Origin of the sequence: Xanthobacter tagetidis (assembly GCF_003667445.1) — a bacterium.
GTDB classification, from domain to species: domain Bacteria; phylum Pseudomonadota; class Alphaproteobacteria; order Rhizobiales; family Xanthobacteraceae; genus Xanthobacter; species Xanthobacter tagetidis.
In genome coordinates this window covers 57,014-113,294 of the sequence record NZ_RCTF01000010.1, presented here as the reverse complement: position 1 = coordinate 113,294, position 56,281 = coordinate 57,014, and the positions used below count along the sequence as shown (strand labels likewise).

Sequence of the window (56,281 nt, the reverse complement as noted above, 5' to 3'; positions counted from 1 at the left end):
GTCCACATAGGCGACCGGAACCGCGAAATCGACCAACTGGGCGGGACGCATGGAGTCCCGTGCCGTCGTGGTCGTCCAGTCGCAGCCCGCGGTTGCGACGCATAGCGCCAGGGCGGTCGCCCTTGCCAAGATCCGCTCCATACCCTGCCCCCCGAGCAGTGAGTGGATGCAGCTTCAGATTGCATTAACGATTCATCAATCCTTTTGGAGCGAGGCTCGCTGCATTCTTGAGTTGTGTTACATATTTGATGCACCCCATTCAGGGGATATCTCGCTGCGCCCTTTTCCCCGCTGGCCGGCGGCCCCATATTGGCGCCATGGCCAAAGCATCCCGTCCCGGCAAGCTCGGCGAGCGCTCCCAGCGTCATTTCGAGCCGGCGCCCCAGCAGGCGCTTGATCCCGCCCTCGCGAAGTCCCTGGGTCTCGACCCCGCGGACCTGTCGGTCGACCTCGCCGCCGGCGGGGCATCCGCCACCGTGCAGGCGCTCTCGCGGCTGATCGAGGAGGGGCGGCCGGAGGTCACGGGCCAGCTCTGGGTGCCGCACCGTCCGCCGCGCCCGGAGAAGTCCGAAGGCGGCGTCCCCTTCACCATGAAGAGCGACTTCCAGCCCGCCGGCGACCAGCCGCAGGCCATCAAGGAGCTCTGCGCCCAGGCCCAGGCGGGCGAGCGCGACCAGGTGCTGCTCGGCGTCACCGGCTCCGGCAAGACCTTCACCATGGCCAAGGTGATCGAGACGCTCCAGCGCCCGGCCATCGTCATGGCGCCGAACAAGACGCTGGCCGCGCAGCTCTATGGCGAGTTCAAGAGCTTCTTCCCCGACAACGCGGTGGAATACTTCGTCTCCTACTACGACTATTACCAGCCCGAAGCCTATGTTCCGCGGACGGACACCTATATCGAGAAGGAATCCTCCGTCAACGAGCAGATCGACCGGATGCGCCATTCCGCCACCCGCGCCCTGCTGGAGCGGGACGACGTGATCATCGTCGCCTCGGTGTCGTGCATCTACGGCATCGGCTCGGTCGAGACCTATTCGGCAATGACTTTCGACATCAAGGTCGGCGAGCGCATCGACCAGCGCGCGCTGCTCGCCGACCTCGTGGCGCTGCAGTACAAGCGCATCCAGTCGGACTTCGCGCGCGGCACCTTCCGGGTGCGCGGCGACGTGGTGGAGATCTTCCCGGCCCACTATGAGGACCGGGCGTGGCGCGTGAGCCTGTTTGGCGACGAGGTGGAGAGCATCTCCGAGTTCGACCCGCTCACCGGCCACAAGAGCGGCGACATGAAGAGCGTGCGCGTCTACGCCGCCTCGCACTATGTCACGCCCCGGCCGACGCTGATCCAGGCGCTCGGCGGCATCAAGGCCGAGCTGAAGATGCGGCTCGACGAGCTGTACAAGATGGGCCGCCTGCTGGAGGCGCAGCGGCTGGAGCAGCGCACCCGCTACGACCTGGAGATGATGGAAGCGACCGGAAGCTGCGCGGGCATCGAGAACTATTCGCGCTGGCTCACCGGCAGGAAGCCAGGCGAGCCGCCGCCGACCCTGTTCGAATACGTGCCCGACAACGCCCTCGTCTTCATCGACGAGAGCCATGTGACCGTGCCGCAGATCGGCGCCATGTATCGCGGCGACTTCCGCCGCAAGGCGACGCTGGCGGAATACGGCTTCCGCCTGCCGTCCTGCATGGACAACCGCCCGCTCCGCTTCGAGGAATGGGAGGCCATGCGGCCCCAGACGGTGCACGTCTCGGCCACCCCCGGCTCGTGGGAGATGGACCAGACCGGCGGCGTGTTCGTGGAGCAGGTGATCCGCCCCACCGGCCTGATCGACCCTCCCGTGGACATACGTCCGGCCCGCACCCAGGTGGACGACCTGCTCGGCGAGGTGCGGGCGGTGGCGGCCAAGGGCTACCGGACGCTGGTCACGGTGCTCACCAAGCGCATGGCGGAGGACCTGACCGAATATCTGCACGAGAACGGCATCCGCGTGCGCTACATGCACTCGGACATCGACACCATCGAGCGCATCGAGATCATCCGCGACCTGCGGCTCGGCGCGTTCGACGTGCTCATCGGCATCAACCTGCTGCGCGAGGGCCTCGACATTCCCGAATGCGGGCTGGTGGCTATCCTCGATGCGGACAAGGAAGGCTTCCTGCGCTCTGAAACTTCGCTGGTGCAGACCATCGGCCGCGCCGCGCGCAATGTGGACGGGCGGGTGATCCTCTATGCCGACCAGGTGACGGGCTCCATGGAGCGGGCCATGGCGGAGACCACCCGCCGCCGTGAGAAGCAGATGGCCTACAACACCGAGCACGGCATCACGCCCGAGAGCGTGAAGAAGGCCATCGGCGACATCCTCAATTCCGTCTACGAGCGCGACCACGTGCAGGTGGATGCGGGCCTCGCGGAGGAGGGGGCGGCCTTCGGGCACAATCTCAAGGCGGTCATGGCGGACCTGGAAAAGCGCATGCGCGCCGCCGCCGCCGACCTCGACTTCGAGACTGCCGCCCGGCTGCGCGATGAAATCCGCCGGCTGGAGGCGACCGAGCTTGCGGTTTCCGACGATCCGCTCGCCCGCCAGGAAGCGGTGGAGGACAGGACCGGCGGCTTCCGCGGCCCGCGCAAATACGGCCGCGCCGCCAACGAGCCGCCGAAGGAGGCCGGCAAGGCGAAGGGGCGGGGGGCCAAGACGGGCGCGAGCAAGACGGGCGCGCCGGAAGGTCGCGCCGCGCCGCGCGGTTCCGCGCCGGAGATGCCCATGTTCGCGCCGCGCGCGCACATGCCCTCGCTCGACGACATGGGGCCGGGCACCGACCGCGCGGTGCCCCTCAGCGAAGACGCCTTCCGCCCGGGACCGCGACCCGATCCGGGCACCAAGGGATTCCGCAAGGGCGGGCGGCGGACGAAGGGGTAGGGCAGCCCGACGGGCACCGCCGCCCTTCGGCAGGGCGCCCGTCGCGCTACGGCTAGAAGCCCGGCGCCATGCTGCTGGAAGCGCTGCGCCCTCCACCAAAGCGCCCCGTCTCCCTCCGGCTTGTCCGGAGGGTCCACTTTGCGGCCGGGATGGCGCTTGGTCTTGATGCGCGGCGTGTCGGCAGGGTGGATGCCCCGGACAAGCCGGGGCATGACGCTGCCCGGGAGGCGTCGAGGCGGGGCACGGTCGCTTCAGCGCCTCTGCCCGTGGCGGCTCCCGTCCCTCGGCAGCGGCACGACCTTGCCGACCGCCAGTTCCTCGATCTCCAGCCGCCTGATGCGCGCCCGGCCGATGCTGAGGCGGCCGATGGCCAGCGCTCCGATGGCGAGCGCGCCCACCGCCAGCGCGCCCAGGGCGAAGGCGCCCACCGAGCCGACGCCCAGCGCGCCGGCACCGACGGCTCCGGCGCCCGCTGCCGCGCCGGGCGTGGCCTGGCTGCGCAGCTTGTGATGGCGGCCCGTGCGATGCCGGTTGGGGGCCTCAGCCGCGGGAGCGGCTTCGTCCGCCGGGGCGGTACCGCTGGTGTCGTCGGTGACGGGGTCGGTCATGGGCTCGATCCTTTGGCAAAGGAAAGCGCGTTTCGCCGCGCCGATCGAGGAAAATTCCGCGCCGGCCCGCCGCCCACTCACTCCACTAGGCTGTGCGCGTCCCACTGGTTGCGGGGCACCTCGGCGCCGAGCTGGTAGCGGAAGTCCTCCACCTCCATGCCATCGGCGCTGGTGCGGCACTGATAGGCGAGGTGATACCAGTGGCCGCGGCTGCGGACCGCGGCACCCGGCGCGGCGATGCTGGCCTTGCCGAGCTTGGGTTCGGCGAAGGCATAGGCCACCACCTCCTCCGGGCGCATGGTCTTGTCCTCGCGGCCGAGCTGGCCCATGGCGCGGGCGTTGCACCGCTGCTCGATCCGCGTCGCCATGTCGACGTGGAGCATCATGTCGTCGCGATGCCCCCCGGCGGCGGCCGGGGTGGCGAGGAGGAATACGGCGGGCACCAAAGCCAGGGCCGCGCGGAAGGCACGCTGCATCAGGGCCGCTCCCGAATCAGGATGATCCATCGGCCGCGATTCTAGGCAGCTTCGTGGCGAGGATGGGACCGGGACGTGCTGTCGGAAGGGAGGGCCGGCGCGGCGCGCGCTGTTCCATCTTAACCCCTTGTCAGGGTTAATCGCTGCTTAAGCATCCCGTGGCAACCTGCGGCCCATGATCGGTGAAACATGGGTCGTCCCGTGATGTGGCGTAAGGTTCTGCCTCTCAGCGCAGCGGCGCTCGCGGCCTCGGCTGCGGCGGCTCTCGCCGCGGATCCGGCTCCTCGCCTGGGCAAGGCCGGCGACTTCTCGCTCGCCTCGCCGGAGGTGCACGACGGGCCGGAAAGCGGCTGGTATCTGCGCGGCGACGCCGGCTATGTGGCGCCGCGCTCGGGCGCGGTGACCTCTGCGGCCGTGCCGCTCAATCCCAGCCCGGACTACGGGTCCGGCTGGTCGATCGGCGGCGGCTTCGGCTACGATTTCTCCGGCCCGTTCCGGGTCGACGGCACCATCGACTATTTTTCCCTCGGCAGCACGGCGACGGTGGCCGGCGACGTGGGCGCAAGCGCCACCGTGGGCATGGCGAATCTCTATTGGGACGTGGGCACGTTCGCCGGCTTCACGCCCTATGTGGGCGGCGGCATCGGCTTCGGCATCATCTCCCTCGATGCCCCGATCAGCTATGCCCAGGGCAACAGCTGGAACTTCGCCTATTCGATCTCGGCGGGCGTGAGCTACGCCTTCACCTCGGCGCTGAGCGTCGATCTCGGCTATCGCTACGTCAATCTCGGCTCGGTCTCCGCGCCCATGCCCTCGGGCAGCGTGCCGCTGGAGGTGGAGGGGCTCTCCGCCCACCAGGTGCGGCTCGGCGTGCGCTACGCCATGCGCTAGAGAACACGATGCCCGATCAAATTGATTCAATTTGATCGGGTCGCGCCCTGGGCGGCGCGCCGCGCCCAGAACGGCGCCGTGGGCCAGCGCCGCTCCAGGCGCGCGTAATAGGTGCGCAGGTCCGCCGTCTCCGCTTCCAATGTCCGGTAGTCCTCGGCCCAGGGCGCGAGGTCTGGCATCGTTCCCTCCGAAAGCGCGTCCGCCACCGCCGCGCCGGCGCGCGAGCCCATGAGCACGGCCGCGGAGACCCCCTGCGAGGACAGCGGATCGAACGTCATCGCCGCGTCGCCGGCCGCAAGCCAGCCCGGACCGTGAAGCCTCTGGGCGCTCGCGCTCTCCGCTGGCCAGGCGCGCGGGTGGGCGGCGGACGCGGAAGGGCCGGCGCAGCGCGCCATGTGCCGGGTCTCGCCGAGCAGCGCCGGCCAGTCCTGCGTGCGTGCCTGCCAGAGGTCGGCGTCGGTGAGCAAGGCCAGCACGCGCCGGCCGCCGGGCAGGGGCGTGGTGTACCACCAGCCCATGGGCACCGCCTCGATGCTGGTGCCATGGAAGCCGTCGCCGGCATCGGCGAAGGCGGCGACGATCGCCACCTGCCGGTCGGCCGCCGTGCGCCCCGCGCCGAGCTGGCGCGAGACGGCGGCGGAGCGTCCCGTGGCGTCGATGACGAAGCGCGCCGTGAGCGCGCCGCCTTCCGCGCGGGCGATCTGCCACGCGCCGTCCGCGTGCATGATCGCACTGGCGCGTCCCTCCACCAGCCGCGCCCCGGCCGCCACCGCCGCGGCCCGCGCCGCGGCATCGAAGCGGGCGCGGTCGAGCAGCAGGCCGCCGCCGAGCGGGTTGGCGAGGAAGTCGGTTTCCTCCAGCGCATCGCTGCCCCAGGCGGCACGGGTGCCGTGAGCGGGCAGGTGGCCGTCGAGGATCGCGGCGCCGAACACGGCCGCCACCAGATCGGGCATGCCCGGCGGCAGGCTCTCGCCCGCCCAGGCCTGGCCACGGCGGGGATCATGCAGCAGCGTCACGTCACAGCCCCGGCCCGCGGCGGTGGCGGCCGCGGCGGCGCCGGCCGGTCCCGCGCCCACCACCAGGAGGCTGCAAGCGCTCATCCGATGAAGACGACGCCGCCCGGATTGGGCAGGCCGTCCGCGAAGTCGGAGACCATGCCGACCTCGCCCTTCAGCTCCACCCGCTTGATGAGGGTGCCTCGGGTCTGCGAGGCGTAGAGGTCGCCCTTCACGTCGAACACGAGGCCGAACGGCATGGTCAGCGTCGCTCCGCGCAGGATCAGCGGGATCGGCACGCCCATGAGATCGAAGCGGCGCACTGCATTGTTCATCTGGTCCGCCACGTAGAGGCGGTAGGAGGTGTCGTAGGCCATCTGGCGCGGGTTGTGGAAGTTGGTGAGCCAGTGCAGGTCGATCACCTTGCCGGTGGCAAGGTCGATGCGCGCCACCGAGGCGCCGCCCCAGCTCACCAGCAGCGCGCCGTCCGGCGTGACGACGATGCCGATGGGAGAGACGAGCCCGGCCTCGGGCGGCACCAGCACGCGGCTCTTCCCGTCGGGTGTGATGACGCTGATGAAGCCCTTCTCCACGAAGTTCGCCACATAGAGGTTGCCCTGGCGGTCGCCGGCGATCCCGACGGGCGAAGAGAAGCCTTCCGCGAACAGCGTCACCACCCCCTTGGGCGTCACCCGGCGCACCACGTTGCCGTTCATGCAGCAGACATAGAGATTGCCGTCGAGGTTGCGCGTCATGCCCTCGGGCCGCTCCAAGGGTGCGGTGAGGCGCATCTGCGTCACCTCGCCGTCGGCGGCGACGAGGCGCAGGCTGTTGTCGTCCGAATTGGCCGTCACCAGCGGGAAGGTGCCGATCTGCGGGTAGAGCGTGTTGGCGCCGTAGGCCACCTCGGGCTCGCGCGCGAAGCCCACCAGGGTCTCCACCTTCATGCTGGCAGGGAAGGGGCCTTCGGTCGGTCCCGGCCGCTCCTGCACCAGGCCGAGGCGGTGCCATTCCTGCGCCATGGCGGCGAGCACCGGCGGGCGGGTGGGGGCACTGATGAAGCGCTCCCAGTCGCGCCGGCGGGCGAAGGCGGCGCGCCGTTCGTCGATGGAGCGGGCGGTGTCCATCACCACCTTGTAGTCAGCTTCGGTCAGCACCGTGGTGGGCACCCGCGCCGGCCAGAAGGCGGGCAGGATCGGCGAGACCGCGCTCTCATAGCCGGCGCGGCAGCTCGACCAATCCGCATGCCACGGCAGGCCCATCCACTGGGTGATGCCGCCCGGCCCGAGGCGCGCGAGCGGGCCCGATTTCGACAGCGCCTTCGGCGCGGTGAGCACGGCGCCGTAGTCGGTGAGGTCCGGCGCCCGCGCCGTGGACTTCAACCGCATGTCGGGGCCCCAGATCCAGGCGACGCGGGCGATCCACGGGAATTCGATGCCGGGATGGAACGGCCCGCCGAGGCTGGCCTCCATCGCCGCGCGGTCGAGCGCCCCCGGCTGGTCGGCGAGCGTGAAATCCTCCAGGCGGTTGCGCGGCCGTTCCGGGGCGCGGGTGAAGCGCCCCTCGGCCCAGGCCTTCAGGTGCCGGTACTGGAGCGGGGTCAGGGCGAGCCACTGGCGCGGCTCGATGGCGTCCGGCGGCAGCACCACCTTGTCGCCGTAGAGCTGCGGTTCGAGGTCCGGCTCCACGCGGGTGAAGGCGGGATCGCGGAACAGCGCGAGTATCTCGGCCCTGAGCGCCGCATTGCCCGCCGAGCCGTCGGCGAGGCGGGAACGCCAGGCGACGCTGGAGAAGTCGCGCGCGCTACCGAAGCCGTATTTCTGGAAGAAGCCCTCATTGACCCATTGCAGGTCGGCCATGCGCTCGAACACCGGCCAGACATGGCGTTCGAACTCGGTGGACGGCGCGCGGCGGACCCCGGCATCCACCAGTGCCGCGTCCACCACGTCGTGAAGGGAGACGAGGCCGCTCGCCACCGCCGGCGCGTAATTGGGGCCGACGCTGACCACCCATGCGGGCTCGGCCTGGAACACCCGGTCGCCGATCTTCACGCTCGCATCCACCGGCCCGTCGCAGGTGTCGTCGGCCCAGCCGTCATTGTCCGCATAGCCGCTCATGGGCGGGGCGCCGTCGGCGGCATAGGCGGCGCCGGAGCCGCCCAGCACCACGAGGCGCCCGTCCGCGTCGGTCATGACCTCGCCGAGGGAGATGGGCCGGCCCTTGAAGGCGCCGCCGTCGAGCGGGCGCGGGCGGGCGCCGGGTCCGGTGAGCGTGCGCGGCGTCGCGACGATGGCGAGGGAGGCGCGGTCGGTCACGGCGCCGTTGCGGCGGTCCGCCGCGGGGGCGCCCGGCAGGTCGAAGGCGATGTCGGCGTCGTACCAGAGGGCCTTGGTGTTGGCGACCGCCACCTGCCAGGTGATCTCGGCCTCCTTCGCGGTGATCTCGGCCACCACGCGCCCCTGGGCGTCATAGCCGTAGATGCGGAAGCGCGCCGCCTGCTTGGCCATGGCGCCGGACTGGTCCTTGAACGGACCGCGCGGCACGCCGCCCGGCATCTCGGGGCCGAAGAAGAAGGCGTCGTCGCTGTTGCCGACGCGGGCAATGCCGATGGCGGGGTGGATCGCCACCCTTTGGATGCGGTTGAGATCGGCCGGCGTCGCCGCCCGGGCCGGGGCCGCGCCGGATACACCCACCGCCAGTCCCGCCACGAACGCGCGGCGCGAAAGCAACGCACCCATCTGCCGAAATCCCCCGTGCGGCGGGCGCTCCGGCTCGATGCCGGCGCGCCCGCCGAGGGGGAAGCTAGTGCAAATTGCCGGCGTGTTGAAACCTGAAGAAATTTCATGCCGGCCGGACGCCCTCAGGCCGGCGCCAGGAGGTCCGCCAGCGCGAGCGCGACCACCTTTGTCGCCTTGTGGAGATCGTCCAGCTTCAGCTTCTCGTCCGCGCGGTGGCCGTTGGCCTCCAGCAGCGTGCGGGGGCCGGCGCCGTAGAGCACGGTGGGGATGCCCGCGGCCGAATAGAGCCGCGCGTCGGTGTAGATCGGCACGCCCTTGGTGCCCACCGGCTCCGGCATGATGCCCTCGGCCGCCTTGCGAATCGCTCCGACGAGCCGCTCCTGCCCCGGCATGGGCACGAAGGGCGTGGCGATGAGGATGCGCGTGAGCCGGCAGGAGATGCCCGGCAGGCCGGCGACGGCGTCGGTGATGGCCTCGTGGAGCTGCGCCTCGGCCGCGCCGGCGTCCTCCTCCGGGGTGATGCGGCGGTCGATGCGCAGGCTCACCTTGTCCGGCACCACATTGGTGTTGATGCCGCCGGAGATGAGCCCCACCGTCAGCCCGGGCGCACCGATGCCGGGGACCGCCGAAGGCTGCGCCTTGAGGCGGTGCCGCAGGCGGTAGAGCGCGGCCAGGACGGCGGTCGCCGCCTCCAGCGCGTCGGCGCCCGTGTCCGGCATGGCGGCGTGCGCCGAGCGGCCGATGATCTCCGCCTCCAGGTGCAGGCAGCCATTGTGGGCGGTGACGATGTCGTAGGCGAAGCCGGCCGAGACCACATAGTCCGGCTTGGTGATGCCCTCCTCCAGCAGCCAGCCGGGACCGAGCAGGCCGCCGATCTCCTCGTCATAGGTGAAGTGCAGCTCGATCGTGCCGGCAAAGCGCGCGCCGGCCCGCGCCGCCGCCTTCAGCGCCAGGAGCGCATAGGCATAGGTCGCGAAATCGGACTTCGAGACCGCGACGCCGCGGCCGTACATCACCCCGTCGCGGACTTCGGCGCCGTAGGGGTCGACGCTCCAGCCGAGGCCGGGCGGCACCACGTCGCCATGGGCGTTGAGCGCCACCACCGGGCCATCGCCGAACCGCTCACGGATCACGAGGTTGGTGACGCTCTCCATGCCGCCGGCGCGCACCCGCGCCTGCGGCACCCGGTGGCGCTCCACCGTGAAGCCGAGCGCCTCCAGCAGCGCCGCCGCCCGCTCCGCATGGGGGGCGCAGTCGCCGGGCGGGTTGTCCGAGGGCACCTTCACTAGTTCGGCGAGAAAGGCGGTCTCGGCCGCCTGCGCGCCATCGACGAAGGCGAGGATGTCCTGCCGGAGGCTCGCGGGGGTGGGAACGGCGGCGGTCATGGCTTCCTCGGATGGCTGTTCGCCCGGCGGCCGGGCGGCTTCGGCTCCGCCTTGGCCTTCCGGTCAGGTGCGTCGCCGGTGGCCGGTGCCGCGAAGTTCTCCATGGCACACAGCAGAACCCGCGCGCCAGCCGCCACGTCCTTTTCGTCCACATGCTCGCTCGGATGGTGGCTCACCCCGCCCTTGCAGCGCACGAACAGCATGGCGATGTCGGTGAGGTCGATCATGGCCATGCCGTCGTGGCCGGCCCCGCTCGGCAGCTCCAGCACGCGGTGCCCGGCCGCGGCGATGGCGGCGCCGAGCTGCGCCTTGAGGCGCGGGGCGCACAGCGCGGTGCCGTTCTCGTGGGTCTTGGTGATGCGCGCCTTCAGCTTGCGGCGGGAGGCGATCTCGTCGATCGCGTCCACCACGTCGGAAACGGTCTCGCGGCGCTGGGCATCGTCGGGCGCGCGGATGTCGATGGAGAAGCGCGCGCGTCCGGGGATGACGTTGGCGGCGCCCGGCTCAGCGGTGATCTGGCCCACCGTGCCCACCACGCCGACGCCGGCGCGGCACAGGGCTTCCACCGCCAGAACGCATTCGGCGGCGCCGGCGAGCGCGTCGCGCCTGAGCCCCATGGGCACCGTTCCCGCATGGCCGGCCATGCCGTTGAGCTCGACCAGGAAGCGGCTTGCCCCGCTGATGGCGGTGACGACGCCCACCGGCAGGTCCTCCGCCTCCAGCACCGGCCCCTGCTCGATGTGCAGCTCCAGATAGCCGAGCACCTCCTCGCGCCGGCGCGCGGCCCGGCGGATGCGGCGCGGATCGAGGCCGAACGCTTCCAGGGCGGCGCGCGCGGTGGTGCCGTCCTTGTCCTTCGCCTCCAGCGCGCCCTCGTCGAACGTGCCGGCGACCGCGCGGCTGCCGAGCAGCGTGGAGGAGAAGCGCGTGCCCTCCTCGTCGGCGAAGGCGATCACCTCCAGCGCGTAGGGCAGCCGCGTGCCGCGCGCGGCGATGGCGGCGACGCACTCGATGGCGGTGACGACGCCGAGCGGGCCGTCCCATTTGCCGGCATCGCGCACGGTGTCGTAGTGCGAGCCGACCATCAGGGCGGGCAGGCCCTGCGTTTCGCCCTCGTAGCGGCCGATCACGTTGCCGATCTCGTCCATGCGGGCGCGCATGCCCGCCTCCTCCATCCAGGCGACGAGGAGCTTGGCGGCGCGGGCGTGCTCGGCCGAGAAGGCGACGCGGGTGAGCGCGCCTTCGGTCTCCGACACCCGCGCCAGCTCCTCGATCCGGCGGACGATGCGCGCGGCCATCGCCGCCGCCACCTTGGCCGGGACGGCCGGCTGCGCGCGCTCCATGGTCGCGTCCTCTTCCCGTGTCATTGTTGGTGCCTCGGCGTCAGTGGATGCCGCCCACGAACTGGGCGAGCTCGGGCGTGCCCGGATTGGCGAACAGCGCCTTGGGGTCGCCCTCCTCGTGCACCAGGCCGTGGTGCATGAAGACCAGCTTGGTGCCGACATCGCGGGCGAAGCGCATCTCGTGGGTGACGAGGATCAGCGTCATGCCTTCGCTGGCGAGCTGTTCCACCACGCGCAGCACTTCGTTCACGAGCTCCGGATCGAGGGCGGAGGTGATCTCGTCGCACAGGAGCACGGTCGGCCGCATGGCGAGCGAGCGGGCGATGGCGACGCGCTGCTGCTGGCCGCCGGAGAGCTGGCCCGGATAGGCGTCGAACTTGCCTTCAAGTCCGACCTTCTCCAGCAGGCTCTCGGCCATGGCCCGCGCCTCGCCCTTCTGCTCCTTCGCCACCACGGTGGGGGCGAGCATGATGTTCTCGCCCGCCGTGAGGTGCGGGAACAGGTTGAACTGCTGGAACACCATGCCCACGTGGCGGCGCAGGGTTCTGAGGTCGGTCTTGCCGTCGCCCACCGCCATGCCGTCCACCGCGATCGAGCCGGACTGGAAGGTCTCCAGGCCGTTGATGCAGCGCAGGAGCGTCGACTTGCCGGAGCCCGAGCGGCCGATGATGGCCGTGACGTCGCCGCGCTTGATGTCGAGCGAGACGCCCTTCAGGACCTCGTTGGCGCCATAGCTCTTGCGCACGTCCTTGATGCTAACGAGCGACATTGAGGCGGCCCTCCAGACGTTTGGAATACCAGGACAACGGGAAGCACAGGGCGAAGTAGATCAGCGCCACCAGCGTGTAGACGAGGAACGGGCGGAAGGTGGCGTTGTTGAGCATGGTGCCGGCCTTGGTCAGCTCCACGAAGCCGATCACCGAGGCGAGCGCCGTGCCCTTGATGACCTGCACCGAGAAGCCGACCGTGGGGGCGACGGCGATGCGCAGCGCCTGGGGCAGGATGACGTGGCGCATCTGCTCGGTGTAGGTCATGGCCAGGCTCTCGGAGGCCTCCCACTGGCCTTTCGGGATTGCCTCCACGCAGCCGCGCCAGATCTCGGCGAGGAAGGCGGAGGTCCAGAAGGTCAGCGCCAGCGAGGCGGCGACCCAGGGGCTGACCTCCACGCCGAGCAAGGCGACGCCGAAGAAGAACAGGAACAGCTGCATCAGCAGCGGCGTGCCCTGGAACAGCTCGATGTAGCCGATGGTCAAGGTGCGCAGCGCGCGGCTGTGCGAGACCCGGGCGAACAGGACGATGAGGCCCACCACCCCGCCCAGCACGAAGGCGATGAGCGAGAGCAGGATGGTCCAGCGCGTGGCGAGGAGCAGGTTCTCCAGGATCACGCTGAAGGTGAATTCAAGCATGGCTCACCCCTTCGGAAATACGGCACGGGCGATGCCGCGCAGGAGGGCCCGCAGGGCGATGGCGAGCGCGAGGTAGATGCCCGTCACCACCAGGTAGACCTCGAAGGCGCGGAAGTTCCGCGACTGGATGTAGTTGGCGGCGTAGGTGAGGTCCTCCGCCGAGATCTGCGACACCACCGCCGAGCCCAGCATGACGATGACGATCTGGGACGACAGTGCCGGGTAGACCTTCATGAAGGCCTGCTTCAGCACGATGTGGCGGAAGATTTCCCACCGGCTCATGGCGAGCGACGAGCCGGCCTCCAGGTGTCCGTACGGCACCGCCTGGATGCCGGCGCGGATGATCTCGGTGGAATAGGCGCCGAGATTGATGGTCATGGCGAGGAAGGCGGCTTCCGCCTCCCCCATCTTCACGCCGATGGCGGGCAGCCCGAAGAAGATGAAGAAGAGCTGCACGATAAACGGCGTGTTGCGGATCAACTCCACATAGATGCTGACGCACGTTCCGGCCCATTTCGGCCCGAAGGTCCGCGCCCAGGCCCCCGCCGTGCCGACGAAGATGCCGGCGACGGTGGAGACCAGGGTGAGCACCACGGTGAAGAGGAGACCCCGGGCGAGCACCTGCCAGTAGGGCAGGAGGTCGCCGAAGTTCATTTGATAGAGCATGGCCTGCCCCCGGGGCGCTGTCTTGGCGCTGGCGCGGGGCGCGGCTCAGAAGGTCGCCGGCAAAGGCTGCTTCAGCCACTTCTGCGAGAGCTGCTCCAGCGTGCCGTCCGCCTTGGCCTTGGCGATGATCTCGTTGACCTTGGCGAGCAGCGCCGGCTCTTCCTTGTTGAGGCCCACGTAGCAGGGGCTGTCCTTGATGACGAACTTCAGCTCGGGCTTGCGGGCGGCGCTCTTCTCCGCGATCACCGCGGCCACCGTGTTGCCCGTGGCGATGAGGTCCACTTGGCCGGAGATGAAGGCGGAGATGGTGGCGTTGTTGTCCTCGTAGCGCTTGATGGTGGCCGTCGACGGGGCGAGTTTGGTCAGCTCCTGCTCCTCGATGGCGCCGCGGGTCGCGCCCACGGTCTTGCCGGCGAGGGCGTCCGCATTCGCGATCTTCTCGCCGGCAATGCCGTAGACGCCGGAGAAGAACGGCGCGTAGGGCACCGAGAAGTCGATCACCTTCTCGCGCTCGGCATTCTTGCCGAGGCTGGAGATGACGAGGTCCACCTTCTTGGTCTGCAGATAGGGGATGCGGTTCGCGCTCGTCACCGGCACGATCTCCACCTTTACGCCCAGCGACTTGCCGATGTAGTTCGCCATGTCGATGTCGTAGCCCTGGGGCTTCAGATCGAGCCCGGCCGAGCCGAACGGGGCGAAGTCCTGCGGCACCGCGATCTTGATGACCTTGGCCTTCTCGATATCCGCCAGCGCATCCGCGGCGGCAGGGGCAAGCGCGGCGAGGAAGACGGTGGCCAGCGAGGCGGCGGCGACGGCGCCGAGGCGCAAGGCATTGAATTTGCTCATGGAAGGTTTTCCTTATGGTGCCCGGTTCTGGAAGGGCGGTCGCGGATGTCCAGCAAGAGCGATGCCAGATGTCCGGCCGTTGCAACCAGAGTTGCGCGGATAAAGGGATACGTCCAATATATCGTTGAACTAGATTGATCTGGAAAAGATATGGATCTTCGGCAGCTCCGCTATTTCGCCGCCGTGGCCGAGGAACTGTCCTTCACCCGTGCGGCGGAGCGGCTCCACATCTCCCAGCCGCCGCTGTCCCAGCAGATCGCGCAACTGGAGGCGGAGCTGGACACGAAGCTCTTCACCCGCACCAGCCGGCGCGTGGAACTGACGGCGGCGGGGCTCGAACTGAAGGTTCAGGCGCGGGCGCTGCTCGACCAGGCGGAGCGGGCGCGCCAGCAGGTCAAGGCGATCGGCGCCGGCCGCTCGGGCAAGATCGAGATCGGCGCCACCGGCACCATCCTGCGCGGCGGCCTCGCCCGATGGCTTGCCGCCTATCGCCGGGAGGCGCCGGAGGTGCGCACGGTGATCTACGAGCAGGCGCCCGCGCTGCAGGTGCAGGGCGTGCTGGAGCACCGCACCGACATCAGCTTCAACCGCTCGGTGGCCGATCATCAGGACCTGGAGAGCACGCTCGCTTGGCACGAGGGAATCTCGGTGATCCTGCCAAAGCGCCACCGCCTCGCGCGCCGCCGCGAAGTGGCGCTGACCGACCTCGCCGAGGACGAGCACGTGATGCTGCACCCGGATTCATCGGAATTCGCACGCTATCTCGGCCGGAGCTGCGTCGAGGCGGGCTTCCTGCCCAAGGTGTCGCAGCAGGTGGTGGACAGCCAGTCGATCCCGAGCCTGATCGCCTCCGGCTTCGGGGTCTCCCTGGTGCCTGCCTCCACCGAGGCCTTCACCAGCGCCGACGTGGTGTTCCGCCCGGTGGTGCCGCAGCTGGTGGCGGACGTCTACATGATCTACCGCCGCCACGAGCCCTCGCCCGCGGTGCACGAATTCCTGCGCTGGCGCCGCGCCATGGCGGCGGTGGAAGGGGCCGCGGGCTGAGGCATCAGGCCTGAAGGGCCGCCACCTCCTCGCCGATGGCGAGCGCGCTGGTCAGTCCGGGGGATTCGATGCCGAACAGGTTGACGAGGCCCGCCACCCCATGCGCCTCGCGCCCCTGGATCAGGAAGTCCGGCGCGCCGCCGCCGATGGCGGGGATCTTCGGCCGGATGCCGGAATAGCCGGGAACGAGGTCATCGGCATCGATCTGCGGCCAGTAGCGGCGGATCGACGCCAGCATGGAGCCGCGCCGCGCCGGGTCGACCTCGTAGCGGCGCTCGCTCACCCATTCCACGTCCGGCCCGAAGCGGCCGTGGCCCGCGAGGTCCAGCGTCAGATGGGTGCCGAGCCCGCCCGGCTCCGGCACCGGATAGATGAGGTGGCGGAACGGCACCTTGCGGGTGCAGGAGAAATAGTTGCCCTTCGCCAGCGTCTGCTCCGGCACCCGCGCCGGCGGCATGCCGTCGATGGCGCGGGCGACGGCGGGCGCGTCGAGACCGGCGGCGTTCACCAGGAGGCGGCAGTCGAGGGTCATCGGCTCCGGGCCGCCGGTGCGCACCCTGAGCCCGCCGGAAACCGCATCGGCCCCGGCGAAGGGCGCGGACAAGGCCAGCATGCCGCCGGCCGCCTCCATGTCGCCCAGTAGCGCCAGCATGTAGCCGTGGGTATCGACGATGCCGGTGGAGGGCGAGAGCAGCGCCGCATGCACCGACAGCGCCGGCTCCAGCGCCCGCGCCTCGCCGCCGTCCAAAAGGCGGAGATCGTCGACGCCGCAGGCCACAGCATTGGCCGCCAGTTTCTCCAGGTAGGCGACCTCGTCGGCGCTGGCGGCGACGATGAGCTTGCCGAGCCTGCGATGGGCGACGCCGTGGCTGGCGCAAAAGGCGTAGAGCGCGTCGCGGCCCTTCACGCACAGCTTCGCCTTCAGGCTGCCCGGCGGGTAGTAGATGCCGGCATGGATCACCTCCGAATTGCGCGAGGAGATGCCGGTGCCGATGGCGTCCGCCGCTTCGATCACGACCACCTCGCGCCCGGCCAGAGCGAGCGCCCGCGCCACGGCGAGCCCCACCACGCCGGCGCCCACCACCAAGCAATCCACCTGATCCATCGTTCTCGCATGCCCGCATCATCGCCGGCGCACCCGCGCCGGGCGGCGGCAACCTACATGCGATCGCGGCGGGAGCGAAGCCGGGTCCGCGCCCTCAGGCGCCGCCGCCGTAAAGGCGCGTCGGCGCCGGGAAGCCGCAGCCGGTGCCGTCGGTGACGCGGACCTCGTCTTCCCACGGCAGCCGGTATCTGCCCGCCACCATGTCCTGCATGAAGGTGTAGGGGCAGTCCTGCGCGCCGCCCTTCACCGCCACGTAGCCGCGGTGGCCGAGCTGGTAGATGTTGTTCTCGACCCCCCAGATGCGCCGGGCCTCTCGCACGAGGTCCGGGCGCACCTCGGCGGTGATGATCTCGTCGGCCCGCCCGGTCTCGCCATGGGCGAGGATGGTGCCGTCGAAGTTCACGATCATGCCTTCGCCCATGGAATCGAACGCGCCGTCCGAGCCGCACATGCACACGTTCGCCGTCACCATGAGGTTCTGGAACGCGTTGGCTTGGTTGGTGAAGCGCCAGGAGGCGCGGATCGGCGCCGTGTAGCCGGCGGTGCGGATCATGATCTCGGCACCCTTGTAGGCGCATTCGCGCGCCATCTCCGGGAACATGCCGTCATGGCAGATGATGAGCGCGATCTTCGCGCCCTTGGGACCCTCGATCACCGGGATGCCGAAATTGCCCGGCTCCCACGGCTCCACCGGCACCCAGGGATGGAGCTTCCTGTAGTTGAGGCGGATCTCGCCCTGGTCGTCGATGATGAGGCCGGTATTGTAGGGCATGCCGCCGGGGTTCAGCTCCATGATGGAGAAGCAGCCCCAGATCTTGTTGTCGATGCAGGCCTGCCTGAAGGCCGCGACCTCCGGTCCGTCCACCCGGCACATGATCTCCGGGTTGATGTCCATGGACAGGCCGTGCAGCGCATATTCCGGGAACACGACGAGGTCCATGGTGCCGAGGTTGCGGCGCGCCTTGCCCACCATGGCGACGATCTTCTGTGTCTGCGCCTTGAGGTCGGCAGGCGTGACGACATTCGGCAATTGAAGCTGCACCATGCCGAGGACCACGCCCTGGTCCGACTTGTTCAATCCACCGAGTCCGTTCATGGCGTTCTCCATAGAATATCCGTGGCTGCGGCCTGCGTTCGGGTCCGCGGATCAAAAATAAAATGCGCAGAATCTCAAAAGTCAGACAGATTAAAATGTAACCTTCTGCGCGCTTACGATCGATGCGGCTGAGTTTAAACGCGTCATAAGCGCGGCTTATCTGGCCTGATATTACGGCGACTGCACGCCGCTCGGGCGCCCTGGCACGGCGGTTGCACATCGAAGCCCGTTCCGTGGCCAGCCGAGGGAAGCCCAGACCATGACCGAGGACCATCGACCGCGCCGCCTCCGCCCGGATTGCGCCTGCGGCTGCCGCGGCGCCATGGGCCAGCATCGCGATACGCTCGGCCCGGCCATGGGCGCCGATGCCTATGAGGGCACCGAGAACTACGTCGACCGGGTGGTGGAGACGGCGGTGCTCAACGCCATGATCCCCAACCCCATGCAACGCCGCGCCTTTCTCCAGTCGGTGGGGGCGGCAACCGCGCTCGCGGCCATCGCTCAGATGTTCCCGCTCGGCACCGCCAAGGCGATCGCACAGGAGGCGGCCAAGCCCGAGAAGACCAAGCTTAACATCGGCTACGTGCCGATCACCTGTACCGTGCCGCTGCTGCTGGCCCATGCCATGGGCGAATACGGCAAGGAGGGGCTGGAGAGCGTGAACCTGTCGCGCACGCCCGGCTGGGCGATCGTGCGTGACAAGCTGGCGGCAACCGAATTCGACGCCACCCACCTCGTGCTCGCCATGCCGCTCACCATGACCATGGGCGTCGGCGGCCCGGCCATGCGCACCTACGTCTCCTCGGTGCAGAACGTGAACGGCAACGCCATCACGCTGCACGTGAAGCACAAGGACCGGCGCGACCCGAAGGACTGGAAGGGCTTCAAGTTCGGCATCCCGCACCAGCATTCCATGCACGCCATGCTCCTGCGCTACTACCTCGCCGAGCATGGCCTCGACCCCGACAAGGACGTGGAGCTGCGCGTGTTTCCGCCGCCGGATTCGGTGGCCAACATGGCCGCAGGCAATCTCGACGGCATGCTGTTCGCCGAGCCGTGGGGCCAGCGGGCGGTGTTCGAGGGCGTCGGCTTCCTGCACATGCTGACGCGCGACATCTTCATGGATCATCCGTGCTGCGTGGTCTCGGTCACGGACAAGTTCGTGAGCGAGGCGCCCAACAGCTACGGCGCCATGTTCCGTGCGGTGGTACGGGCGACGGAGTTCGCGGACAAGCAGGAGAACCGCAAGAAGGTGGCGGAACTGCTCGCGCCCGCCGCCTATCTGAACCAGCCGCAGACGGTGCTGGAGCAGGTGCTGGTGGGCCGCTATGCCGACGGTCTCGGCCAGGTGGTGAGCGAGCCGAACCGCATAGGCTTCAAGCCCTTCCCCTACACCTCCACTGCGGTCTGGCTGCTCACCCAGCTTCGGCGCTGGGACATGGTGCCGAAGGACGTGGACTACCAGGCCGTCGCCCAGCAGGTGTTCCTCGCCACCGACGCAGCCAAGCGCATGAAGGAGATGGGGCTGGCCGCGCCGGCCTCGGCGTCCATCAAGCACACCATCCTCGGCAAGGTGTTCGATCCGTCCCAGCCCCAGGCCTACGTGGACAGCTTCGCCATCCGGCGCGCGTGAGGGAGACGACGATGACCCGCGGCTATCACGACATCGGCGGCGCCAGCGCCGGCGAGATTCCCATCGTCGAACTGCCCTGGCTCCAGTGGGAGAAGCAGGTGGAGGCGATCCGCAACGTCCTCGGCGACGGCACCCGCCGCATGATGTCGCTGGACGAGCTCAGGCGCGGCTTCGAATCCTTCGGCGAGGAGAAGTATCGGTCCTATTCCTTCTACCGCCGGCGCCTCGAAGCGATGCTCGACATCCTGATCGAGAAGGGCGTGTTCACACGCGAGGAATACGAGGCCGCGGTGGCCGAGGCGCGGGCGCAGTGGGAGCCGGCGCCCGAATGCGCGCCATGAGGCCGCGCTTCGATGCCGGCGACAAGGTGCGCGTGCTCGACCTCGGCAAGCCGGGCCATGTGCGCACGCCCTTCTATGTGCGCCATCATGTGGGCACGGTGCTGCACCGCGCCGGCATGTTCCTCAATCCCGAAGACCTCGCGATCGGCCGCGTGTGCGGCCCCGTGGTGCCGCTCTACCGGGTCGGCTTCGCGATGACCGAGCTGTGGCCCGACTATGACGGCCCCGCCGACGACATGGTCGCCATCGAGATCTATGACCACTGGCTGGCCGCCGCCGAGCCGCCGCCGGCCCCCTGACAAGACGGGAGACAGGCATCATGACCCACGACGGTCACGAGCATGACCATGACCATGGGCACGACCACGGCCACGAGCCCCACGAGCCCCTTGTGGTGGAGGACGAGGCCGGCAACATCGAGGGGCAGATCAGGGTCGCCGCGCTCCAGGCGCTCCTGGTGGCGCGCAATCTTGTGGCGCCCCAGGAGGTGCGGCGGGAGATCGAGCGTATCGAGGCGCCCGGCGTGCATCTTGGCGCGAAGATCGTCGCCCGCGCGTGGACCGACGCCGCCTACAAGGCGCGCCTGCTCGACAATGGCAAGTCGGCCGCCGCGGAGCTGGGCATCGGCGTCGGCGAGGCGCAACTGATCGTGGTGGAGAATGACGAGGCCACGCACAACCTCGTCTGCTGCACCCTGTGCTCGTGCTATCCGCGCTCGATCCTCGGCCAGCCGCCGGCCTGGTACATCAGCAAGGCCTATCGGGCGCGGGTGGTGCGCGAGCCGAGGGCCGTTCTGAAGGAGTTCGGGCTGGAGCTGCCCGTCGCGATGCGCGTGGTGGTGCACGATTCCAACGCCGACATGCGCTATCTGGTGCTGCCGCAGCGGCCCGAGGGCACGCAGGCGATGGACGAGGCGGCCCTGGCCGAACTCGTGACGCGCGACTGCATGATCGGCGTCGCGGTGCTGCCGGCCGCCTGAGACCCGCATCCCGTCAGTCGGCGCGGGCCTTGCGGGCATTGGCTGGGGCAAACCGCATCAGCTCGTCGGCCATGGAGATGTCCTCGGCCACCTCCAGGAAGGCGCGCACCGCCGGCGGCTGGGGCTCGCGCTCCAGCACCATGATGCCGATGGTATTGGTGATCGTGGGCTCGACAAGGCGGATGGCGCGCGTCTCGCTCCATTCGCCCACCATGAGGAAGAAGGTGTTCGGCACCACCGCGAACCAGTGACCCGGCCGCACGTGGGAGCACAAAGCGAGCGCGCAATTGGTCTCGATCACCGTGCGCGGCGAGGCCCCGACGCTGGCGAAAACCCGGTCGAGGATGCGCCGGTTCTGCATGTCCGGGGTCAGCATGCACAGAGGAAGGCGCCCCGCCTCGGTCCAGGTCACGCTGTCCTGCCGGGCGACGGGATGGTCCGCGGGGGCGATGAGATAGTAGGACTCGTCGTAGAGGAAATAGGGCCTAAGTCCCGTGGATGCGCCGTGGTCCAGATAGTTGATGCCGATATCCACGTCGAAATTCTCCAGGCCCGCCTTGAGCGCGGAAAAGTTGAGCGAGGACACCGAGACGCTCACGTTCGGATACAGCTGGTTGAAGGCGGTGGTGATGATGGAGATTCCGGGCATCGCGACCGGGATCACGCCGAGCCGGACATGGCCGGATAGCGCGCTGCCGGCTGAAAGCAGCTCCTGGTTCAGATGCGCGAAGCCGTCCAGGGTGCGGCGGGCGAAGTCGAGCACCAGGGCGCCTTGGGGCGTGAAGCCCTCGAATCCCTGATTGTGCCGGTCGACGATCGGCACCTGGAAGGCGTGCTCCAGCTGCCGCAGCGCCTGCGACAGGGCGGGCTGGCTGATCTGGCATTCCGCCGCCGCTCGCCCGAAATGGCGATGCCGCGCCAGCGCCACCAGATAGCGCAACTGCTTCAGATAAAGGCTCATGACGCCTCCGCAGAGGTTCGAGCAGCCCGACCGGCGTAGTCGCAGGCAAGCTCCGCGCCAGATGGCGCGTCGGGGGAGGGGAGGGGCGGTTCAGCGCGCCGCGGCCCGCGGCTCGGCGCGGGACTTTTCCCCCGTGAGCTTGGCGCGCCAGGCGCCGCTTTCCACCATGGCGGCGATCACCTCGGCCATCACCTCGGCCACCGCCTCGGCGCCGCGCGGGTTCATGGTGCGCTGGGAGACCACCACCGAGAGCCGCCAGGAGGGCGTCGGCTCGACGATGGGGATCGCCACCATCTCGCCGCGTGCCATCTCGTCGAGGAAGGCGAAGTGCGGCATCACCCCGAGCGCGCGGCCCGACTGCACCAGGCGCGAGATGGTGGGCAGGCTGTCGCAGGCCATGGCGGCGGGCACCACGTCGTGCCGGGCGGCGAACTGCTCGATCACCGTGCGCATGACGTTCGGGGCGCCGGGCAGCACCACGGGCAGATCGAACATCTCGCGGAACGTCACCGCCTCGGCGCCGGCGAGCGGATGGTGGGGCGGGACGAACAGCATCAGGTCCTCGACCATCATCTCGGTCCAGGCCACGTGCTCGAACGCCTTGTGGTCGTAGAGCAAAGCGACGTCCAGGCGGCCGTGCTGGAGGAAGTCGTCGAGATAGCCCGTCATCGCCTCCACCACATGCAGGGTGATGTTGGGCTGGCGCTCGGCCAGCGCCGAGATGAGCGGCAAGCCGAGCCCGCGGCAGGCGGAGGTGGGCAGGCCGACCGAGACCTTTCCCGAGGGATTGCGGGACCTGGAGCGGACCACGTCCTTCGCCCGGTCCACCTCCTGGAGGATGCGGCGGGCGTGGTCGTAGAGCTGCTGGCCGAGTTCGGTGGGGGTGACGCCTCGGGCGTGCCGCAGCAGCAGGTCGACGCCCAGCTCCTCCTCCAGGTTCTTCATCTGCTGGCTGAGCGAAGGCTGGGCAATGCGCAGGATCTCGGCGGCGCGCGAGAAATTGCCGCTTTCTGCGATCTGGACGAAGTATTTGAGCTGCCGGATTTCCATATCGTGCCCTTCCGGCGAGGAACGTTCACCGGATCATGAGCGATTGTCAAACTGCATGATAATGCGCCATATGCACAAGCTATGGGCATTCAAAATGTGAAACACCATTATTTTCAATGTTTTATTATGCGCTGTGGTGCATCGGTATTGCCTATTGTTATATGTCATAGGCGTTTCCGATACCTATGATTGGAAATTAATCTTTGTCGATTGCCAGACCCTGCATCTAGCTTTTCCCTGCTCGTGATTTTTGGGGCGTCATCGACCCCATTCATCCTGTAGACGGCAGGAGAAAACAAAATGCTTCCAGAGACTTCGTTGCGCGGCACGCTCCTGGCCGCGACGGTGGCGCTCGGCCTCTCGGCCACCGGCGCCTTCGCCCAGCAGGAGCCCTGCATCGGCAATTCCGTTGCCGTCACCGGTCCGGCCGCATTCTCGGGCCAGGCCATCAAGCTCGGCGCCGAGATCGCCATCGACGAGATCAACGCCGCCGGCGGCGTCTTGGGCAAGAAGCTCAAGCTGATCCAGTACGACGACGCCGGCGCCCCGCCGCGCGGCGTCGACAACACCCGCCGCATCGCGCTCGCCGACAAGTGCATTGCGGTGCTCGGCGGCTTCCACTCCACCGTGGCGCTCGCCCAGGTGGACCCGATCCACGAGATCGGCATCCCCTACATGGGCGTGTGGGCGGCCAACACCAAGGCGATCGAGAACGGGCGCGACCCGAACTTCATGTTCCGCATCTCCGCCAAGGACAAGTGGGTGGCCCGCTTCCTGGTGGACGAGGCGCTCAAGGTCTCGAAGAGCGGCAAGATCGCCTTCTTCTACGAGAACACCGGCTGGGGCAACGGCGCGCTGCCGGACATCAAGGCCGCGCTCGCGGCGAAGGGCAAGGAGCTCGCCGCCGCCGAGACGTTCAACTGGAACGACCAGGACATGACGCCCCAGGTCATCCGCGCCCGCGACAGCGGCGCCGACGTGGCGATCGTCTGGTCGCTGGACCGCGAGGCCAACCAGATCCTGCGGTCCATGGACAAGTCGTCCTGGAAGCCCACCATCATCGGCGCCTGGGGCATCTCGGGCAATCTCGGCGAGCTTGCCGGGCCGCTCGCCAACGGCGTGCGGGTGATGCAGACCTACTCGTTCCAGACCGAGCAGAGCGCGACCGGCAAGAAGGTGCTCGCCGCCATCGAGGCGAAGACCGGCATCAAGGACCCGAAGGACATCAAGGCCGCCTCGGGCATCGCCGACGCCTATGACGCGGTCTACCTCCTGGCCGACGCCATCAAGATCGCCGGCGCCTACGACTGGAAGAAGGTGCAGGCGGCGCTCTACGAGGTCAGCCGCGACGGCCTGGTCGCCCCCTACAAGCCCGCCTTCGACAAGAAGGACCCGGAGCGCCAGGACGCCCTGCTGCCGCAATACTACCTGCTCACCGTCTGGCACGACGGCAAGCTGATCCCCTTCAAGGGCTCGCCCTACGACAAGTGAGCGCGCAGGGGCGGGCGCCCGGCGCCCGCCCCTCGCTTCGCCTGCCTTAACGCCGTACGCCCCGCCTGAGCCGGGGCGCCCACCCCTGACCAGACGGGCCATCCGCCATGAGCACGGTGGTGCAGTACATTCTCTCGGGCCTTGCCATCGGCGGCATCTATGCCCTGGTGGCGCTCGGGTTCCATATCATGTGGTCGTCGGCCAAGGCGGTGAACTTCGCCCATGGCGACACGCTGATGATCGGCGGCCTGCTCGCCGTCTACTTCCTCGCCGCCGGCCTGCCGCTGGCGCTCGCCTGCCTTCTCGCCATCCTCGTCGGCGGACTGTTCGGCGTGGTGCTGGAGCGCATCGCGGTGCGGCCGTTCCTGGGACAGCACGGCTCGGTGGGCTGGATGCTCACCACCATCGCCATCGGCATCATGGTGGAGAGCGTCGCCACCATCCAGACCCAGGGCTATGCGCTGCCGCTGCCCTCGCCCGGCATCGCCTCGTCGATCCAGATCCTCGGCGCCGGCGTCTATCCGCAGGAACTGGCGATCCCGGTGGTGGCGCTCATCGCCATGTTCGGCCTGCGCCTCCTCCAGCACCATACGCTGATCGGCCGCGCCATGCGCGCCGTGGCCCACAACGGCGCCGCCGCCTCCCTCATGGGCATCAACGTCTTCCGGGTGGTGGCCTTCTCCTTCGCCCTCGCCGGGCTGCTCGGCGCCGCGGCCGGCGTGCTGGTGGCGCCGGTGGTGCAGGCCTCCTCCACCATGGGCGTGCTGCCAGGCCTGAAGGGCTTCGCGGTGGCCATCATCGGCGGCATCACCTCGGCGCCGGGGGTGGTGGTCGCCGGCCTCGCCTACGGGGTGATGGAGAAGTTCGTGGAGGGCTACATCTCCTCAGCCGCGCGCGAGATCGTCGGCTTCTCGGTGATGATCCTGACCCTTCTCGTGTTCCCGCAGGGCCTGTTCGGCAAGCGCGAGGTGATGAAGGTATGAGACACCTCACCACGATCGGCTTCCTGGCGCTGGCGGTGATCCTCGTCGCCGTGCCGCTCGCCTCGAACAACGAGTACGAGCTGCGCCTGTTCATGCTGTTCCTCATCTACGGCATCATCGCCGTAGGGCTGAACGTGCTGGTCGGGCTCACCGGCCTCGTCTCGCTCGGCCAGGCGGGCCTGTTCGCGCTCGGCTCCTATACCGGGGCGATCCTCGCCACCCGGCTCGGCTTCGACATGGTGTCGTCGGCGCTGGTCGCGGCCATCGTCGCCGGCTTCTTCGGCGTGCTGCTCGCCTATCCCACGGTGCGGGTGCGGGGCGTCTACCTCGCCGTCGTCACCATCGCCTTCGGCCTCATCGTCGAGAACGTCGCCATCGAGTGGCAGTCCATGACGGGCGGGACCACGGGCATCACCTCCATCCCCTCGCCGAACGTGTTCGGCTTTCGCCTGTCGGGCTATGCCTATTACGGCCTCCTGGCCGTGGTGCTGTTCCTTGCCGCCGCCGCCGCGCACAACCTGAAGATCTCGCGCTTCGGCCGCGCCATGCTGGCGGTGTCGCAGAGCGAGACCGCGGCGCGCGCGCTCGGCGTGGACGCGACCGGCGTGCGCACGCTCGCCTTCGTCGCCGCCGCGGTGACGGCGGGGCTGGCCGGCACCTTCTATGCCTTCCTGAACTCGTACATCTCGCCCGACATCTTCACCTTCTCGGACAGCGTGCGCTTCCTGCTGATGGTGATCCTGGGCGGCGCCGCGTCCACGTTCGGGCCGATCCTCGGCGCCTATATCCTCACCTACCTGCCGGAATACCTTCAGCAGTTCGCGGTGTGGCAGAAGTTCGCCTATGGCGCGCTGCTTTTGATCGTGATGTTCGTGATGCCGCGCGGCATCATGGGCTCGCTTGCCTTCGGCCTGAAGAAGCTGCGGCCCGCTCCGCGCGCGGTGAGCGCGACGGAGGGCATCCTGGCCGAGGACACGCTGCGGCGCGACCCCAACGCCCTGCGCTCGGAACTGGTGGCGCGGGACCTCACCGTGCGCTTCGGCGGCCTGACCGCGCTCAACAAGGCTTCGCTGCGCGTGAAGCCGGGCGAGGTGCATGCCCTCATCGGCCCGAACGGCGCCGGCAAGTCCACCTTCGTCAACACCATCTCCGGCTTCTACCGGCCCACCGAAGGGGAATTCGAGATCGACGGCGTCCAGCTCGCCGGCAGGAAGTCGCACGAGATCGCCCGCCTTGGCCTGTCGCGCACGTTCCAGAACACCGAGCTGTTCGGCGAACTCACCGTGCTGGAGAACGTGATGGTCGGCTACCAGCAGGGCCTCGGCTACGGCCTTGCGGCGGCCCTGCTGCGCACGCCGGCCATGCGGCGGCAGGAGGAGGAGTGCCGGCGCGCCGCCATCGGCCTGCTCGCCTTCGTCGACCTTCAGGACTACGCCAACGAGGAGGCGCGCTTCCTGCCCTTCGGCCTCCAGCGGCGCCTGGAGATCGCCCGCGCACTGGCGGCGCGCCCACGCCTGCTGCTGCTCGACGAGCCCGCCGCCGGCCTGACCACCCAGGAGATCGACGCGCTGGAGGAGATGATCCGCCGCATCGCCGCACTCGGCGTCTCGGTGCTGCTCATCGAGCACCATGTGGAGCTCATCATGGCGGTGGCCGACACCGTCACCGTGCTCGACTACGGGCAGATCATCGCCTCCGACACGCCGGCCGTGGTGCAGGACGACCCGCGCGTGATCGAGGCCTATTTCGGCACCTCGCTGGAGCACGCCGACGCGGCGGAGGCCACCCCATGAGCGCCACCGAAACCCTCGCCCCCGCCCCCGGCGCAGCCGAGATCCTGCTCGACATCAAGTCCATGGAGCTGCGCTACGGCGCGGCGGTGGCGGTGCGCGACGTTTCGCTCACCGTGCGGCGCGGGGAGCTGGTGGCGATCATCGGCAATAACGGCGCCGGCAAGTCCTCCACCATGAAGGGCGCGACCGGCCTGGTGATGCCGTCGGGCGGCCAGGTGATGTTCCGTGGCGCGGACACCACCCGCCTGCCGGCCTATGCCAAGGTGGCGCGCGGCCTCGTCATGGTGCCCGAGGGGCGCATGATCTTTCCGGACCAGAGCGTGGAGGACAACCTCACGCTCGGCGCCTATGTCCATGGCGGCCTCAAGGGCGCGCGGGCCAAGCAGACGCTGGAGAAGGTGCTGGCGCTGTTCCCGCGCCTGAAGGAGCGGCTCGCCCAGCAGGCCGGCTCCATGTCCGGCGGGGAGCAGCAGATGCTCGCCATCGCGCGCGGCCTGATGGCGGAGCCCGAACTGCTGGTGATCGACGAACTGTCGCTCGGCCTCGCGCCCAAGATCGTCGACCAGCTCATGCGCGTGCTCTCCGACCTGAACAAGGCCGGCCTCACCATCCTGCTGGTGGAGCAGCTCGCCTCCTACGCGCTCGCCATCGCAGACCACGCCTATGTCATCGCCAACGGGCGCGTGGCGCGCCAGGGGCCGAGCGCCGCGCTGGCGCGCGATCCGGAGGTGATGGAGGCCTTCCTCGGCAAGAAGAAGCCCGCCGCCTGAGCTGAAAATTCCGCAAGCAAGACCAGACACGTCAAGGAGACGTCATGTCCAAAGTCATCGATCTCAGCCTTCTCATCGAAGACAACATGCCCGCCCACAAGCTGTTCCAGCGGCCGGTCATCACCACCCACCTGAGCCACGAAAGCTCGAAGGCGTTCGGTCTCGGCGTCGAGGGCGACGCGATGACCTTCCAGACCAACTTCATCGCCATGCTCGACCATGTGGGCACCCACGTGGACGCCTTCCGCCACGTGAAGGCCGACGGCGCGCCGATCGACGAGATGCCGCTCGACATGTTCATGGGCAAGGCCGTGTGCTTCGACCTGCGCCACATCCCCGACCTCGGCGACATCACCGCCGAGGACATGGACAAGGCCGAGGCGGCCGCCGGTGTGAAGGTGGACGGCCACATCGTGCTTTTGTGCACCGGCTTCCACGAGCGCAACTATCCTACCCTCGATTCCGTGTGGAAGAACCCGCTGCTCACCGTCGAGGCCACCAAGTGGCTGCACGCGCGCGGCTCCAAGATGCATGGCGTGGAGGGTCCCTCCACCGACAAGCCCACCGACAACATCTTCGCCCAGCACCGCCTGTGCCGCGACCTCGGCATGAGCCACTGGGAGTGGCTGGTGAACCTGGAGCAGCTCGTCGGCAAGGGCGAGTTCCAGTTCTTCGGCGTGCCGCTGAAGTTCAAGGGCGGCTCCGGCTCGCCGGTGCGCGCCTTCGCGATCCTGAACTGAAGAAACCAAGGATGCGTCTCAAGCCCTGATCGAGACGTGTGGGGGTGCCCGGGCGGCCTCTGCCGGCCGCCCGGCGCCGCTCCCGAACCAGCGGGGAAGCCATGTCCGCCGAATTCGACACCATGAGCGCCGTCGCCCTGCGCGCCCTCGTGGCGCGGCGCGAGGTCTCGCCCGTGGAGCTGACGCGCCGCGCGCTCGACCGGGCCATCGCGACGCAGGAGACGCTGAACGCCTTCTTCGTGATCCTGGAGGAGGAGGCCATGGCCGCCGCCCGCGTCGCCGAGGACGCGGTGATGGCGGGCGCGCCGCTCGGCGTGCTGCACGGTCTGCCGTTCTCCGCCAAGGACCTTATGGCGGTGAAGGGGGTGCGGTATTGCTCCGGCTCACGCGCCATGGCGAACAACGTGGCCGATGTGGACGCGCCGGCGGTGGAGCGGGCGCGGGCGGCGGGCGCCATCCTCATCGGCAAGACCACCACCAGCGAGTTCGGCTGCAAGCCCATCGGCGACAGCCCGCTGACCGGCATCACCCGCAATCCCTGGAACCTCGCCATGACGCCCGGCGGCTCCAGCGCCGGCGCGGCCGCCTCGGTCGCCGCCGGCATCACGCCGTTCGCGCTCGGCACCGACGGCGGCGGGTCGATCCGCATTCCCTGCGCCCTGTCGGGTCTTTCGGGCCTCAAGGGCCAGTTCGGCCGGGTGCCGGTGTGGCCCACCTCGGCGACGCCGACCCTCGCCCACGTGGGTCCCATCGCCCGCTCCATGGAGGATGCGGCGCTGCTGTTCTCGGCGGTGGCGGGCTTCGACCGGCGCGACCCGTTCGGCGTCGCCGGCCCGGTGCCGGACGTGATGGGCGCGGCCCGCGCGTCGGTGGCCGGCATGCGCGTCGCCTACAGCCCCACCTTCGGCTATGCGCGACCCGAGCCTGAGGTGGTGGAAGCCACCGACCGGGCGGCGCTGGCGTTCGAGGCGCTGGGCTGCCGGGTGGACCGGGTGGAGACGGTGTTCGACACCGATCCCGCCGATCTGTGGACCGCCGAATTCTATGCCGGTGTCGGCACGCGCCTGCGCAGCGTGCTGGAGAACCAGCGCGACCTGCTGGATCCCGCGGTGGCCGACATCCTCATGCCGGCGCTCTCGCAGGAGATGCGGGCCTATTATGCCAGCGTGTTCGAGCGCTATGCCCTGCGCGAGAAGCTGCGCCGGTTCTTCGAGACCTACGACCTGCTGATCTCGCCCGTCGTGCCCGTCAGCGCGCTTGAGGCGGGCCGCGATCTGCCGGCGGGGCTGGAGGACCGGAACCTGGTCTCGTGGGTGTTCTACACCTACCCCTTCAACCTCACCGGCCAGCCGGCCGGCGCGGTGTGCGCGGGCCTGTCTGCGGCGGGCATGCCCATCGGCCTGCAGATCGTCGGGCGGGCCTGCTGCGAGGACGACGTGGTGCGCGCCGCCTGCGCCTTCGAGCGCACCATGCCCCCCGGCTACAACCGCCCGCCGGCGCGGGCGTGAGGCCGGCCGTGCCGGAGCGCCGCACCCCGGAGGCCGCGGCCAACGGTGACAGGTCCGCCGCCCTGCGTTAAGAATCTGTCAATCGATAAGACAGAATGGGGTGGAGCGGACGTGGGCAGCCGGGGGCGGCGAGGCGACTGGTGGAAGGGCCTGCGCGGTGCCGTGGGCCTCGCACTGGCCTATGCGCTCGTCTTCCAGCTCGTCTTTGCCGGAGCCGTCGCCGAGCGCATGGCCGTCGGCGGGATGGCGGGCACCGAGGCGGCGCTGTGCCTTCCCGGCAAGGACGGGCCGGCATCCGGCGGCACGGAGCAGGACCGCCTGTCGCATCTGTCCCGCTGCGTGGTCTGCGCCTTCGCCGCACTGACGCCGCCGCTGCCCGAGCAGGCCGCCCCGGTGGCCGCTCCCGCTTCCCACCACACCCGGCCGCCGGAACTGGCGCTGGCGCAAGCCGCTCCCCTCGGCACCACACGGCACGATCCCCGCACATCCCAAGGACCTCCCGCGAGCGCGTAACGGCCTGATTCGTCCACCGAACCCGTTCCGCCCGATGGAGACCTCCCATGCCCCGCGCGCCCCGGCTCGCCTGGGCAGCCTCGGCATCGCTGATCGCGATGGCGCAGGCCGCCATGGCCCAGTCGCCGACTCCGCTGCCGACCCTCATTGTCCAATCCGACACCGCCGCCACCGACGGCACCACGCAAGGACCGCCGGTGGAGGAGACCACCGCCGGCCCGGTCCAGGGCTATCGTGCCCTGACCGCGGCGAGCGCCACCCGCACCAACACCCCGATCGAGCAGATCCCGCAGTCGATCCAGGTGGTGCCGCGCTCCCTCATCAACGACCAGGACGACCTCTCGGTCGCCGAGGCGGTGCGCAACGTGAGCGCGACGCAGGGCACCAATCCGGTCCAGACCCCGGCCTTCACCTCCGCCTACATCCGCGGCTTCCCGGCGGAATACTGGGTGGACGGGCTCACCACCTTCTACAATGGCGGCGACCGGGATTCGCTCGTCAATGTCGAGCGCATCGAGGTGCTGAAGGGGCCGAACGCGATCCTCTATGGCGGCGGCAGCGGCGCGCCGCTCGGCGGCGTCATCAACCTGGTCTCCAAGCTGCCCACCGAGAAGGCCTTCGCCGAACTGGGCTTCACCTTCGGCAGCTACAGCTATCTGCAGCCCTATTTCGACGTGAACACGCCGCTGACCAAGGACGGCACGGTGCTGTTCCGCATGACCGGCGAGTACACGTCGGCCGGCTCCTTCATCGACGTGCTGGAGACCGACCGCTATTCGTTCAACCCGACCCTGACCTTCACCAACAAGTCCGACACCACTCTGACCTTGCAGGGGAGGATCTCAAGCTGGGAGCAGCAGGAATATCAGGGCCTGCCGGCGACCGGCACGATCACCGGCGCGTTCCGGATCAATCCCAACATGTTTATCGGTCCGGCCAATATTCCAGATTCCTATTCCCGCGTGCAAAGCTTTACCGCAACCTTCGATCACCAATTCGACGAGGTGTGGTCCGCGAACATCCAGGCGCGCATCTCCAAGACCGAATTCAGGGAGCTGGCACAGAACTTCTCGGCCGGTTTCGACTTCGCTGGCAATGCCCCGGCGTTCCCGCCGGCCTACTGGAACCTCCTGAACATGGCGCTTTACCAGAGCCAGCAGGAGGCCACGGTCGTTGCGAACGCGCTGGCGAAGTTCAATATCGGTCCGACCGAGAACAAGCTGCTGTTCGGCGCCGACTACAGCCGCGTGTCCGATGATGGCGTCATGTACGGCAATCTCTTCGACCTCGTCCTGTTGCCACCCGTCAACCTCCTGAATCCGGTGTATCCCCCATACATCGAGCCGGGGCCGGGCATCGGCAATTCCAACGTCATCGCGGACAATGCGAACATCTACGCGACGGCCGGCGCCTATGTGCAGCTCCAGACCACCGTCTGGGATCGGCTGCATCTTCTCGGCGGTCTGCGCCTTGCCAACATGCACATCGAGAGTGCCTCGCCAGCCTTCGGAACGACGTCGACGCTCGACACCACCCAGGTTCTGCCGCGCATCGGCGCGGTGGTGGACGTGACCAAGGGCATCTCGCTCTATGCGAGCTATTCGGAGGGGCTTAAGGCGAACCCCTTCACCATCTATCTGGGCCCGCCCAAGCCCGAGCATTCCGAGCAGCTGGAAGGCGGCGTCAAGTTCAACCTCGGCTATGGCCTCACCGGGTCCATGGCCGTGTTCGAGATCAACCGCACCGGCGTGCCCGTGTTCACCGGCATCGCCTCCGAGGCCATCGGCGAGCAGCGCTCGCGCGGCTTCGAGGCCGATCTGCTGTGGCAGCCCAACGACAACTGGCAGGTGCTCGCCAACTACGCCTATGTGGACGCTGTGCTGCTCAACGACATTCCCGGCGTCGCGCCGGCCGGCAGCCAGCTCAACATCGTGCCGCCGAACTCGGGGCGCCTGTGGGTGAACTACAAGTTCGACCCGCAGGTGGCCAAGGGGTGGAGCGTGGGCGCCGGCATCTATGCCGCCTCGGGCGCCTATGTGGACCTCGCCAACCTCTACGAGACCTCGGCCTATTTCACCATCGACGCGAAGATCGCCTATCAGAGCGAGAACTTCAAAGCGCAGGTCACCGCCAAGAACCTGACCGGCCAGGACTATTTCGTGCCCTACAACTATTATGGCGGCCGCGTCGCGCCCGGCGAAGCCCGGGGCGTCTATGGCAAGGTCGCCTGGACATTCAAGTGAGGCCGAGATGGACCTGACCCGACGCGATCTTGCAATTGCGGGCCTTCTCGGCCCGCTTCTCGCCCAGGCGGTGGCGCCGTCCGCGGCCCAGGCGCAGGCCCCGGTCGGGGCGGCGGCGCCCGCTGTCCCAGGCCATGACATGTCCATGATGCCGGCGCACTGGATGGGGAGCGAGAAGATCGCCTTTCTCGTCTATCCCCAGTTCACGGCGCTCGACATGGTCGGTCCGCACTACATGCTCACCAGCCTGATGGGGGCGACCACGGTTCTGGTGGGCAGGACCAAGGCGCCCGTGACGAGCGACGCGGGGCTGATCTTCACGCCCACCGCGGATTTCGAGGACTGTCCGCGGGACCTCGACATCCTGTGCGTGCCCGGCGGCTCCGCCGGCACCCTCGCCGCCATGCAGGACGAGGCCGCCCTGCGCTTCCTGAAGGATCGCGGTGCGCGCGCGAAATTCGTCACCTCGGTCTGCACCGGTTCCCTGCTGCTGGGCGCTGCCGGGCTGCTGGAGGGCTATCGGGCGACCTCGCACTGGGCCGCCCGGCAGATATTGACCGAGTTCGGCGCCATCCCGTCGCCCGGCCGCGTGGTGCGCGACCGCAACCGCATCACCGGCGGCGGCGTGACGGCAGGCATCGACTTCGGCCTCGCGCTGGTGGGCAGCCTGCGCGACCGCACCTATGCGGAAGGCGTGCAGCTTCTGGCGGAGTATGCGCCCGAGCCTCCCTTCGATGCCGGCACGCCGGAGCGGGCGCCCCCGGAGGTCACGGCGATCATCGACGCGATGATGGCCGACTTCCTGGTCCAGGCGCGCGCCACCGGCGCGGCGGCCTTCGCTCGTGCCAGGACGCTGTGAGCATGGCACCGCATCCGTTCCCCCAGCCGCGTCGTCCTGTTGCGGGCGGCCGGGGCAACCCCACTCTCGCCACAGCGGGGGAGCAGCGTCCCTCGCGCTCTGCTTCGGGCGGCGAGGGCAGTCCACTGAAGGAGTTTCCCATGTCCCACACCATCACGTCCCGCCGTCGTCTGCTGCTTGCCGCGGCCGCGGGCGCCATGCTGCTTTCCGGCGCCGCGGTGGCGCACGAGTTCAAGGCCGGCAGCATCGAGATCGAGCATCCCTGGTCGCGCGCCACACCGGCCGGCGCCAAGGTCGGCGCGGGCTATCTGGTGCTGAAGAATGCCGGCGCCGCCGACCGCCTGGTTTCCGCCACCGCCCCGTTCGCGGGCCGGGTGGAGATCCATGAGATGGCGATGAAGGACGGCGTGATGACCATGCGTCCGCTGGCCGACGGCATCGCCGTGCCTGCCGGCAGCACCGTCGAGCTGAAGCCCGGCGGCTACCACATCATGTTCATGGACCTGAAGTCGCCGCTCAAGGAGGGAACGCTGGTGGACGGCACGCTTACCTTCGAGAAGGCCGGCACGGTCAACGTCCAGTTCAAGGTGGAGCCGGTGGGCGCCGGCGCCAGCGGCCACAAGCACTGAGCGAGGGCCGCGGGGCCGCCGCCTCGACCGGTGCGGCCCCGCTGCTTGTGCCGCGCACCGCCTCCGCGTGCGCGGCACCGCCCGCGTGGCAGGCTCAGATCGCCGTCTGGGTCTTGACCAGCCGCGCATAGAGGCCGCCGGCCTTCAGGAGCTGGTCGTGGCCGCCCTCTTCGCTCACCCCCTCGCGGGTGACGACGAGGATGCGGTCGGCATTGCGCACGGTGGACAGGCGGTGCGCGATCACCAGCGTGGTGCGGCCGCGCGACAATGCGGCCAGCGCCTGCTGGATCTCCCATTCGGTCTCGGTGTCGAGCGCGGAGGTGGCCTCGTCCAGGATCAGGATCGGCGGGTCCTTGAGGAACATGCGGGCGATGGCGAGGCGCTGCTTCTGCCCGCCGGAGAGCTTCACGCCCCGCTCGCCGATCAGCGTGTCGAGCCCGGCCGGCAGGCCGGCGATCATCTCGTCCAGCATCGCCCGCCGCGCCGCGCTCATGATCTCGGCGTCGCTGGCGCCGAGGCGGCCATAGGCGATGTTGTCGCGGATCGTCCCGGCGAACAGGAACACGTCCTGCTGGACGATGCCGATGGCCCGGCGCAGGGAGGAGAGCGTCACGTCGCGGATGTCGTGCCCGTCGATGGTGATGCGCCCGGCTCCCACCTCGTAGAAGCGCGGCAGCAGCGCGCAGATGGTGGTCTTGCCCGCGCCGGACGGGCCGACGAAGGCCACTGTTTCCCCCGGCGCGATGGAAAGCGACAGGCCGCTCAGCACGCGCTTGTCCGCCGTGTAGCCGAAGCTCACGTCGTCATAGCGGACCTCGCCCCGGACCTCGCCGAGCTCCACCGCGCCCGGCCGGTCGGCGATGTCGGGCCGGGTCTCCAGGAACTCGAGGTAGGAGCGGAAGCCGGCGATCCCCTTGGGATAGATCTCCACCACCGCCGCGATCTTCTCCAGCGGGCGGAAGAACACCGCCACCAGCAGCAGGAAGCCGACGAAGCCGCCGTTCGACAGTTCGCCCCTGACCACGAACCAGGTGCCCGCGAGCATCACGGCGAGCTGGGTGAGGCGCATGCCCACATAGCTCAGCGAGGTGTTGGCGGCCATCAGCCGGTAGGCGGCGAGCTTGGTCTGGCGGTAGCTGCCATTGTCGGCGGCGAACAGCGCGCGCTCGTGGTCCTCGTTGGCGAACGCCTGGACCACGCGGATGCCGCCCACGGTCTCCTCGATGCGGGCGTTGAAGGCGCCGACGCGGCCGAACAGGGTGCGGAAATTCTCCGTCATCGCGCGCCCGTAATGGGTGGTGGCGAACGCCACCGCCGGCACGATCGCGCCGGTGATGAGGGCGAGCGGCACGTTGACCCACAGCATCAGCAGGAAGGCGCCGATGAAGGTCATCACCGCCAGGAACACGTCCTCGGGCCCATGATGGGCGACCTCGCCCACCTCCTCCAGGTTCTTGGTGAGGCGCGCCACGAGGTGCCCGGTCTTCTGGTTGTCGAAGAAGGAGAAAGAGAGCTTCTGCAGATGGTCGAACGCCTTCTGGCGCATCTCGGTCTCGATGTTGATGCCGAGCATGTGGCCCCAATAGGTCACGACCGCCATCAGGCCGGTATTGACGAGATAGATCACGAGCAGGCCCACCGCGGCGATCAGGATCAGGCTCCAGTCCTGCGCCGGCAGGAGGTGGTCCACGAACGCCTTCACCGCCACCGGGAAGGCGAGCTCCAGCAGGCCGGACAGGATCGCGCAGGAAAAATCCAGCAGGAACAGAGCCTTGTAGGGCGCATAATAGGAAAAGAACTGGCGTAGCATTTGGCTGGCTCTGAGGGCTCGCGTTCAATCGCCGATATCTACGCCTTCGTGGCCGCGGCGCCAGTAGGCGGCGACCTGGATTTGGCGCTTGTCGAGGCCGCGCGCGGCGAGAAAAGCGCGCAGGCGCCGCGCGGCGGCCTGCTCGCAGCCCGCGAACACGCGGATGGTCTGCATGTCGGTGGGAAGTGCGACCGCCGCGACCGCCGCCTCGATGGCCTGCGTCCCGGCCGGGGCGCCGCCGCGATGCAGCCAGCGCACCTCGAGCGCGGCGGGTGAGCGGAGCGCCTGCTCCTCGCGCCCATCGGCCACCTCGATCAGGGCGAGCGCCCGCGCCTCGGCGGGCAGGCGCGCCAGGATGCGGGCTATGGCCGGCAGCGCGGTCTCGTCGCCCGCCAGCAGATTGAACGCGTCCGGCACGAACGGCGCGCCGCCCGGCCCGAGCAGGCCGACGCGCGCGCCCGGAAGGGCGGCGCGCGCCCAGGCGGCGCCGGGACCTGTGGGGGCGTCCGGGCCGGCATGGAGCGCCACATCGATGGCGATCTCGCCGCGGGCCGGGTCGACCTCGCGCACCGTGTAGACCCGCGGCACCAAAGCATCGGCGCCCTGCGGCCAGACCATCCGGCCCATGGCGTCCGCATGCGGCCAGACCGGGGCGCGGCCCGGCGGCGGGATCAGGACGCGGACATGGAGCGAGGCCGTGTCGTAATGCGCCGCATCCCCGGCGAGCACGATGCGGCGCATGCCGGGCGTCACGTCGAACGCGCGCGCGACCTTCAGTTCGCGGAAGAATGGCAGCGGCCCGCCGCCGGCTCCCGCCCCGGTCCAGGCGAAGGCGGCTTGCGCGCCGCCTGCAAGCGGCAGCAGCGCGTCGGCGGCGGCCATCTTGGCGAAGCTCAGCGCGCTCGCGGTCGGGCAGGTGCAGGAGATCACCAGCACGCCCGGTGCCGCCGAGAGGGCGAGGCGCCCGAGCCTCGGGCTTTCCACCGTCGCCCCGTCCGGGGTGCGGGCCACGTCCGCCTGGTCGGCGAAGCGCGCGGCGAAGGCGGCGACGGCGGCGGCGGGATCGGCGAGCGGAATGCGCGCCTCGGCGTGAAGCAGTTCAGGCATGGCCGCTCCTGCGCTGCAGCAGCCAGATCAGATAGGGCCCGCCCACCAGAGCGGCGAAGAAGCCCACCGGCACCTGGTAGGGATAGGCCACGGTGCGGCCGAGGAAGTCGGCAAGCATCAACAGCACCGCGCCCAGCAGGGCGGAGGCGGCCGGGAACAGCCGGCCGCCCGCGAACCCAAGGAGGCGCGCCAGATGCGGCGCCAGCAGGCCCGCGAGGCTGAGCGGCCCGACGAAGAAGGCAGCCACCGCCGTCATCAGCGCGGCGAGCAGCGCCAGAGCGAGCCGCCCCGCTGCCACCGGCAGCCCCAGGCTGCGGGCCACCGGCGCGCCGAGCGGCAGGATGGCGATCCAGCGCCCGAGAAGCGGCAGCGGTGCCAGCAGGAACAGGGTCGCGAGCGCCAGCAGGACCGCCTCGGGCGGATCGACGCGGTCGGTGGAGCCGGCCATCCAGGTGAGCAGCAGGAAGGTGTTCCAGCCCCCGGCGGCGAACACGGCTGCGAGGATGGCCAGGCACGTGGCGCCGAGCGCCACGCCTGCCAGCAGCATGCGCTCCGGTCCGAAGCCGGTGCGCGCCGCCACCGCGAGGATGAAGGCGATGGCGCCGATGGCGCCGATGGCGCTCGCCGCCATCTGCGTGCCGCGGTCCGGCATGTCGAACAGGATCAGCGCGGCGGCGATGCCGACACCCGCGCCCGCGCCGACGCCGAGCACCTCCGGGCCGGCCAGTGGATTGCCGGTGAGGCGCTGCATCAGCGCGCCAGCGGTTCCGAGCAGCGCGCCGGCGCAGGCCGCCGCCACCACGTGCGGCACCCGGAACGGCAGCAGACCGGCAAGCAGGTCCCCGGTCGCCAGCGACCAGCCGTCCGGCCCGGGCCCCAGCGTCAGCGCCAATGCGGCGAGCACCAGAGCGCAGCCAGCCAGCAGCAGAAGCGCCCGGCCGGGCCGCGCGCGTCGCCGCCCGTCGGCGGCCGCTGCGGCGGGGGGCACGGTCGGGCGCACCTGTGGCAGAAGCCAGAGCAGAAGCGGGCCGCCGATGAGGCCCACCATGGCACCGGTGGGGATGAGGTCGCCGCTGCCGGTCGCGGTGGCGAGGACGATGCCGTCGGCAAGGCTGAGCAGCAGCGCGCCGATCAGCGGCGCGCGCCACAAAATCTCGCTCGGCGTGCGCGCGCCGGAGATGCGCGCGAAGGCGGGCGCCGCGAGCCCGACGAAGCCGATGATGCCCACCTGCGATATCACGCTCGCCGCGAGCCCCACCGCGAGCGTGATCACCAGCACCCGAAGCGCCGTGAGCGCCACGCCGAGGCTGCGCGCGCCGGCATCGTCCAGCGCCAGCATCGCGAGGGGGCGCAGCAGCAGCGCGGCGGCGATCGCGCCCAGCACCAGCCGGGAGCCGATGACGAGTGCGCTGTTCCAGTTCTGCTGGTGCAGCGAGCCGGCGCCCCAGATGAAGACCGAGAGCACATATTCGCCGCGCGCCAGCACCACCGCCGCGCTCGCCGCCGCCGCCATCAGCGCCACCGTCATGCCCGCGACCACCACGGTGACGGGATCGAGCCCGCGCCGCCAGGAGAGCGCCACCACCAGCGCCACCGCGCCCGCGCCGCCGGCAAACGCGACCGCCTCGCGCGAGAAAGCGAGCAGGCCCGGCGCGAAGGCGAGGGCCAGCACCAAAGCGAGCTGCGCGCCGGAGGCGATGCCGAGGGTGGAGGGATCGGCGATGGGATTGCGCAGCACGCGCTGGAGCAGCGCGCCCGAAAGGCCGAGCGCGGCGCCCGCGAGCAGCGCCGTGGCCGCGCGCGGCAGAAGGCCGTGCCACAGCAGTGCGGCCTCAAGCCGCCGCACGGTCTCGGGATCGCCGGCGATCTCCGGCCGCCGCAGCACGCCGATCGCGAACAGCGCCAGCGCCGCGCCGGCGAGGGCGAGCCACAGCGGCAGGCGCGGCCTCATGGGTTGGCGCGGCAGGGTCATGTCAGCCAAGGCCGGCCCCCGGCGGATGGGTGAGCGCCTGCGTGAGCAGCCGGGCGAACCGCATGGCGGTGGGCAGGCCGCCGAACGGGTTCATGGAGCCGAGCACCACCACGCGGTTCTCGCGCACGCTCGGCAGGGCGCGCCAGACCGCGCTCTGGGGCAGGATGCGCCGCGCGTCCGGCGGCACCGGCGGCAGGATGACGACGCCGGCATCGGCGAAGCGCGCCAGCGCCTCCAGGCCCACCGGCGCGGAGGCGGCATAGGAGGTGCCGGAGGTCCAGGCATTGGCGAGCCCGAGCCGCGCCAGCACCTCGCCGAACATGCTGTCGGGGCCGAACACGCGGAAATGGCGGGCATCCCCGAGATTGATGACCAGCAGCGGGCGCGCGCCCCATCCCGCCAGAGCCGCGCGGCAGTTCGCCAGCGTCTCCTGCGTCGCCGCGACGAGCCGCTCGGCCGCCTCCGGCCGGCTGGTGGCTTCGGCAAGGCGGCGCGCGGCCTCCTCGGCACGCACGAAGGGCGGCGCGCCGCGCCGGTAGATGGAGATGGTCTCCACCGGCGCGATCAGGCGCAGCTTCGGCTCGGCGGCGACGTAATAGGCCGAGTTGAAGATCAGGTCCGGCGCGGCGCGGCGCAGTGCCTCGAAGTTCGGCATGCCGCGCAGCCCGACGTCGATCACGCCTTGGGGCACCAGCGGCTCCACCGCCACCTGGCGGAACAGCACCAGCTCCGCCGCCGCCACCGGCGCCACGCCCATGGCGAGCAGGGTCTCCAGCAGCGCCCAGTCGAGCGTGGCGACACGCGGCTGCGCGGCGCGCGCCGGGCCGGCGGCGAGCAGCGCCGCGGCGCCCGCGAGCACGCTGCGGCGCGACAGGCGGCTCACAGCACGAACCCCATGGGATGGCCGCTGACCGGATGGGGCAGGATGCCCATGGGAAGGTCGTAGACCGACTTGAGCGTCTTGGGCGCCATCATCTCGCGCGCCGGCCCGTGCGCCACCATGTGCCCGGCGCGCAGCGCCACCAGATGGTCGCAGGTGCGCGCCGCGAGGTTGATGTCGTGCAGCACCACGATCACCGTCAGGCCCTCGCTATCGGCCGCCAGCTCGCGCACGATGGCGAGCAGCTCCATCTGGTGGGCGATGTCGAGGGCCGAGGTGGGCTCGTCGAGCAGCAGGCAGCGGGCGCCGGTGCCGCCCTTGAGCTGCGCCAGCATCACGGCGAGCCAGGCGCGCTGGCGCTCGCCGCCGGAGAGGCCGTCGACCGCGCGGTCGGCGAGCCGCTCAAGCCCGGTGCGCAGGATCGCCGCCTCGGCCGCCGCCGCGTCCGTGGCACCGAAGCGCCCGAGCGCGCCGTGCCAGGGATAGCGGCCGAGCGCCACCAGCTCGCGCACGCTCATGCCGTCGGTGGGCGGCGTGAACTGGGGCATGTAGGCGACCCTGCGGGCGAACGCGCGGCCGCGCCAGCGGCCGAGGGCCTCGCCGGCGAACCGCACCGCGCCTTCGCTCGGCGCGAGCTGGCGCGCCAGCACCTTCATGAGCGTGCTCTTGCCGGAGCCGTTCGGGCCGATGAGCCCGTAGACCCGTCCGGCTTCGAGCGCGAGCGTCAGCGGCGCCAGAATCCGCCGTCCGCCGGCATGAACGCCGACGCCGTCCAGCTCCCACAGCGCCGCCGCCCTCACCATCGGTAGCTGAGCTGGCCGATCACGGTGCGGCCGTTGCCATAGTAGCAGCCGAAGAAGCCGCAGCTTGAGACATAGGTCTCGTTGGCGATGTTGTTCACGTTGATCTGGGCCTTGTAGGGCCCCTTCTCATAGGTGAGCGCGGCGTCGAACAGCGTGTTCGCGTCGAGGAAGATGGAGTTGTTGTCGAGCGCATAGCGCGAGCCCACATAGCGCACGCCGCCGGCGACGCCGAGGCCCGCGAGCGTGCCGCTCTTGAAGCTGTACTGGAGCCAGACATTGCCCATGTTCTCGGGCACGTTCGCCGGACGGTTGCCGGCGAACTCGCCTTCGGTGATCTCGGCGTTCATGTAGGTGTAGTTGGCGAGCACCCGCCAGCCGTCGGACAGGCTCATGGTGGCGGACAGCTCCAGGCCCTTCACCTCCACCGCGCCGATCTGGGTCTGGTAGTTGATGCCGCCGATCAGCTCGTTGGAGAGCACGTTCTGCTGCCGGATGTCGTACAAAGCCGCGGTGAAGAACGCGTTCCAGCCCACCGGCTGGTACTTCACGCCCACCTCAACCTGCTCGCCGGTGGACGGCTTGAAGGCCGCGCCGCCAAGCACCGCCGGCATGTTGCCGATCACCGGCTCGAACGAGGTCGAATAGCTCGCATAGGGCGCGAGGCCGTTGTCGAACAGGTAGGTCAGGCCGATGCGGCCGGTGGTGGCCGCGTCGTTCTGGTCCTGCACCGTGTCGCCGAAATTGGTGTCGGTGGTGGAATCGACGCTCGCCCAGTCCTGCCGGATGCCGGCGGTGAGCAGCCACTTGCCGTAGCGGATCTGGTCCTGGGCGTAGAGGCCGGTCTGGGTCACGGTGCCGTTCACGGCCGAGGTGTACCAGGGCGTGCCGGGATTGATCGGCCCGTAGGTGGGCATCAGCAGGCTGATGGGCGGCGCCACGCCGAACTCGGTCAGGTTGTCCTGGCTGTAGTGGCGGAAGTCGACGCCCAGCAGCAGCTTGTGGCTCAGCGCCCCGGTCTGGAAGTTGCCCTGGATCTGGGTGTCGAGCGTGAAGGTGTCCTGGTTCTCGCTGTTGGCGGAGGAGCCGCGGTTGGCGATGGTGGGGTTCGTCGCGTCGAGGGCGCTGTAATAGAGGTTGGTGTAGTCCCAGTTCAGCGACAGATAGCGCCCGTTCTGGCGCACCTGCCAGGCGTCGTTGAAGCTGTGCTGGAACTCGTAGCCGATGCTCGCCAGCGTCCGGTTCGACGAATTGTAGTTGGGATCGCCCAGGAACAGGTTCGGCGACAGCAGGTTCTGGCGCGGCCCGACGGTGTATTCCACCGGCAGGCCCACCGGCGAGCCGACCTCGTCATACTGGACGTTGGCGAGGATGGTGAGCGAGGTATCGGCGCCCTTCCACGTGAGTGCCGGGGCGAAGAACAGGCGGTTGTCCTGGAGATAGTCGGTCTCGGTCCCCGAATCGCGGGCAAGGCCGGTGAGGCGGTAGGCGAAGTCGGTGCCGACCACGCCGCCCACGTCGAAGGCGCCCACATAGCGGTCGAACGAGCCGATCTGCCCCTGCACCTCGCCGAAGGTGGTGAAGGTGGGGCGCTTGCTGATCATGTCGATCAGGCCGCCGGGATTGCCCTGGCCGTAGAGCACCGAGGCCGGGCCGAGCAGCACGTCGATGCGCTCCAGGCCGTAGGGCTCGATGGAGGTCGCGCCCAGTTCGCGCACCAGCTTCAGGCTGTTGAGATACTGGCTGTTGGCCGCGGAGAAGCCGCGCAGTAGCGGAGCGTCGAAGCGCGGGTCGGTGCCGAACGGCTGGCCCAGCACGCCCACCGAATAGTCCAGCGCCTGGCCGACATTCTGCACCTGCCGGTCGTCCATCTGGTCGCGCGTCACCACCGAGACCGACTGCGGGATCTCGATGATCGGCGTGTCGGTCTTCGATCCGGTGATGGTGTTGCGCGCCACATAGCCCTGCACCGGCCCGGTGGGCGACTGGGTGTTGCGCCCTTCCACGGTGAGTTCTTCAAGCTGCGTGTCGGACTGCTGCGCGAGGCCCGGCGCCGCGGCCAGCGCGCCCAGCGCGACGCCGCACAGCAGGATTGTCCGGGATCGCGTGCGGGAGATTGCAGTCATTCTCTCACCTGTGCTGGCCGTCTCTAGTTAAGAATCTTTCAAAACTGACATATTGCGGTGCCAGTCCTGGTTTCAGATCCTGATACCAACTCGACGGCTGCACGGATTGTCGGCTCCACTTGCAGATTGACTGCTCTTGGCCTCTTATTGCATTGCAGGCTAGCCACTGCACGCAGCAAGCCGCACATTGCACTTGTTCTAAATTTACGCGCCCGCCCGGCGGCGACGCGACCTAGGCCCATCCATGGCGTTCCGACCCCGCATGACCTCCTCGATCGAGGGCATCACGCTGCGCGACAGCCTGCGCTGGCGGAGCTGGAACGGCGTGGTGGCCGATGTCTGGCACGTGCATTGCGCGGCCGGCGCGCGCGGCAGCTACATCTCGCGCGATGCGCGGCTGTTCGTGGCGCTGGAGCGCGAGGAGGGCCACACCCAGCTCCAGCTTTCGGCCCATGGCGCCGACATCGCCGCCTGCGCGCCGGTACACATGAGCTATGTGCCGGCGGACATGCCGCTCTGGTCGCGCGTGGAGACGGCGGGCGAGCTGCGCCACCTCGATCTGCATTTCGACGTTCCGGCGCTGGAGGCGCGGATCGGCGAGGACCTCGACGGCGAGCGGCTGGCGACGCCGCGCCTCGGCTTCATGGATCCGCGCATCCATGCGCTGGCCGGCATGATCGCGCGCGAATGCCTGGAGCCGGAGGGGCACCACGACCTCTATGGCGACGGCCTCGTTCTGGCGCTGTTCATCGACCTGCTGCAACTGGGACGCAGCGCCGCCGCCAAGCGCACCCCCCTGTCCGAGCGGCAGCTGCGCCGGGTGACGTCCTTCATCGAGGACAACAGCTTGCGCAACATCCGCCTGGAGGAGCTGGCGGCGCTGACCGACCTCTCGCAATCCTATTTCAGCCATGCCTTCAAGGCGTCCACCGGGGTGCCGCCGAGCCAGTGGCACATGCAGGCCCGCATGCGGCGGGTCCAGCGCATGCTGGCGGAGGTCGACCTCCCGCTGCGCGAGATCGCGCTGGCGGCCGGCTTCGCCGACCAGGCCCATTTCACGCGCGTGTTCCGCCGCTTCTGCGGGGAAACGCCGGCCGCATGGCGCCGCGCGCGCCGCGCCTGATTAGCTTTGCGCGCTGTTTCCGCAGGCGCAGGGCTTCATCCTGGTCGGCGTCGAGCCCTGCCCATGGGACGGGGGGCTCGACCTAGATCTCGCCGCGACCATCGCGGCGGCCCGGCATTACCTGGGCTTCTCGTATTTCATCACCAAGGACCTCAAGGCGGCGATCGCCTCGCTCGCATGCCGTAAAGGACGCTCCACGAAACCCCGGCACGGGGCGAGGATAGGCCGCAGTGCACATGCGTGGCGGTAATTTTGCACCGAATTTGTACTGAGGCTCCGGCGATCATTCATCGGTTAGCGAATCAAATTCGATGACTTTCGGGTCGTCCTGGATTTTGATAAACGACCTGTGACTGGACATCATTGGGGCCTGCGCGTGACTGAAGCTATGCCGCAGGCTTTGGCCTGCGGGAAATACGTCATCGTCGAGCCGCAGACGGGCTCCGTGCTCCAGGCCCGGAATGCATCCGAGCCCACCCCCATCGCCAGCATCCAGAAGCTCATGACTGCCTTGCTGGTGATCGAGGCGGGCGATCTCGACCGGCCGGTCGAGATCGTGCCGGACGACATCGCCTGCATGCCCATCCGGGCCGATCTGCGCCCCGGCGGGGCCTATGCGCGCCGCGACCTTCTCGGCGCCATGCTGGTGGGCAGCGCCAACGATGCGGCGCTGGCGCTCGCGCGCGACCATGCGGGCAGCCTGCCGGCCTTCGCCGAGGCGATGACTGCGCGGGCGCGCGCCTTGGGCATGGCCGACAGCACGTTCCGCAACCCCACCGGCCTGCCGCACGAGGGCCAGCAGTCCACCGCGCAAGATGCGGCGCTGCTGTGCGCCGCCGCCGACGCGGTGCCCCTGGTGCGCACGCTCGTGGCGCAGCGGCACTGGCAGGTGAGCCACGGCGCGGGCGACGCCACGCGGCTCGACGCCACCAACCGGCTGCTGCGCACGATGGAGGCCTGCGACGGGATGAAGACCGGCTTCACCCGCGCCTCCGGCGCCTGCCTCGCGGCCACCGGATCGCAGGGGGTGACCCGGCGGCTCGTGGTGGTGCTCGGCAGCACGCCGGACGACATCTGGAAAGACGCCGGCGGGCTGCTCGCCGCCAGCCTCGGCATCGAAAGCACCATTCACGGAGGGGCGCTTGCTGCGCAAGACTGACACCGACGCGGACGCCGACCGTGATGGCGCCGGTGCCCCCGACGGCCTCCGCGACCTCACCCTTGCCGGCATCCGGCCGGACGCCGGTGCCGTGAGCCACGCGGGCGCCGCGCGCGAGCTGGACGATCTGTTCGCCCGCTTCGAGCGCGCCCATCGCGCGCCGCTGCGCGCCTGGGCGCAGGCGCATCTCGCCCCGCGCGGAGCGGTCACGACCGTGTTCTATCCGTTCGGCGGGCCGGACTTCTGCTTGCCCCACGCGCTGTTTCCGCAGGCGCAGGACTTCATCCTGGTCGGCGTCGAGCCCTGCACATGGGACGAGGGGCTCGACCTCGACTTCGCCGCGACGGTCGCGGCGGCGCGGCATTATCTGGGCTTCTCCTATTTCATCACCAAGGACCTCAAGGCGGCGATCGCCTCGCTCGGCGGCGCCGGCGTCCTGCCGCTGCTGCTGATGCAGATCGCCCGCTGCGGGCTCGCGGTGCTCAAGATCGAGCCGCTGGGCGCGCCGGCGCGCGGCATCGTCATCACCTTCGGCGACCCGGCCCGGCCGCAGCGGCTCAGCTATGTCCAGCAGGACCTGCGCGATCACCACTGGCCGGCGGACCACGGCCTGCACGGCCGCCTCGCGGCGGCGGGCGCGCTTGCGGTGTTCGTCAAGAGCGCCAGCTACCTGCTGCACGAGGCGCCGTTCGAGGCGCTCAGGCGCGTGATCCGCGCGCGGGCGGCGCTGGTGGTGCAGGACCCGAGCGGCGTGCCCTACGAGGTGCTGCGGTCCTGGGGCTGGAACGTGGACCTCTTCGGACGCTTCACCCGGGACATCCCCGTGTTCGCCCGCTACGACCAGTCCGCCCTCGCCGCAGCGTATCGCAGCGAGGCCCGCGCGCCGCTCGGCTTCGGCATCGGCTATCTCGTCGATCCCGCCTCCGCCAGCCTGATGGTCGCGGCCCGGCCGGAGGCCCCATGCGCATCCTGATGACCCAGCGCGAGCTGCTCCAGGCGGGCGGCTCGGAGATGGTGGTCGTCGAGGTGGCGCGGACGCTGGCGGAACGCGGCCACGACGTGGTGGTGTTCTGCCCCAAGGTCGGCGACATGGCGCGGATGCTGCTGCCGGCCGGCGCGCGCGTCGTGCGCGAGCTGCGCGACGTGCCGTGGACGCCGGACCTGATCCACGGCCAGCACCATCTGCCGGCCATGGCGGCCATCGCCCGCTTTCCGGGGACGCGCGCCATCTACCACTGCCACGGCACCATGCCCTGGGTGGAGCAGCCGCCGCGGCATGTGCGCATCCTGAAATACGTGATGATGTGCGAGTGGATGGTGGTGCGCGCGCAGGCGGAGTTCGATCTCCCGCCGGAGCGGGTGACGTGCGTGCCGAACTTCGTCAACACCACGCGCTTCTCCGAGGTGCGCCCGCCGCCGGAGGCGATCCGCCGGGCGCTGCTGTTCGGCGGGCCGGCCCTGCCCGATGCGGAATTCAGCCGCCTCAACGGCGCCTGCGCCGCGCTCGGCATCGAACTCGACTGGATCGGCCGCGCCTACCAGAACGTGCAGCCGCGGCCGGAAATCTTCCTCCAGGACTACGACCTGGTGTTCGGCATGGGCAAGAGCGCGCTGGAGGCGATGGCGACCGGATGCGCCGTCATTCCGGTGGTTCCGGGACAGGCCGGCCAGCTCATCACGAGCGAGACCTTCGACCAGTGGGCCCATGCCAATTTCGGCCCGCGCTACTTCACCGCCGCGACGCAGATCAGCACGCTGTGGCTGAAGCAGCAAATCGAGGCCTACCGGCCGGCCGATGTCGCCGCCGTGACGGCGCGGGTGCGCTGGGAGCGGACGCTGGAAGGCGCGGTCGACCGGATCGAGGCGATCTATCGCGAGGTGTCGGCGACGCCCGCCGAGCTGTCGGCGGACACGTCCTTCGCGCCCTATCTGGAGGGGCTCGCCCGGGAGGTCGATGCCCTGTGGCTGGAGCGTGAGGCGGTTCCCGTCCTGCGCAAGCGGGTCGACGACCTGGAGGCGAGGCTGTTCCTGCGGACGCCGCGCCGGCGGCTTCCGCGGCTGCGCAGCCTGGTGCTGCGCGCGCGCTATGGCTGCCAGCGGCTCTGGCGGCGGCTGCGCCCGCTCCGGCAATGAGGCGCCGAGGGTCGTTCCACCGGCCGGCGCAGGATGGGATCCGACATGCGGGTTGATGTGGCGGTCCTCGGGGCGGGCATCGTCGGCGTAAGCACCGCGCTGCACCTGCAGGCGCGCGGCATGGACGTGGTCCTGCTCGACCGGGGGCCGCCGGGGGAGGGGGCAAGCTTCGGCAATGCCGGCCTCATCGAGCGCTCCAGCGTGATCCCCACCGCGTTTCCGCGCCAGGCGCGGGCACTCGCGCGCTACGCCCTCAACCGGGTGCCCTCGGTGCGGTACGATCCGCTCTATCTGCTGCGGAACGCGCCGACGCTGGTCCGCTACTGGCAGCAGTCCTCGCGCGCCAACCTGCGGCTCGCCATCGCGGCGATGCTTCCGCTGATCGAGGCCAGCGTCGACGAGCACAAGGCGCTGATCGCGCAGGCCGGCGCTGCGGACCTCGTGCGGTCGGACGGCTGGATCGGCATCTGGCGCACGCCGCAGACCTTCGCGACCATCGCGCAGGCGGTGCAGCGGCTCGACCGGTTCGGCCTCGCCTACAGCGTGCTCGATGCCGCCGAGATTGCCCGCGTGGAGCCCGCGCTCCGCGTCGGGCCGGGCGGCGCCGCGGGGGGCCTGCATTGGCACGATCCCCTGACCATCACCGATCCGGGCGCGCTGGTGCAGCGCTATGCCGACCTGTTCGTGCGCCGCGGCGGGCGCCTCCTCGTGGGCGATGCGGAGCGCCTGCGCCCCGCGGCCGGGCGGTGGTCGGTCGCGGTCGAGGGGGAGCAGATCGAGGCGCGGCAAGCGGTCATCGCTCTGGGAGCGCAATCATCCCGCCTCGCCGCGCGCTTCGGTCATCGCGTGCCGATCCTCATGAAGCGCGGCTATCACCGCCATTTCGCGATGGGCGACGCCATGCCGACACATGCGGTCGCGGACCAGGAGCAGGGTTTCGTGATGTCGCCCATGGCGCGCGGGCTGCGGCTGACGACCGGGGTCGAGTTCGCGCCGCCCGAGGCGCCGGCGAACCTGCGGCAGATCCGGGCCGCCGAGGTGGCCGCCAGGCAGCTTCTGCCGCTCGGCGCGCCGGTGGAGGCGACGTCCTGGCTCGGCATCCGTCCCTGTCCGCCCGACATGCGGCCGGTGATCGGCCCGGCGCCGGGGGCTGAGGGCTTGTGGTTCAATTTCGGTCACGCGCATCATGGGCTCACCATCGGCCCGGCCACGGGCCGGCTGCTGGCGCAGATGCTGGCGGGAGAGACGCCGTTTGCCGATCCGGCGCCCTATCGCGCCGATCGATTCTAGAGCGCGATCCGATCAGATTTGATCGGCGCGCGCTCGATAGGCTCAAGGCCGGTTCCTGTCGCAGGCGCCGGCAGGCAGGAGAGGGTCGTGACCACCAGAATTCGCCGCCCGGTGCGCCCGTGACCGCCTCGCTCCGCCTGCCCGAGGAGGCGCTATCGGGGTTCTGCGTCCGTGCCCTGATGGCGGGGGGCCTTTCGGAAGCGGATGCGCGCGACGTCGCCGCCGTCCTCGTCTTCGCCGACAAGCGGGGCATCGCCTCGCACGGCTGCGCGACGCTGCCGGGCTATGTGCACCACCTCGCCGCCGGCACCCTCAATCCGCGCCCGGACGTGCACCTGGTCTCCGATGCGCGGGCCTGCGCGGTGATCGACGGGGACGGCGGGCCGGGCGCGGTCACCGCATTGCGGTGCGCGCGTCTGGCGGTGGAGAAGGCGAAGGCCTCCGGTATCGGCTGCGTGGCGGCCCGCAACAGCACCCATTTCGGGGCGGGCGGCTATTACGCGCTGCTGATGGCGCAGGCCGGCATGATCGGCGAGGTCATCAGCACCGCGCCGCCGGTGATGGCGCCCACCGGCGGACAGGGGCGTGTGCTGGGCAACAATCCCTACGCGGTGGCCGTGCCGACGCGCGACGATCCTGCTTTGGTGTTCGACATGGCGACCAGCGTCGCCGCGGGACGCAAGGTGATCGGATCGGCCGCGGCAGGACAGCCGGTCCCAGACGGCTGGCTGCTTGATGCGCTCGGGAACCCCTCCACGGACCCCGGTGACTTCCTGCGCGGCGGGGCGCTCCTGCCGTTCGGCGGCCACAAGGGCTTCGGTCTCGCTTTGGTCTTCGAGGTCTTCGCCGGCATCCTGACGGGAACCGGCCCGGACGGGGAAGCGATGGGCAAAGCGACAGGGGCCGCGCCCGGGCAAGGCGGGACGGGGCACATCTTCCGGGCCACCGACGTCGCCGCATTCATGCCGCTCGACGCCTTCCATGACCGGATGGCGGGCCTGCGCGGGCGGATGAAGGCCGCCAACCGGCCGGGCGCAGCAGCAGGGGTCATCCTCCCCGGCGAACGTGCTCACGCGGAGGCGGAGAGGTCGGATCGCCTGGGCGTCCCCCTCGCGCAGGAAACGCTCGACGCCTTGACCGGGATGGCGTCGGCGCTGGGCATCGCGCCACCCGGGGCCGGCGCGATCTGAAACACGGCCGGCGGTGAGCCGGCTCGCTCCGGCGATCTCCGCGCGGTGCGTCAGGCCGGGGCGGCGGCGAGCCGGCCGCGGGCGTATGGGACCAGGCCGCCGGCCGCGACGATCGCCATCACCGTCGGCGGCAGGCTCTCGCCCCTGAACACATGTCCGCCGCAGGTCACCGTGCCAGCGCCAAGGTCCACGGCCGCTGTGGCACCATCCTGCGCCACCGCCGCGAAGGCGGGACAGACCAGCACCGGCAGGCCGATATTGATCGCGTTGCGATAGAAGATGCGTGCGAAGCTCTCCGCGATCACCGCATGGATGCCGCAGGCCTTGAGCGCTATGGGGGCATGCTCGCGCGACGAACCGCAACCGAAGTTCCGGCCCGCGACGATCAGATCTCCTGCGCGGATGCGGCCCGCGAAGGCGGGATCGATCCCCTCAAGGCAGTGCGGGCCAAGCTCCGCCGGGTCGGTGATGGAGAGATAGCGGCCGGGCAGGATCACATCGGTGTCGATATGGTCCCCGAGCTTGTGGATGCGCCGTTCCATGGCCGCTCTCCTACGATTGTGCAGGCGTGGCGAAGGCGCCGGGATGCGCGATCTCGCCCGCCACCGCGGCGGCCGCCGCCACCCAGGCATTGGCAAGAAACACGCGGGAATCGGGATCGCCCATGCGGCCACGGAAATTCCGGTTGGTGGTGGCGATCGCGGTCTCGCCCTTGGCGAGAATGCCGTTGTGCCCGCCGAAGCACGCCCCGCACGTGGGTGCGGAGATGGTCGCTCCCGCCTGCGAGATGACGTCGAGCAGGCCCTCGCGCATGGCGTCGCGGTAAATCGCCTGGGTCGCCGGAACCACGAACATGCGCACATTCGGCGCAACCTGGCGGCCCCGCAGCACAGCCGCGACCTGGCGCAGGTCGGTCAGCGTGCCGTTGGCGCAGTTGCCCACATAGACCTGATGCACCGGCGTGCCGAGCAGCGCCGAGACCGGCAGGCCGTTGGCAGGCGACGGCGGCGCAGCGATCGTGGGTTCGAGCGTCGAGAGATCGAGGGCGATGTGCGCCACATAGGCCGCCTCGGCGTCGGGATAGGTGGCGGTGAAGTCGTGCGCCCCGTGGGCGCGCGCATAGGCCTCGACCGCGGCGTCCGGCTCCATCACGCAGGTCTCGGCGCCGGCCTCCACCGCCATGTTGGCGACCGCCATGCGCTCGTCCACATTCAGGGCGCCAAGGCCCGGCCCGCCGAACTCCAGCGCGGCATTCAACGCACCGTCCACGCCGATGCGGCGGATGATCTCCAGGATCACGTCCTTGCCGGAGACATAGACCGGCAGCGCTCCGGTGAGGTCGACGCGGATGGCGTCCGGGACCCGCGCCCACAGGCTGCCGAGCGCCAAAGCGGCGGCCAGGTCGGTGGAGCCGAAGCCGATGCCGGAGGCATTCAGCGCGCCGGCCGTGCAGGTGTGCGAATCCGCGCCGAACACCAGCGCGCCGGGATAGACCCGCCCGGTCTCGGCGAGCACCGCGTGCTCGATGCCGCCATTGCCCGTGTGGTAGTAGCTCTTGATGCCGTAGGTCTCGCCGAAGCTGCGCAGGCGGCGGATCAGTTCCGCGCTCTGCACGTCCTTGGCCGGCGAGAAATGGTCCGCCACGAGCACTACCTTGTCGGGGTCGAACACCCGCGTCGCGCCCATCTCGGCGAAGGGGCCGGCGGCCACGGGGCCGCTCACGTCGTTGAGCAGAACCACGTCCGGCTGCAGCTCGACGATCTCGCCCGCGCGTGCCCGGCCGTCGGCCGTGTGGCGTGCAAATATCTTCTCGGTCATCGTCGCGCCCATGGCCCGCTCCTCTAGTGCGCGCCGTGGGTGGGGCAGGGCAGGACGTCGATGCCGAGCAGCCGGGCGGGATTGTCGCGCATCATCTTGCGCACGTCCTCGAACGGCATGCCGAGGTCGAGGAAGGTGCCGGCGAGCATGCGCAGCGTCTCGGACGCGGGTGGCGACCATTCGAAGAAATAGTCGGTGGTGATGATTGCCCGGTCCGGGCTGATCTCCGAGACGATCTCCATCGCCGTCTTGGGCGAGATCCGCTGGAACTGAGGCAGCATGCCCAGGGTGCAGAACTCGCACACGGCATCGAGCGCCACCATGTCGCGGATTTCCTCGCGCGAGGCGGCGACGGAGTTGCTGTCGGGATGCGAGAAGACCACGGAACCGATCCCGTAGTCCTTCGCCTTCTGCGCCACCGCGATGCTCTCCTTCGGCGAGATGTGGGCCGTGCAGACCAGCATCCGGTGTTCGGCCGCCACGGCGAGGCATTCGCACACCTCGGGCAGGACCTTGCCGCCGGCGTCGGTGGCCCGCATGCCGGGCTCGCAGCGCAGGTTTCCGGCGCGGGGAAGGACATGGCCGAGATGACGCGACATGCCGCCCCGTTCGCGATCATGGGCTGCGCCCCAGGTGGGGAAGAACAGCACCTTGGCGCCCTGGCGGGCGGCGGTTTCCACCGCCAGCGGACTGAACCCTCCGGCGATGGGGTTCATGGTGATGGAGGCGTGCACGTCGATGCCGGGCACCAGCCGCCGCAGGTGGTAGGCGCGCCCCACGGTCGGCCACATGTGGGACTTGAGCACGATGCCGGCCATGCCCGCCGCGCGGGCGATGGCAAGCTCGTCCCAGTCCTCGTTGCGCGTCTTGTGATCGAACGCGATCTCGGGATAGCCGTGATGGTGCAGGTCGATGGCGCCGCGCACCAGTTCGTCGGCCGGGGTCGGCCCGCCGGGCGGGAAGGGGTAGAAGATATCGTTCATCGCGCGGCCCTCTTCAGAATATCCGCCTCGAATGCGCGCACCTCCGGCAGGCCGAGGGCGGCGTTGGTCTCTTCCAGGCTCGCCATGCGGTTGATCCAGGCGCGCGAATCCCCGCTGGTGCGCAGATCGGCGAGGAAGTCCGCCACCTGGCGGACGGTGATGCGCACAGTGGAGCTCGGGAAGATCACCAGCGAGAAGCCCATGGCCTCCAGCTCCGCGGCCGACGAGATGGGCGTCTTGCCGCTCTCCGACATGTTCACCATCAGCGGGCCGTCGAGCTCGCGCGTGATGAGCGCGAGTTCCTCGTTGGATTGAGGGCCGTCGACAAACAGCACGTCGGCGCCGACGTCGCGGAACTTGCGGCAGCGCTCCAGCGCCACCTCGATCCCGTACGGCCCGCGCGCGTCGGTGCGGGCGATCACCACGGTGTCGGAACGGCGGGCGCTCACGGCGGCGTCGATCTTGCGCAGCGCCACGTCCTCGGGCTCGACGATCTTGTCGTCCATGTGCCCGCATCTCTTGGGCCACGCCTGATCCTCGATCTGCACGGCCGCGACGCCGAGCGCCTCCAGGCCGCGCACCGTGCGCACCACGTTGGCGACATCGCCGTAGCCCGTATCGCAATCGACGATCAGGGGAATGTCCGTCACCTGGCGGGCGGCGCGCACCAGCTCGGAGCTCTCGCCATAGGCCACGAGGCCGATGTCGGGCACGCCATAGCGCGACGCCGCCGCGGCATAGCCGCTCACATAGGCGGCCTCGAAGCCGGCCCGCTCGATGAGCTTCAGCTCCAGCGGCGAGCCGCCGCCGGGCACCACCAGGATTTCGGGACGCGCGAGGCGTGCGCGCAGCATTGCGGCGGGGCCGGTCATATGAGCTCCTTGCGCGGCCGCCATGCAGCCGCCTTGCGTTCGACGCAGCCGATCAGGAAGTCGAGGAAGCCCGTGAGGCACAGCACCAGGATGATGCCGAAATAGACCTCGGGCGTCTGGAACATGGATCGGTACTGGGTGATGAGGAAGCCGAGCCCCGCCGTGGAGGCGAGCATCTCGGCCACGACCACCCCGATCGTCACCAGTGAGCCGGCGATGCGCAGGCCGGAGAGGATCGAGGGAAAGGCGGCGGGAACGAGCACCTGGAACAGGATTTGCGCGCGCGTGGCGCCCATGGAGCGCGCAGCCCGCACGAAGGCCGGGTCGACGGTCCGGACGCCGGCGGCGGTGGCCAGGATCATCGGGAACATGCCGTAGATGCCGGCGAAGATGACCTTCGATTCCATGCCGATGCCGATCCATGCCGTCAGCAGCGGGTAGGCGACGATGAACGGCACCGCGTAGATCGAGGACACCAGCGGCAGCACGGCGCCGCGCAGCGGCTTCACGGAACCCAGCACCAGGCCGAGGATGCCACCCACGCCGTAGGCGAAGACCAGTGCGAACGCGATCTCGACCATGGTGACGCCCATCGCCTCGGCAAAGGTGCCGGCAGAGGCGACGCCGCTCTCCAGCACCGTCGAGAGTGGCGCAACGAGGACAGGCGGCACGAGTTCGAGGCGCGGCAACACCTCCCACGCCAACAGGAGGGCGGCAAGGGTGAGCAGGCCAAGGGCGCGCGGCGGAAGCCAGGGTCCGCGCCTGATGCGCGGCGCCGATGCGGCGCTCGGGGAAACGGCGGTTGCGGGCATGGTCACGTGGTCCGGATCGAGCGCCAGATGCGCTCGCGCAGGTGTCCGAATGTCTCGGTCGCCATCATCTCGTAGGTGCGCGGGCGCTCGAGCGGGATCGTCACGCGGTCGATGATGCGACCCGGCCGATGGCTCATCACCAGGACCTCGTCGCACAGATAGACCGCCTCGGTGAGCGAATGCGTGACGAAGATCACGGTCTTCTGGTGGCGGGTCCAGATCTTCAGCAGTTCGTCGCCGAGCGTGAGGCGGGTCTGCTCGTCGAGCGCGGCGAAGGGCTCGTCCATCAGCAGGATCTTCGGATCCTGGCTGAAGCCGCGGGCTATGGAGACGCGCTGGCGCATGCCGCCGGAAAGCTCGTGCGGCAGCCGGTCTCGAAAGTCGGCGAGCCCCACCAGCTCCAGCAGCTCCAGGGCCCGGTCCCGGCGCTCGGCCCTGGCCGTGCCGCGCAGCTTCAGCGGAAACTCGACATTCTCAAGCGCGGTCTTCCAGGGCAGCAGGCTCGCCTCCTGGAACACGACGCCCACGTCCGCGGGGCGCGGCGCGGTCAGGGCATGCTCGCGCACCACGATGCGGCCCTCGCTCGGCTGGAGCAGGCCGGCAAGCATCAGCAGCAGCGAGGACTTGCCGCAACCCGACGGGCCGACGATGCCGACGAACTTGCCCTGCGGGACCTCGAAATCGATGTCGTCCAGGGCTTTGACCGCGCCGTTCGCGGTCTCGTAGACATGGGTGAGGTGCTCGACCGCCACGTCCGGGGGGCCGGCCGGGGCCGGGGCGGGGGCATTGGCTACTGCCGCCATTTTCCGACTCGCAGTTCGTACCATCTCAGGCTCTCGTTGATGGCGATGCACAGCAAAGCGGTGATCAGGATCCCGCCGATGAGGTTGGCGATCTCGAAGTTGCGACCCCATTCGGCCACCAGGGCGCCGATGCCCGCGCGGGACACCGACATCTCCGCGAAGATCACGCCGGTGATGTTGAAGATCACGCCGAGACGCATGCCCTCGATGACGATGGGCAGCATCGCCGGCCAGTAGATCTCCCGGTAGATCTGCCAGCGCGTCGCCCCGCTCACCTTGGCGAGCCGCACCAGCTCGGGGGCGACCGATGAGGCGGCCGTCATGGTGGCGATGACCAGCACGAACACCGCCTGGAAGACGCCGAACGCGACCTTCTGGGAGATGCCGATGCCGAAGATCAGGATGAAGATCGGCAGGAAGATCGACTTGGGCACGCCGGTCAGGAAGAAGAAGAACGGCCGGTAGGCCGCCCCGAGATAGGGGCTCTCGGCCAGGACGAGGCCGATGAGGACGCCGATGGGGGCGACGATGGCGCTCGCCAGCACCACCTCCAGTGCCGTGACGCCGAGATTCTCCAGGAAGCGGGCGGAGACCAGCATCCTCCCCATCTGCGTCGCGACCTCCGAAAAGGGCGGCAGCAGCATGGCGTTCACCGCGCCCGAGCGGGAGGCGATCTCCCAGCCGGTCAGGATCGCGGCCAGGATCGCGATCTGGACGGCAAGATAGCTTGCGCGCTGGGTCATGAGGAGGATCCTCGGCTGTATGGCTGGCGCGGTCTCGCGGCCCGATGGCCGACCGGCGCGCCGTGCGGCCGGTCGGCGCACGCCCCTCAGGGCGAGATGGTCTGGACCGGGACGAACTTGTCGGTGAACAGGCTCTTCGGGTCGGGCATCTTGACGTTGCCCGCGAGGGAACCGAGTTCGAGCGAGGCCGCGACGTCCGCCTCCTTCAGCGTGCCGGTGGAGGACAGGCCCATGATGGTCTGCTTGAACTCCTCCTTGGCGATGTCGGGCGCCAGCTGCGCCTGCTCTTCCAGGAGCTTGAGCGTCCAGTCCGGATTGTCCTGCATGTACTTGATGGCGCTGTAGAGGGCGACGAGGGCGCGCCTGAGCGCCTCGGGCTTCTTGTTGATCACCTCGTCGGACGCGATCCACACGTCGGGCAGGTTGGCGCTCATGGCGCTGCCGAGATCCACCAGGATGCGCGCCTGGCCGCCGAGGGCGAGGCGATAGGTGAGCGGCGGATAGGTGGAGATGGCCTCCACGTTGCCGGCGAGCAGGCCGGGGACCAGTCCGCCGCCGCCGAGCGGCACGCGGGTGATGGCGCCGCCCGCCTGCTTGGCCGCCCACAGGGCGAAGAAGTCGGTGGTGGCGCCGTTGGTGGTCACGCCCAC

General features: G+C 69.6%; 52 protein-coding genes (2 of these 52 cut by a window edge). 23 read left to right on the top strand and 29 right to left on the bottom strand.

From position 1 onward, the window contains the following. Nucleotides 1–51 carry the 5' portion of a hypothetical protein gene (locus D9R14_RS13500; protein WP_121623852.1) on the bottom strand. 633 nt of this gene lie to the left of the window's left edge, so 51 of the gene's 684 nt are visible here — the first part of the coding sequence; it begins with the start codon at nt 49–51; the stop codon falls past the left edge of the window. Nucleotides 52–317: 266 nt separating this feature from the next. Here D9R14_RS13500 and uvrB point away from each other — a divergent pair, with 266 nt between their 5' ends. Continuing rightward, nucleotides 318–2,918, top strand: a complete 2,601-nt coding sequence (gene uvrB / locus D9R14_RS13495) for an excinuclease ABC subunit UvrB (RefSeq protein WP_121623851.1) — start codon at nt 318–320, stop codon at nt 2,916–2,918. Between the two features lie 251 nt (nt 2,919–3,169). Here the strand turns inward: uvrB and D9R14_RS13490 are convergent, their stop codons facing one another. Further along, on the bottom strand, nt 3,170–3,526 hold the full coding sequence (locus tag D9R14_RS13490; protein WP_210210849.1) for a hypothetical protein: 357 nt from the start codon (nt 3,524–3,526) through the stop codon (nt 3,170–3,172). A gap of 77 nt (nt 3,527–3,603) precedes the next feature. Continuing rightward, entirely contained in the window at nt 3,604–4,002 is a 399-nt protein-coding gene (locus D9R14_RS13485; RefSeq protein WP_121623850.1) for a DUF930 domain-containing protein, read from the bottom strand. Between the two features lie 189 nt (nt 4,003–4,191). On the opposite strand from D9R14_RS13485, the gene D9R14_RS13480 reads away from it, so the two are divergent. After that, a complete protein-coding gene (locus D9R14_RS13480) occupies nt 4,192–4,893 on the top strand; it encodes an outer membrane protein (RefSeq protein WP_121623849.1) in 702 nt (233 codons plus the stop codon). Between the two features lie 26 nt (nt 4,894–4,919). Here D9R14_RS13480 and D9R14_RS23150 read toward each other — a convergent pair whose 3' ends face one another. The 8 genes from D9R14_RS23150 to D9R14_RS13445 form a co-directional block, all read right to left on the bottom strand. After that, nucleotides 4,920–5,993 (bottom strand): tryptophan 7-halogenase, encoded by a 1,074-nt coding sequence (locus tag D9R14_RS23150; RefSeq protein WP_170168614.1) that lies wholly within the window; start codon nt 5,991–5,993, stop codon nt 4,920–4,922. Next, entirely contained in the window at nt 5,990–8,626 is a 2,637-nt protein-coding gene (locus D9R14_RS23145) for a LodA/GoxA family CTQ-dependent oxidase (RefSeq protein ID WP_170168613.1), read from the bottom strand. Before D9R14_RS23145 ends, D9R14_RS23150 begins: the two co-directional genes overlap by 4 nt. Before the next feature lie 122 nt (nt 8,627–8,748). After that, complete coding sequence (locus tag D9R14_RS13470) at nt 8,749–10,011, bottom strand: M20/M25/M40 family metallo-hydrolase (protein WP_121623848.1); 1,263 nt, start codon at nt 10,009–10,011, stop codon at nt 8,749–8,751. Continuing rightward, nucleotides 10,008–11,378: an allantoate amidohydrolase gene (locus D9R14_RS13465; protein ID WP_500692517.1), complete on the bottom strand. Its 1,371-nt coding sequence runs from the start codon at nt 11,376–11,378 to the stop codon at nt 10,008–10,010. The genes D9R14_RS13470 and D9R14_RS13465 overlap by 4 nt, the downstream gene beginning before the upstream one ends. A gap of 16 nt (nt 11,379–11,394) precedes the next feature. Next, nucleotides 11,395–12,123 (bottom strand): amino acid ABC transporter ATP-binding protein, encoded by a 729-nt coding sequence (locus tag D9R14_RS13460; protein ID WP_121623846.1) that lies wholly within the window; start codon nt 12,121–12,123, stop codon nt 11,395–11,397. Continuing rightward, complete coding sequence (locus tag D9R14_RS13455; RefSeq protein WP_121623845.1) at nt 12,110–12,760, bottom strand: amino acid ABC transporter permease; 651 nt, start codon at nt 12,758–12,760, stop codon at nt 12,110–12,112. The genes D9R14_RS13460 and D9R14_RS13455 overlap by 14 nt, the downstream gene beginning before the upstream one ends. A 3-nt stretch (nt 12,761–12,763) precedes the next feature. After that, nucleotides 12,764–13,426, bottom strand: coding sequence for an amino acid ABC transporter permease (locus D9R14_RS13450; RefSeq protein WP_121623844.1), 663 nt, complete (start codon nt 13,424–13,426; stop codon nt 12,764–12,766). Nucleotides 13,427–13,471: 45 nt separating this feature from the next. Then, nucleotides 13,472–14,272, bottom strand: coding sequence for a transporter substrate-binding domain-containing protein (locus D9R14_RS13445; protein ID WP_121623843.1), 801 nt, complete (start codon nt 14,270–14,272; stop codon nt 13,472–13,474). Between the two features lie 150 nt (nt 14,273–14,422). Between D9R14_RS13445 and D9R14_RS13440 the strand changes: the two genes are divergently transcribed. Continuing rightward, the gene (locus D9R14_RS13440; RefSeq protein ID WP_121623842.1) at nt 14,423–15,316 is read left to right on the top strand and encodes a LysR substrate-binding domain-containing protein; all 894 of its coding nucleotides are present in this window, start codon (nt 14,423–14,425) and stop codon (nt 15,314–15,316) included. Between the two features lie 4 nt (nt 15,317–15,320). Here the strand turns inward: D9R14_RS13440 and D9R14_RS13435 are convergent, their stop codons facing one another. After that, entirely contained in the window at nt 15,321–16,421 is a 1,101-nt protein-coding gene (locus D9R14_RS13435) for an NAD(P)/FAD-dependent oxidoreductase (protein ID WP_121623841.1), read from the bottom strand. Between the two features lie 94 nt (nt 16,422–16,515). Next, entirely contained in the window at nt 16,516–17,517 is a 1,002-nt protein-coding gene (locus D9R14_RS13430) for a formamidase (RefSeq protein ID WP_121623921.1), read from the bottom strand. A 259-nt stretch (nt 17,518–17,776) separates the two neighbouring features. Between D9R14_RS13430 and D9R14_RS13425 the strand changes: the two genes are divergently transcribed. Genes D9R14_RS13425 through D9R14_RS13410 form a run of 4 tightly spaced genes read left to right on the top strand, consistent with a single transcriptional unit; the run spans nt 17,777 to nt 20,470 of the window. Further along, a complete protein-coding gene (locus D9R14_RS13425) occupies nt 17,777–19,150 on the top strand; it encodes a CmpA/NrtA family ABC transporter substrate-binding protein (RefSeq protein WP_121623840.1) in 1,374 nt (457 codons plus the stop codon). Between the two features lie 11 nt (nt 19,151–19,161). Beyond that, the gene (locus tag D9R14_RS23500; RefSeq protein ID WP_121623839.1) at nt 19,162–19,491 is read left to right on the top strand and encodes an SH3-like domain-containing protein; all 330 of its coding nucleotides are present in this window, start codon (nt 19,162–19,164) and stop codon (nt 19,489–19,491) included. Continuing rightward, the gene (locus tag D9R14_RS23495) at nt 19,488–19,790 is read left to right on the top strand and encodes an SH3-like domain-containing protein (RefSeq protein ID WP_121623920.1); all 303 of its coding nucleotides are present in this window, start codon (nt 19,488–19,490) and stop codon (nt 19,788–19,790) included. Before D9R14_RS23500 ends, D9R14_RS23495 begins: the two co-directional genes overlap by 4 nt. Before the next feature lie 20 nt (nt 19,791–19,810). Continuing rightward, a complete protein-coding gene (locus D9R14_RS13410) occupies nt 19,811–20,470 on the top strand; it encodes a nitrile hydratase subunit alpha (RefSeq protein ID WP_121623838.1) in 660 nt (219 codons plus the stop codon). A gap of 13 nt (nt 20,471–20,483) precedes the next feature. On the opposite strand, the gene D9R14_RS13405 is transcribed toward D9R14_RS13410, so the two are convergent. Then, nucleotides 20,484–21,431, bottom strand: coding sequence for a LysR family transcriptional regulator (locus tag D9R14_RS13405; protein WP_245420799.1), 948 nt, complete (start codon nt 21,429–21,431; stop codon nt 20,484–20,486). A 90-nt stretch (nt 21,432–21,521) separates the two neighbouring features. Beyond that, nucleotides 21,522–22,481, bottom strand: a complete 960-nt coding sequence (locus tag D9R14_RS13400; RefSeq protein ID WP_121623837.1) for a LysR family transcriptional regulator — start codon at nt 22,479–22,481, stop codon at nt 21,522–21,524. 300 nt (nt 22,482–22,781) lie between these two features. On the opposite strand from D9R14_RS13400, the gene D9R14_RS13395 reads away from it, so the two are divergent. The 10 genes from D9R14_RS13395 (at nt 22,782) to D9R14_RS13350 (ending at nt 34,010) form a co-directional block, all read left to right on the top strand. Then, a complete protein-coding gene (locus tag D9R14_RS13395; RefSeq protein ID WP_121623836.1) occupies nt 22,782–23,972 on the top strand; it encodes an ABC transporter substrate-binding protein in 1,191 nt (396 codons plus the stop codon). A gap of 107 nt (nt 23,973–24,079) precedes the next feature. Continuing rightward, entirely contained in the window at nt 24,080–24,955 is an 876-nt protein-coding gene (locus D9R14_RS13390) for a branched-chain amino acid ABC transporter permease (RefSeq protein WP_121623835.1), read from the top strand. Then, nucleotides 24,952–26,748 carry a branched-chain amino acid ABC transporter ATP-binding protein/permease gene (locus D9R14_RS13385; protein ID WP_121623834.1) on the top strand — a complete coding sequence of 599 codons (1,797 nt, stop codon included), beginning with the start codon at nt 24,952–24,954 and terminating at the stop codon, nt 26,746–26,748. Before D9R14_RS13390 ends, D9R14_RS13385 begins: the two co-directional genes overlap by 4 nt. Nucleotides 26,749–26,810: 62 nt before the next feature. Continuing rightward, on the top strand, nt 26,811–27,518 hold the full coding sequence (locus D9R14_RS13380; RefSeq protein ID WP_394010484.1) for an ABC transporter ATP-binding protein: 708 nt from the start codon (nt 26,811–26,813) through the stop codon (nt 27,516–27,518). A gap of 44 nt (nt 27,519–27,562) precedes the next feature. Next, nucleotides 27,563–28,258, top strand: a complete 696-nt coding sequence (locus D9R14_RS13375; RefSeq protein ID WP_121623832.1) for a cyclase family protein — start codon at nt 27,563–27,565, stop codon at nt 28,256–28,258. Between the two features lie 101 nt (nt 28,259–28,359). Next, nucleotides 28,360–29,766: an amidase gene (locus tag D9R14_RS13370; protein ID WP_121623831.1), complete on the top strand. Its 1,407-nt coding sequence runs from the start codon at nt 28,360–28,362 to the stop codon at nt 29,764–29,766. A 111-nt stretch (nt 29,767–29,877) separates the two neighbouring features. Next, nucleotides 29,878–30,279 carry a hypothetical protein gene (locus D9R14_RS13365; RefSeq protein ID WP_147453029.1) on the top strand — a complete coding sequence of 134 codons (402 nt, stop codon included), beginning with the start codon at nt 29,878–29,880 and terminating at the stop codon, nt 30,277–30,279. Nucleotides 30,280–30,326: 47 nt separating this feature from the next. Next, nucleotides 30,327–32,522, top strand: coding sequence for a TonB-dependent siderophore receptor (locus tag D9R14_RS13360; RefSeq protein WP_121623829.1), 2,196 nt, complete (start codon nt 30,327–30,329; stop codon nt 32,520–32,522). Between the two features lie 7 nt (nt 32,523–32,529). Further along, a complete protein-coding gene (locus D9R14_RS13355; protein WP_121623828.1) occupies nt 32,530–33,381 on the top strand; it encodes a DJ-1/PfpI family protein in 852 nt (283 codons plus the stop codon). Nucleotides 33,382–33,521: 140 nt separating this feature from the next. Beyond that, on the top strand, nt 33,522–34,010 hold the full coding sequence (locus D9R14_RS13350) for a copper chaperone PCu(A)C (protein ID WP_121623827.1): 489 nt from the start codon (nt 33,522–33,524) through the stop codon (nt 34,008–34,010). A 94-nt stretch (nt 34,011–34,104) separates the two neighbouring features. Here D9R14_RS13350 and D9R14_RS13345 read toward each other — a convergent pair whose 3' ends face one another. From D9R14_RS13345 to D9R14_RS13320, 6 genes are read right to left on the bottom strand one after another with little or no spacing between them, the layout of a single operon-like run. Further along, complete coding sequence (locus D9R14_RS13345; protein WP_121623826.1) at nt 34,105–35,820, bottom strand: ABC transporter ATP-binding protein; 1,716 nt, start codon at nt 35,818–35,820, stop codon at nt 34,105–34,107. Nucleotides 35,821–35,844: 24 nt separating this feature from the next. After that, nucleotides 35,845–36,927 (bottom strand): siderophore-interacting protein, encoded by a 1,083-nt coding sequence (locus tag D9R14_RS13340; protein ID WP_121623825.1) that lies wholly within the window; start codon nt 36,925–36,927, stop codon nt 35,845–35,847. Continuing rightward, nucleotides 36,920–38,899 (bottom strand): Fe(3+)-hydroxamate ABC transporter permease FhuB, encoded by a 1,980-nt coding sequence (gene fhuB, locus D9R14_RS13335; protein ID WP_245420803.1) that lies wholly within the window; start codon nt 38,897–38,899, stop codon nt 36,920–36,922. Before fhuB ends, D9R14_RS13340 begins: the two co-directional genes overlap by 8 nt. Before the next feature lies 1 nt (nt 38,900). Beyond that, nucleotides 38,901–39,782, bottom strand: coding sequence for an iron-siderophore ABC transporter substrate-binding protein (locus tag D9R14_RS13330; protein WP_121623823.1), 882 nt, complete (start codon nt 39,780–39,782; stop codon nt 38,901–38,903). Beyond that, the gene (locus D9R14_RS13325) at nt 39,779–40,582 is read right to left on the bottom strand and encodes an ABC transporter ATP-binding protein (protein ID WP_121623822.1); all 804 of its coding nucleotides are present in this window, start codon (nt 40,580–40,582) and stop codon (nt 39,779–39,781) included. Before D9R14_RS13325 ends, D9R14_RS13330 begins: the two co-directional genes overlap by 4 nt. Beyond that, a complete protein-coding gene (locus D9R14_RS13320) occupies nt 40,576–42,705 on the bottom strand; it encodes a TonB-dependent siderophore receptor (RefSeq protein WP_121623821.1) in 2,130 nt (709 codons plus the stop codon). Before D9R14_RS13320 ends, D9R14_RS13325 begins: the two co-directional genes overlap by 7 nt. A gap of 244 nt (nt 42,706–42,949) precedes the next feature. On the opposite strand from D9R14_RS13320, the gene D9R14_RS13315 reads away from it, so the two are divergent. The 6 genes from D9R14_RS13315 (at nt 42,950) to D9R14_RS13295 (ending at nt 49,600) form a co-directional block, all read left to right on the top strand. Further along, entirely contained in the window at nt 42,950–43,828 is an 879-nt protein-coding gene (locus D9R14_RS13315) for a helix-turn-helix transcriptional regulator (RefSeq protein ID WP_184759442.1), read from the top strand. Between the two features lie 376 nt (nt 43,829–44,204). Further along, nucleotides 44,205–44,987 (top strand): D-alanyl-D-alanine carboxypeptidase family protein, encoded by a 783-nt coding sequence (locus D9R14_RS13310; RefSeq protein ID WP_147453028.1) that lies wholly within the window; start codon nt 44,205–44,207, stop codon nt 44,985–44,987. Further along, entirely contained in the window at nt 44,971–45,960 is a 990-nt protein-coding gene (locus tag D9R14_RS23140; RefSeq protein ID WP_170168612.1) for a hypothetical protein, read from the top strand. The genes D9R14_RS13310 and D9R14_RS23140 overlap by 17 nt, the downstream gene beginning before the upstream one ends. Next, nucleotides 45,948–47,120 (top strand): glycosyltransferase, encoded by a 1,173-nt coding sequence (locus tag D9R14_RS23135; RefSeq protein WP_170168611.1) that lies wholly within the window; start codon nt 45,948–45,950, stop codon nt 47,118–47,120. The genes D9R14_RS23140 and D9R14_RS23135 overlap by 13 nt, the downstream gene beginning before the upstream one ends. A gap of 45 nt (nt 47,121–47,165) precedes the next feature. Next, a complete protein-coding gene (locus D9R14_RS13300) occupies nt 47,166–48,410 on the top strand; it encodes an NAD(P)/FAD-dependent oxidoreductase (protein WP_121623919.1) in 1,245 nt (414 codons plus the stop codon). Nucleotides 48,411–48,529: 119 nt separating this feature from the next. Further along, nucleotides 48,530–49,600 (top strand): Ldh family oxidoreductase, encoded by a 1,071-nt coding sequence (locus D9R14_RS13295; RefSeq protein ID WP_147453026.1) that lies wholly within the window; start codon nt 48,530–48,532, stop codon nt 49,598–49,600. A 50-nt stretch (nt 49,601–49,650) separates the two neighbouring features. Here D9R14_RS13295 and D9R14_RS13290 read toward each other — a convergent pair whose 3' ends face one another. From D9R14_RS13290 to D9R14_RS13255, 8 genes are all read right to left on the bottom strand, one after another. After that, nucleotides 49,651–50,142: a 3-isopropylmalate dehydratase small subunit gene (locus D9R14_RS13290; protein ID WP_121623817.1), complete on the bottom strand. Its 492-nt coding sequence runs from the start codon at nt 50,140–50,142 to the stop codon at nt 49,651–49,653. A gap of 10 nt (nt 50,143–50,152) precedes the next feature. After that, nucleotides 50,153–51,430, bottom strand: coding sequence for a 3-isopropylmalate dehydratase large subunit (locus tag D9R14_RS13285; RefSeq protein WP_121623816.1), 1,278 nt, complete (start codon nt 51,428–51,430; stop codon nt 50,153–50,155). An 11-nt stretch (nt 51,431–51,441) separates the two neighbouring features. Beyond that, entirely contained in the window at nt 51,442–52,401 is a 960-nt protein-coding gene (locus D9R14_RS13280) for a DUF6282 family protein (protein ID WP_121623815.1), read from the bottom strand. Beyond that, entirely contained in the window at nt 52,398–53,273 is an 876-nt protein-coding gene (locus tag D9R14_RS13275; RefSeq protein WP_170168610.1) for an isocitrate lyase/PEP mutase family protein, read from the bottom strand. Before D9R14_RS13275 ends, D9R14_RS13280 begins: the two co-directional genes overlap by 4 nt. Then, nucleotides 53,270–53,962, bottom strand: coding sequence for an ABC transporter permease (locus tag D9R14_RS13270; RefSeq protein WP_170168609.1), 693 nt, complete (start codon nt 53,960–53,962; stop codon nt 53,270–53,272). The genes D9R14_RS13275 and D9R14_RS13270 overlap by 4 nt, the downstream gene beginning before the upstream one ends. 125 nt (nt 53,963–54,087) lie before the next feature. Continuing rightward, entirely contained in the window at nt 54,088–54,888 is an 801-nt protein-coding gene (locus tag D9R14_RS13265) for an ABC transporter ATP-binding protein (RefSeq protein ID WP_245420798.1), read from the bottom strand. After that, nucleotides 54,876–55,631, bottom strand: a complete 756-nt coding sequence (locus D9R14_RS13260) for an ABC transporter permease (protein WP_121623811.1) — start codon at nt 55,629–55,631, stop codon at nt 54,876–54,878. Before D9R14_RS13260 ends, D9R14_RS13265 begins: the two co-directional genes overlap by 13 nt. 86 nt (nt 55,632–55,717) lie before the next feature. Further along, on the bottom strand, nt 55,718–56,281 hold the 3' portion of the coding sequence (locus tag D9R14_RS13255) for an ABC transporter substrate-binding protein (protein WP_121623810.1). 387 nt of this gene lie beyond the right edge of the window; only the last 564 of its 951 coding nucleotides appear in the window; its start codon lies off the right edge, out of view; it ends in the stop codon at nt 55,718–55,720.

Bases quoted from the DNA above. Each gene is read 5' to 3' on its own strand.
- D9R14_RS13410 (WP_121623838.1), top strand. From the start codon at position 19,811: ATGACCCACGACGGTCACGAGCATGACCATGACCATGGGCACGACCAC.
- D9R14_RS13400 (WP_121623837.1), bottom strand. From the start codon at position 22,481: ATGGAAATCCGGCAGCTCAAATACTTCGTCCAGATCGCAGAAAGCGGC.
- D9R14_RS13395 (WP_121623836.1), top strand. From the start codon at position 22,782: ATGCTTCCAGAGACTTCGTTGCGCGGCACGCTCCTGGCCGCGACGGTG.
- D9R14_RS13260 (WP_121623811.1), bottom strand. From the start codon at position 55,631: ATGACCCAGCGCGCAAGCTATCTTGCCGTCCAGATCGCGATCCTGGCC.
- D9R14_RS13390 (WP_121623835.1), top strand. From the start codon at position 24,080: ATGAGCACGGTGGTGCAGTACATTCTCTCGGGCCTTGCCATCGGCGGC.
- D9R14_RS13280 (WP_121623815.1), bottom strand. From the start codon at position 52,401: ATGAACGATATCTTCTACCCCTTCCCGCCCGGCGGGCCGACCCCGGCC.
- D9R14_RS13450 (WP_121623844.1), bottom strand. From the start codon at position 13,426: ATGCTCTATCAAATGAACTTCGGCGACCTCCTGCCCTACTGGCAGGTG.
- fhuB (WP_245420803.1), bottom strand. From the start codon at position 38,899: ATGACCCTGCCGCGCCAACCCATGAGGCCGCGCCTGCCGCTGTGGCTC.
- D9R14_RS13285 (WP_121623816.1), bottom strand. From the start codon at position 51,430: ATGGGCGCGACGATGACCGAGAAGATATTTGCACGCCACACGGCCGAC.
- D9R14_RS13430 (WP_121623921.1), bottom strand. From the start codon at position 17,517: ATGAACGGACTCGGTGGATTGAACAAGTCGGACCAGGGCGTGGTCCTC.
- D9R14_RS13300 (WP_121623919.1), top strand. From the start codon at position 47,166: ATGCGGGTTGATGTGGCGGTCCTCGGGGCGGGCATCGTCGGCGTAAGC.
- D9R14_RS13370 (WP_121623831.1), top strand. From the start codon at position 28,360: ATGTCCGCCGAATTCGACACCATGAGCGCCGTCGCCCTGCGCGCCCTC.
- D9R14_RS13405 (WP_245420799.1), bottom strand. From the start codon at position 21,431: ATGAGCCTTTATCTGAAGCAGTTGCGCTATCTGGTGGCGCTGGCGCGG.
- D9R14_RS13485 (WP_121623850.1), bottom strand. From the start codon at position 4,002: ATGCAGCGTGCCTTCCGCGCGGCCCTGGCTTTGGTGCCCGCCGTATTC.
- D9R14_RS13425 (WP_121623840.1), top strand. From the start codon at position 17,777: ATGACCGAGGACCATCGACCGCGCCGCCTCCGCCCGGATTGCGCCTGC.
- D9R14_RS23150 (WP_170168614.1), bottom strand. From the start codon at position 5,993: ATGAGCGCTTGCAGCCTCCTGGTGGTGGGCGCGGGACCGGCCGGCGCC.
- D9R14_RS13345 (WP_121623826.1), bottom strand. From the start codon at position 35,820: ATGCTACGCCAGTTCTTTTCCTATTATGCGCCCTACAAGGCTCTGTTC.
- D9R14_RS13340 (WP_121623825.1), bottom strand. From the start codon at position 36,927: ATGCCTGAACTGCTTCACGCCGAGGCGCGCATTCCGCTCGCCGATCCC.
- D9R14_RS13465 (WP_500692517.1), bottom strand. From the start codon at position 11,378: ATGACACGGGAAGAGGACGCGACCATGGAGCGCGCGCAGCCGGCCGTC.
- D9R14_RS13460 (WP_121623846.1), bottom strand. From the start codon at position 12,123: ATGTCGCTCGTTAGCATCAAGGACGTGCGCAAGAGCTATGGCGCCAAC.
- D9R14_RS13445 (WP_121623843.1), bottom strand. From the start codon at position 14,272: ATGAGCAAATTCAATGCCTTGCGCCTCGGCGCCGTCGCCGCCGCCTCG.
- uvrB (WP_121623851.1), top strand. From the start codon at position 318: ATGGCCAAAGCATCCCGTCCCGGCAAGCTCGGCGAGCGCTCCCAGCGT.
- D9R14_RS13470 (WP_121623848.1), bottom strand. From the start codon at position 10,011: ATGACCGCCGCCGTTCCCACCCCCGCGAGCCTCCGGCAGGACATCCTC.
- D9R14_RS13380 (WP_394010484.1), top strand. From the start codon at position 26,811: ATGGAGCTGCGCTACGGCGCGGCGGTGGCGGTGCGCGACGTTTCGCTC.
- D9R14_RS23500 (WP_121623839.1), top strand. From the start codon at position 19,162: ATGACCCGCGGCTATCACGACATCGGCGGCGCCAGCGCCGGCGAGATT.
- D9R14_RS13315 (WP_184759442.1), top strand. From the start codon at position 42,950: ATGGCGTTCCGACCCCGCATGACCTCCTCGATCGAGGGCATCACGCTG.
- D9R14_RS13375 (WP_121623832.1), top strand. From the start codon at position 27,563: ATGTCCAAAGTCATCGATCTCAGCCTTCTCATCGAAGACAACATGCCC.
- D9R14_RS13290 (WP_121623817.1), bottom strand. From the start codon at position 50,142: ATGGAACGGCGCATCCACAAGCTCGGGGACCATATCGACACCGATGTG.
- D9R14_RS13385 (WP_121623834.1), top strand. From the start codon at position 24,952: ATGAGACACCTCACCACGATCGGCTTCCTGGCGCTGGCGGTGATCCTC.
- D9R14_RS13360 (WP_121623829.1), top strand. From the start codon at position 30,327: ATGCCCCGCGCGCCCCGGCTCGCCTGGGCAGCCTCGGCATCGCTGATC.
- D9R14_RS23145 (WP_170168613.1), bottom strand. From the start codon at position 8,626: ATGGGTGCGTTGCTTTCGCGCCGCGCGTTCGTGGCGGGACTGGCGGTG.
- D9R14_RS13350 (WP_121623827.1), top strand. From the start codon at position 33,522: ATGTCCCACACCATCACGTCCCGCCGTCGTCTGCTGCTTGCCGCGGCC.
- D9R14_RS13440 (WP_121623842.1), top strand. From the start codon at position 14,423: ATGGATCTTCGGCAGCTCCGCTATTTCGCCGCCGTGGCCGAGGAACTG.
- D9R14_RS13275 (WP_170168610.1), bottom strand. From the start codon at position 53,273: ATGACCGGCCCCGCCGCAATGCTGCGCGCACGCCTCGCGCGTCCCGAA.
- D9R14_RS23495 (WP_121623920.1), top strand. From the start codon at position 19,488: ATGAGGCCGCGCTTCGATGCCGGCGACAAGGTGCGCGTGCTCGACCTC.
- D9R14_RS13490 (WP_210210849.1), bottom strand. From the start codon at position 3,526: ATGACCGACCCCGTCACCGACGACACCAGCGGTACCGCCCCGGCGGAC.
- D9R14_RS13320 (WP_121623821.1), bottom strand. From the start codon at position 42,705: ATGACTGCAATCTCCCGCACGCGATCCCGGACAATCCTGCTGTGCGGC.
- D9R14_RS13265 (WP_245420798.1), bottom strand. From the start codon at position 54,888: ATGGCGGCAGTAGCCAATGCCCCCGCCCCGGCCCCGGCCGGCCCCCCG.
- D9R14_RS13480 (WP_121623849.1), top strand. From the start codon at position 4,192: ATGGGTCGTCCCGTGATGTGGCGTAAGGTTCTGCCTCTCAGCGCAGCG.
- D9R14_RS13435 (WP_121623841.1), bottom strand. From the start codon at position 16,421: ATGGATCAGGTGGATTGCTTGGTGGTGGGCGCCGGCGTGGTGGGGCTC.
- D9R14_RS13325 (WP_121623822.1), bottom strand. From the start codon at position 40,582: ATGGTGAGGGCGGCGGCGCTGTGGGAGCTGGACGGCGTCGGCGTTCAT.
- D9R14_RS13355 (WP_121623828.1), top strand. From the start codon at position 32,530: ATGGACCTGACCCGACGCGATCTTGCAATTGCGGGCCTTCTCGGCCCG.
- D9R14_RS13455 (WP_121623845.1), bottom strand. From the start codon at position 12,760: ATGCTTGAATTCACCTTCAGCGTGATCCTGGAGAACCTGCTCCTCGCC.
- D9R14_RS23135 (WP_170168611.1), top strand. From the start codon at position 45,948: ATGCGCATCCTGATGACCCAGCGCGAGCTGCTCCAGGCGGGCGGCTCG.